This window comes from Drouetiella sp. (assembly GCF_059504425.1).
In genome coordinates, this window is the sequence record NZ_JCACIN010000016.1 from 31,564 (window position 1) to 80,014 (window position 48,451).

General features: G+C 51.2%; 35 protein-coding genes. 15 read left to right on the top strand and 20 right to left on the bottom strand.

What is annotated here, in order from left to right:
* On the bottom strand, nucleotides 1-853 hold an 853-nt coding region (locus AC5JMP_RS03440), incomplete at its 3' end, for a leucine-rich repeat domain-containing protein (RefSeq protein ID WP_495850027.1).
* Nucleotides 854-1,000: 147 nt separating this feature from the next.
* Between AC5JMP_RS03440 and AC5JMP_RS03445 the strand changes: the two genes are divergently transcribed.
* Together AC5JMP_RS03445 and AC5JMP_RS03450 are read left to right on the top strand one after the other, a co-directional pair.
* Nucleotides 1,001-1,237 carry a DUF2281 domain-containing protein gene (locus AC5JMP_RS03445; RefSeq protein WP_495850028.1) on the top strand — a complete coding sequence of 79 codons (237 nt, stop codon included), beginning with the start codon at nucleotides 1,001-1,003 and terminating at the stop codon, nucleotides 1,235-1,237.
* Between the two features lie 273 nt (nucleotides 1,238-1,510).
* Nucleotides 1,511-2,014, top strand: coding sequence for a hypothetical protein (locus tag AC5JMP_RS03450; protein WP_495850029.1), 504 nt, complete (start codon nucleotides 1,511-1,513; stop codon nucleotides 2,012-2,014).
* A 385-nt stretch (nucleotides 2,015-2,399) separates the two neighbouring features.
* Here the strand turns inward: AC5JMP_RS03450 and AC5JMP_RS03455 are convergent, their stop codons facing one another.
* Nucleotides 2,400-2,756, bottom strand: a complete 357-nt coding sequence (locus AC5JMP_RS03455; RefSeq protein WP_495850030.1) for a zinc ribbon domain-containing protein — start codon at nucleotides 2,754-2,756, stop codon at nucleotides 2,400-2,402.
* A gap of 243 nt (nucleotides 2,757-2,999) precedes the next feature.
* Nucleotides 3,000-6,506 (bottom strand): response regulator, encoded by a 3,507-nt coding sequence (locus tag AC5JMP_RS03460; RefSeq protein ID WP_495850031.1) that lies wholly within the window; start codon nucleotides 6,504-6,506, stop codon nucleotides 3,000-3,002.
* 414 nt (nucleotides 6,507-6,920) lie between these two features.
* On the opposite strand from AC5JMP_RS03460, the gene AC5JMP_RS03465 reads away from it, so the two are divergent.
* The 3 genes from AC5JMP_RS03465 to AC5JMP_RS03475 all read left to right on the top strand — a co-directional run bounded on the left by AC5JMP_RS03465 (nucleotide 6,921) and on the right by AC5JMP_RS03475 (nucleotide 9,904).
* Nucleotides 6,921-7,700, top strand: coding sequence for a GNAT family N-acetyltransferase (locus AC5JMP_RS03465; RefSeq protein ID WP_495850032.1), 780 nt, complete (start codon nucleotides 6,921-6,923; stop codon nucleotides 7,698-7,700).
* Between the two features lie 65 nt (nucleotides 7,701-7,765).
* Nucleotides 7,766-8,653, top strand: coding sequence for an SDR family oxidoreductase (locus AC5JMP_RS03470; RefSeq protein ID WP_495850033.1), 888 nt, complete (start codon nucleotides 7,766-7,768; stop codon nucleotides 8,651-8,653).
* Between the two features lie 801 nt (nucleotides 8,654-9,454).
* Complete coding sequence (locus AC5JMP_RS03475; protein ID WP_495850034.1) at nucleotides 9,455-9,904, top strand: Fur family transcriptional regulator; 450 nt, start codon at nucleotides 9,455-9,457, stop codon at nucleotides 9,902-9,904.
* Nucleotides 9,905-9,916: 12 nt separating this feature from the next.
* Here the strand turns inward: AC5JMP_RS03475 and AC5JMP_RS03480 are convergent, their stop codons facing one another.
* Nucleotides 9,917-10,702, bottom strand: a complete 786-nt coding sequence (locus AC5JMP_RS03480) for a circadian clock KaiB family protein (protein ID WP_495850035.1) — start codon at nucleotides 10,700-10,702, stop codon at nucleotides 9,917-9,919.
* A gap of 298 nt (nucleotides 10,703-11,000) precedes the next feature.
* On the bottom strand, nucleotides 11,001-12,374 hold the full coding sequence (locus AC5JMP_RS03485; protein ID WP_495850036.1) for a type IV pilus twitching motility protein PilT: 1,374 nt from the start codon (nucleotides 12,372-12,374) through the stop codon (nucleotides 11,001-11,003).
* A gap of 523 nt (nucleotides 12,375-12,897) precedes the next feature.
* On the opposite strand from AC5JMP_RS03485, the gene AC5JMP_RS03490 reads away from it, so the two are divergent.
* The 5 genes from AC5JMP_RS03490 to AC5JMP_RS03510 all read left to right on the top strand — a co-directional run bounded on the left by AC5JMP_RS03490 (nucleotide 12,898) and on the right by AC5JMP_RS03510 (nucleotide 18,913).
* On the top strand, nucleotides 12,898-14,313 hold the full coding sequence (locus tag AC5JMP_RS03490) for a sensor histidine kinase (RefSeq protein ID WP_495850037.1): 1,416 nt from the start codon (nucleotides 12,898-12,900) through the stop codon (nucleotides 14,311-14,313).
* Between the two features lie 683 nt (nucleotides 14,314-14,996).
* Nucleotides 14,997-16,076, top strand: coding sequence for a peptidoglycan-binding domain-containing protein (locus tag AC5JMP_RS03495; RefSeq protein WP_495850038.1), 1,080 nt, complete (start codon nucleotides 14,997-14,999; stop codon nucleotides 16,074-16,076).
* 167 nt (nucleotides 16,077-16,243) lie between these two features.
* Nucleotides 16,244-16,903: a peptidoglycan-binding domain-containing protein gene (locus AC5JMP_RS03500; RefSeq protein ID WP_495850039.1), complete on the top strand. Its 660-nt coding sequence runs from the start codon at nucleotides 16,244-16,246 to the stop codon at nucleotides 16,901-16,903.
* A 234-nt stretch (nucleotides 16,904-17,137) separates the two neighbouring features.
* Entirely contained in the window at nucleotides 17,138-17,923 is a 786-nt protein-coding gene (locus tag AC5JMP_RS03505) for an HAD family hydrolase (protein WP_495850040.1), read from the top strand.
* A 117-nt stretch (nucleotides 17,924-18,040) separates the two neighbouring features.
* Complete coding sequence (locus AC5JMP_RS03510; RefSeq protein WP_495850041.1) at nucleotides 18,041-18,913, top strand: tetratricopeptide repeat protein; 873 nt, start codon at nucleotides 18,041-18,043, stop codon at nucleotides 18,911-18,913.
* A 27-nt stretch (nucleotides 18,914-18,940) separates the two neighbouring features.
* Here the strand turns inward: AC5JMP_RS03510 and rph are convergent, their stop codons facing one another.
* A complete protein-coding gene (rph, locus tag AC5JMP_RS03515) occupies nucleotides 18,941-19,666 on the bottom strand; it encodes a ribonuclease PH (protein ID WP_495850042.1) in 726 nt (241 codons plus the stop codon).
* Between the two features lie 275 nt (nucleotides 19,667-19,941).
* On the opposite strand from rph, the gene AC5JMP_RS03520 reads away from it, so the two are divergent.
* Nucleotides 19,942-20,478, top strand: coding sequence for a P-loop NTPase family protein (locus AC5JMP_RS03520; protein WP_495850043.1), 537 nt, complete (start codon nucleotides 19,942-19,944; stop codon nucleotides 20,476-20,478).
* 128 nt (nucleotides 20,479-20,606) lie between these two features.
* On the opposite strand, the gene AC5JMP_RS03525 is transcribed toward AC5JMP_RS03520, so the two are convergent.
* From AC5JMP_RS03525 to AC5JMP_RS03570, 10 genes are all read right to left on the bottom strand, one after another.
* A complete protein-coding gene (locus tag AC5JMP_RS03525) occupies nucleotides 20,607-22,838 on the bottom strand; it encodes a glycoside hydrolase (protein WP_495850044.1) in 2,232 nt (743 codons plus the stop codon).
* 132 nt (nucleotides 22,839-22,970) lie between these two features.
* Nucleotides 22,971-23,210, bottom strand: coding sequence for a NifU family protein (locus tag AC5JMP_RS03530; protein WP_495850045.1), 240 nt, complete (start codon nucleotides 23,208-23,210; stop codon nucleotides 22,971-22,973).
* A 154-nt stretch (nucleotides 23,211-23,364) separates the two neighbouring features.
* On the bottom strand, nucleotides 23,365-24,054 hold the full coding sequence (locus AC5JMP_RS03535) for a DUF3386 domain-containing protein (protein ID WP_495850046.1): 690 nt from the start codon (nucleotides 24,052-24,054) through the stop codon (nucleotides 23,365-23,367).
* Nucleotides 24,055-24,160: 106 nt separating this feature from the next.
* A complete protein-coding gene (locus AC5JMP_RS03540; RefSeq protein WP_495850047.1) occupies nucleotides 24,161-26,077 on the bottom strand; it encodes a protein kinase domain-containing protein in 1,917 nt (638 codons plus the stop codon).
* Nucleotides 26,078-26,402: 325 nt separating this feature from the next.
* Nucleotides 26,403-26,957: a thylakoid membrane photosystem I accumulation factor gene (locus AC5JMP_RS03545; protein ID WP_495850048.1), complete on the bottom strand. Its 555-nt coding sequence runs from the start codon at nucleotides 26,955-26,957 to the stop codon at nucleotides 26,403-26,405.
* Between the two features lie 421 nt (nucleotides 26,958-27,378).
* Entirely contained in the window at nucleotides 27,379-29,304 is a 1,926-nt protein-coding gene (locus AC5JMP_RS03550) for a DUF3685 domain-containing protein (protein WP_495850049.1), read from the bottom strand.
* Between the two features lie 61 nt (nucleotides 29,305-29,365).
* Nucleotides 29,366-31,594 (bottom strand): hypothetical protein, encoded by a 2,229-nt coding sequence (locus tag AC5JMP_RS03555; protein ID WP_495850050.1) that lies wholly within the window; start codon nucleotides 31,592-31,594, stop codon nucleotides 29,366-29,368.
* Nucleotides 31,595-31,873: 279 nt separating this feature from the next.
* On the bottom strand, nucleotides 31,874-32,029 hold the full coding sequence (locus AC5JMP_RS03560) for a hypothetical protein (RefSeq protein WP_495850051.1): 156 nt from the start codon (nucleotides 32,027-32,029) through the stop codon (nucleotides 31,874-31,876).
* Nucleotides 32,019-34,229, bottom strand: a complete 2,211-nt coding sequence (locus tag AC5JMP_RS03565; RefSeq protein ID WP_495850052.1) for a pentapeptide repeat-containing protein — start codon at nucleotides 34,227-34,229, stop codon at nucleotides 32,019-32,021. The genes AC5JMP_RS03560 and AC5JMP_RS03565 overlap by 11 nt, the downstream gene beginning before the upstream one ends.
* Nucleotides 34,230-34,469: 240 nt before the next feature.
* Entirely contained in the window at nucleotides 34,470-34,928 is a 459-nt protein-coding gene (locus tag AC5JMP_RS03570) for a Fur family transcriptional regulator (protein ID WP_495850053.1), read from the bottom strand.
* Nucleotides 34,929-35,785: 857 nt separating this feature from the next.
* Between AC5JMP_RS03570 and bchL the strand changes: the two genes are divergently transcribed.
* From bchL to AC5JMP_RS03585, 3 genes are all read left to right on the top strand, one after another.
* Nucleotides 35,786-36,646, top strand: a complete 861-nt coding sequence (gene bchL / locus AC5JMP_RS03575; protein ID WP_495850054.1) for a ferredoxin:protochlorophyllide reductase (ATP-dependent) iron-sulfur ATP-binding protein — start codon at nucleotides 35,786-35,788, stop codon at nucleotides 36,644-36,646.
* Between the two features lie 120 nt (nucleotides 36,647-36,766).
* A complete protein-coding gene (locus AC5JMP_RS03580; RefSeq protein WP_495850055.1) occupies nucleotides 36,767-37,627 on the top strand; it encodes a DUF5331 domain-containing protein in 861 nt (286 codons plus the stop codon).
* A gap of 67 nt (nucleotides 37,628-37,694) precedes the next feature.
* Complete coding sequence (locus AC5JMP_RS03585; protein WP_495850056.1) at nucleotides 37,695-39,101, top strand: ferredoxin:protochlorophyllide reductase (ATP-dependent) subunit N; 1,407 nt, start codon at nucleotides 37,695-37,697, stop codon at nucleotides 39,099-39,101.
* Nucleotides 39,102-39,276: 175 nt separating this feature from the next.
* On the opposite strand, the gene AC5JMP_RS03590 is transcribed toward AC5JMP_RS03585, so the two are convergent.
* From AC5JMP_RS03590 to AC5JMP_RS03605, 4 genes are all read right to left on the bottom strand, one after another.
* The gene (locus AC5JMP_RS03590; RefSeq protein ID WP_495850057.1) at nucleotides 39,277-39,426 is read right to left on the bottom strand and encodes a hypothetical protein; all 150 of its coding nucleotides are present in this window, start codon (nucleotides 39,424-39,426) and stop codon (nucleotides 39,277-39,279) included.
* Between the two features lie 3 nt (nucleotides 39,427-39,429).
* Complete coding sequence (locus AC5JMP_RS03595; protein ID WP_495850058.1) at nucleotides 39,430-39,768, bottom strand: HesB/IscA family protein; 339 nt, start codon at nucleotides 39,766-39,768, stop codon at nucleotides 39,430-39,432.
* A gap of 276 nt (nucleotides 39,769-40,044) precedes the next feature.
* Nucleotides 40,045-40,461, bottom strand: coding sequence for a phosphomannose isomerase type II C-terminal cupin domain (locus tag AC5JMP_RS03600; protein ID WP_495850059.1), 417 nt, complete (start codon nucleotides 40,459-40,461; stop codon nucleotides 40,045-40,047).
* Between the two features lie 306 nt (nucleotides 40,462-40,767).
* On the bottom strand, nucleotides 40,768-42,654 hold the full coding sequence (locus AC5JMP_RS03605) for a phosphodiester glycosidase family protein (RefSeq protein WP_495850060.1): 1,887 nt from the start codon (nucleotides 42,652-42,654) through the stop codon (nucleotides 40,768-40,770).
* 878 nt (nucleotides 42,655-43,532) lie between these two features.
* Here AC5JMP_RS03605 and gltB point away from each other — a divergent pair.
* The gene (gene gltB, locus AC5JMP_RS03610) at nucleotides 43,533-48,239 is read left to right on the top strand and encodes a glutamate synthase large subunit (protein WP_495850061.1); all 4,707 of its coding nucleotides are present in this window, start codon (nucleotides 43,533-43,535) and stop codon (nucleotides 48,237-48,239) included.
* Nucleotides 48,240-48,451 lie beyond the last annotated feature (212 nt).

The following is a 48,451-nucleotide window of genomic DNA, read 5'->3' on the forward strand; positions in this document are numbered from 1 at the left end:
GTTGGGCGATCGAGTCTGGGATTGCTGTGATTTGGTTGCTACGGAGGGAAAGCTCCGTCAGATTGGTCAGTTGGGCGATCGACTCGGGGATGATACTAATTTGGTTGATATGGAGGCGAAGCTGCGTCAGATTGGTCAGTTGAGCGATCGAGTCTGGGATTGCTGTGATTTGGTTGCTAGAGAGGTAAAGCTCCGTCAGATTGGTCAGTTGGGCGATCGACTCGGGGATGGTGCTGATTTGGTTGCTATGGAGGTAAAGCTCCGTCAGATTAGTCAGTTGGGCGATCGACTCGGGGATGGTGCTGATTTGGTTGCTAGACAGGTCAAGCGTCGTCAGATTGGTCAGTTGGGCGATCGACTCGGGGATGGTGCTGATTTGGTTGCTATGGAGGCGAAGCTGCGTCAGATTCGTCAGTTGGGCAATCGAGTCAGGAATGGTGCTGATTTGGTTGCTATGGAGGCGAAGCTGCGTCAGATTCGTCAGTTGGGCAATCGAGTCAGGGATTTCTAATAAGCCAACGCTCGTTAGATTTAAGTACTCTAACTGCCGTAGTCCCAAAATAACTTCTGGAATGACCCTTAAAGGATTGCCGCTCAGTCTTAGCGTTTTCAGATTTTCTAACGCTTCAAGCGCTTGAGGCAATACCGTAAGTTGATTGGTGGTCACGGTCGGAATCGACTTGCCCTCTGCCCATTGCCACTTCTCTACCTTCCCCAAAATCAACGTCTCAAGCTGAGTCAGCTTACCGATTTCCGCAGGTAGTTCCGTCAGCTCTTTGCCAGAGAGATCTAGCTCTGTCCAGACCTCATCCGCAGCGCGATCGATCAGCTCCAGCAATTCCTCACGGATCATGGGGTGTCTCTTGAGTGGTGCTTTTATTTTGGCAGAGGATTGGGGAGATAGGGAGATCAGGGGATGAGGAGCTGGAAAGATAAGGGGGTGTTGAAAGTAGCAGTTCAGTCCGTCTAGAGTGATGAAAGAAAGTGAGAGGAGAAACTGATGCAGCCCATTCAACAACAAATCATAGAAATCTTACAAACGCTCCCTTCAATCGAGCAACAAAAGGTTCTCGACTTCGCAGAATTCCTCCAAAGCAAACAGCAGATCTCTCAACCAGAACCCGAAAAACCAATCTCTGTGCTGGAACTTGCAGGAGATCTGATCGGCAGCTTGCAGGGTGGCCCATCCGATCTCTCTACGAATAAAAAGTACATGGAAGGATTTGGAGAGGAATGAGGCAATTCGTTCAATATTTAAGAGGAGGTTTGAAAAGTCCAACTATGGGTAGCGAAACGTTTCAGATCCCCCTCAATCCCCCTTCAAAAGGGGGACTTTGAGTTCATTTCCCCCCTTTTGAAGGGGGGCAGGGGGGATCAACAGGTGCCCAAAATCACAGCCGACCCCTTTTCAGACATTCTCTAAATAGCCAAACTAGCAACCCAACCTCACCCTGTTCTCACCGATCGCCTTTGGGGAACCCTACAGAAAACCCATTGGGAACCGCTCACCATGTCCTACCCAGAGATCAAAGCCACCCTCACCGACGCAGAGCTGCAAGAAATTAAGCAGGCGATCGCCACCATTCAGCAAAATCTGCCCTTCCTGATTACCCTCAGCGCCGACGAACGCAAGCGCCTCTACAAAATGGGTGACAAACGCCTCGCCTTTGTGCAAAACAGCCTCAACGCCGCCCAAAGCAACCGCAACATTCTACCCGCCAGCTTCGATCTCGAAGGATTCGCCAACGACTATCGCCTCACCCTCAGCCTGAATGAACTGCTGATGCTGTTGCACCAGTTGACCGAACAAGTAGACGATACCCTAGTAGCAGTCAGCAGCGAAGCCATGAGCAGCAGCCTCACCGTCTATGATTACGTCAAAACTGCCGCCAAAAAGACTCCCGGATTGAAAGCGATCGCTGAACAGCTCGGCACCCTATTCAAAGCCATGAAGAGTAAGTCTACAAAGGCGATCGCTGTACCTGCCGCTGAGCCGTTTAAGCAGGCAAGTTAGGTCAGCCCTGTGCTGAGCATGGCACACGAAGGATTTTACATCACGCTTGCAGTTCAGAAGTTCAAGCAGGTAGCGGAAAACATCGCGCTTTCAGCCGCAAGCTTCGCCGCCGTACCTCACCACAGGGCGCTTGTAGGTTAAAGCTTCGCCGCCGTACCTCACCACAGGGCGCTTGTAGGTTAGAGCTTCAAACGTGAACCTCACCACAGGGCGCTTTCAGCCGCAAGCTTCGCCGCCGTATCTTACCACAGGGCGATCGCAGGTTAAAGCTTCAAGCGTGAACCTCACCACAGGGTGATTGAAGCTCAAAGCTCCCCTTTCAGGGGAACAAAACTACTCAAAGTCCCCCTTTTTAAGATGCAAGGGGCAGAGGCATAAGTTCTATCTAATTCGATCGCAGTGCTAGCGCCAGACTGACCACAACGATGCCAGCGAGTATCAGCCAAGTTGCATTGCGCCGTAGCCAGTTTTTAGAGGCTTGCGATCTGCTGTTTATAGATTTTCCAGTCGCGATCGGCTGAAACCTATTCTGGTACAGCGTACATTCTCTCGCGTAAGGACGCTGGGGGTAGTTGCAGGTGTCATCCTCATGATAGGTGCAGGTTTCACAAAGAAACTCCCCTCCTGTAGATCGATGGAGGGGAATGCCGGGATGACCATGGGCTTTTAGGGCTGTGCGGCAGTGGGGACAGGCGATCGCCTGGGCAACCACTGGCTGATGACATCGGGGACAGGTCGGCATGGGCGCGTTAGGAGTTAAACTAAACCGCAAAGTTTCCTCGATCCTAGCCCAGAATCCTAACTCAGAGATTTTATAGCTGTCGCCAGTTTGCTTAGGACATTTAGGGTGGCGGTTGCTGTAGCGCTACGCGCTTAGATCCAATGAGTTATTTTTTGAGAGCCGCGTGGAGCGCGGCTCTCAAAAAATAACTCGTCCTAACTCAATTACGTAGGGCCATACATGATTTGCCCTAGGTCTGAAACATTACCTCATCCGGGTTTCTGGATCGGGATGAATGGAGAAGGTGAGGACGGTTTCATCAACGCCCCTTAGAGTCAGCGGGCTGTATTTGGTGATGGCATCTTCCTCTAGCTCCAGGTAATCTGCAACAGCAGCCGAAACCAAAATGGAGCTAGGTTCGGCAGCCTCCTGAATTCGGGCGGCTATGTTGACGCTAGGCCCGATCGCCGTGTAGTCTGCCCGTTCCGAGCCGCCAAACATGCCCACAACGGCTGTACCCTGATGAATGCCGCACCGAAACTGCACGGTTTGGGTAATGCCCTGAGCGTGCCACTTTTCGTTGAGCCTTGCCAAAGTTTTATACATTTGCCGTGCTGAGGCGATCGCCCGCCTCACCTGTTCATTGGGGCTGATTTCTTCGGGTGCGCCAAAGATCGCCAGAATTGCGTCCCCCATAAATTTATCGACCGTCCCGCCATTGTCAAAAATGGCGTGGGTCATTTCAGTTAAGTATTCGTTCAGTAGCTCAGCCACCCGGCGCGATCGCAGCGTGTTGGACAACTGCGTGAACCCAATAATGTCGCTAAACAGAATCGTGATCATTCGAGGTTCAGGACGCAGATCTAGCGCCAGGTTTCCCTGAGCGGCTCGTTTGACTAAGGCAGGCGGCAAAAAGCGGCTCAGCACCGATTCTGTCAAATAGGTATTTAGCTCAGCCACCTTGCGTTCGCTGGCTTTCAGCGCCAGCAGGTTCCGCACCTCTGCTAAAAGCTCGCGATCGTTAAACGGCTTAGACAAATAGGCATCCGCTCCTTGCTCTGCGCCTTCAATGCGGGTTTCCTCGTCGGCTTTTGCCGTTAGCAGAATAATTGGAATGCCTTTAAGCGTTTCCTGCTGACGAATCATGCGGATCATTTCTAGCCCAGAGACTAGCGGCATCATCAGATCCGTCACGATAATGTGGGGCTGAAGGGCTTGGGCAACTTGAAAGCCCTCCGCTCCGTTGCGGGCAGTATGTACCTCATGTCCGACTCTTTGCAAGACGGTAGATACGTAGCCGCGCATATCGGCATTGTCTTCGACAATCAGCACCTTAGCCACTAAAGAGGGCGAGGCGATCGCCTCTGGGGCTGAGGGCAACCCTGAATAGGACGAAGGCAATGTCAAAGGCAATGTTAAAGAGTCGGCTGGGGCATTCTGGAAGTCTTGTTGCAGCTCGGTTTCAATGTCTGCTAACTCGATCGCGGCGCGGCTAAGTTCTGGCTCTGCCGGAGTTTCAACCACCTGTTCGCTGGGCAAATGCGCCCTGCCCGTCTGGAGCTGAACCGTGAAGATAGTGCCTTCGCCATAGGTCGATTCTACGGTGACGCTGCCGCCGTGCAGTTCGACTAGCTCTTTAACTAAGGCTAGCCCCAGACCGCTCCCCTCATGGCTACGGCTCGCAGAACCATCGGCTTGCCGAAATCGCTCAAACAAATGGGGAATCTGATCGGGGCGAATGCCCATGCCCGTATCTTTAACCTGAATCAGGCAGCGATCGCCTCCCGCCCTCAAATTGACCGCGATCGTTCCCCCCGCCTCAGTAAATTTGATAGCGTTGGACAGCAAATTGTAGAGAACCTTATCAAATTTCTCCAGATCCAAAAAAATTGCTGGATAGTCCTTGATCTCGTTCAAATCGGTCAGCAGGGCAATCTGTTTTTTCTCGCAGTAGGGCTTGAAGGAGTTCACCACCTGCGCCACGAAGTCTAGCAGATCACAAGGACGGAAAGAAGGCTGCATCTGTCCGGCATCCAAACGCTGCAAATCTAGGAGTTGGTTGACCAAACGCAGCAGACGGCGAGAGTTGCGTTGGGCTACAACCGCCTGCTCGTAAGACAGTCCCTGCTCCTGCTCTACAGCAGATTCTAGCGGCCCTAGCATTAGGGTCAGAGGCGTCCGAAACTCGTGGGAGACATTTTGAAAGAACTCAGTTTTTTGGCGATCGAGTTCTAAAAGCTGCTCCGCCTGTTGACGGGTTGTTTGGTAGAGTCGAGCCTGCTGCACAGCAATTGCGGCTTGAGCAGCCACCGCCTGAGCTAGCTCCACTTCTTCTGGTTCCCAGGGGCGAGGCTGAGTAATTTGTCGGAGCGAGATGCTGCCAATAATTTTGCCGTTGTAGAGCAAAGGCACAACCAGCAGGGCGCGGGCGGGCGATCGCAACGGCAAATCTATGTCATTCAGTTCGGGCTGATGATCGAGGTCATCCACCACCACAGGCATTTGTGTGAGCAGGAGCTGTTTTAGGATAGGATTGCCCTCGATCGGCGCTAGCGATTGGGGCAATGGGCGATCGGGTTGGGATGCTCCAGTTTTTGCCTCGGCTTTTGCCGCATCATGCTGCGATGCGTCGTGTAGTCCCACACACTGCACATATTTATCGTCTTCTGTCCACAGCGATAGAGCACACCCATCAGCGTGGAGCGCTTGCCCCAACTGCTGCGTGATGGCAGCAAAAATTTCCTGGGGATCAAGGCTAGAGCGAATGGTTGCTGTGATGGTGTTGATCAGAGCCTCGCGTTTGGCTAAGGCTCGAATCTGCTCGTAGGCACGGGCTTGAGAGAGAGCAGGAGCCGCTTGATTGGCCACCATGTAGACAAGCTGCACTTCATCCTCTTGCCAGATGCGCGATCGCCCGCACTGGTGAATCGCCAAAACCGCCATTAGCTCTTGCTGAAAAATCAGCGGCACAACGAGGCTGGAGGCAATATTAGCCTGTTGATAAGCTTGCAGCCGCAGTCCGGTCGGATCAGCGTGAACGCGATCGTCGGTTTGGGACTCGGTGATCACCTCAATGTTGTGGGTAAACCAGACGGTATCTCCAAGGTGGCTCAGATCAAAGGCTAAGTTGCCTGCTGAACCCTCTGATAATTCTACGGGTAATTCTACGGGCGCCCTGTAGACAAACGTTTCGTCCTCCATGCGATCGTTCTGAAACGGACGCAAAATGCAACAATCGACCTCAAACATTTGCCCAACGCTCTCAACGATCGTCTGGAGGATCTGCTGATAGGTTTGAGCGCTACGAATGGTGTTGTTGACCGCATTCAGCAGAGATTCTTGCCGGAGCGATCGCTGAAGCTCTTGAGTACGGGCTTTCAGCACATTGTGGGTATCGACTCCCTGCCGGACAACGGCTCTTAGCTCTTCGTCATCCCAGGGTTTATTGACATATTTGAAAACTTTGCCAGAGTTGATTGCCTCTACCAAGTCACCGACATCGGTGTAGCCCGTCAGAATAATCCGAATGGTGTCGGGATACTGAGTCGCAGTCAGGCTGAGAAACTCTGTGCCGCTCATTGAGGGCATCCGCTGATCGGAGATAATGACTGCCACTTCGCCCTCGCGCTTCAGCGTGGCTAGCGCCTCATGACCACTTTCTGCCCGCAACACCTTAAACTCCCGGTAAAAGGTGCGATAGAGCAAATCCAAGTTATCTGGCTCGTCATCAACAACCAGAATCTTAGGCTTAGCGTGGTCTGAAGACTTCATGCACCGTTTTCCTCTAGGTGAGGGCATTGAGATAAGAAACTGCCCTGATGCACTTGCCTAAGTATCGAGTAGTTAGGGCACATTGGGGGATTAGGGCGATCGTTCTGTGGGAATGCTGATGGAAAAAATGACAAACAAAACAGGAGTTCCAGCAACGGCGGCATAAACTGCCAGCAGGGGTTTAAGGCTAAGATTTCTCTAGACGGGCACCGCATTGTTGGCAAGCAGCACCGATAAAACTTAAATAGCACCCATAAAACTATAGTGCCCAGATTTGGAAAACGTCTAACTTTAGGAATTGTGGGGATATAACTTCTATTTTTTGTTAAAGTGCGTTCATCTCTTCACAAGCTCTATACATCACTGAGTAGCAGATCTCAGGACTAGAATAGGGGCAGTCTTCTTTACACCACCATGTCTACGTTACCCACAGACGCATTCTCTAAAGACGCATTCTCTAAAGATGTCCTGACCAAAAATGGCTTATCTGAGGCGTTGTCTTCACTAGAAGGAGTAGACTATTCGGCGATCGATTTGTCTCTGCTCGTCCGAACGGTGCGCAAGCAGGACTTGGGTAGTCTGGCAGATATTTTAACCAGCAGTTTTCACAGCCAGAATGGCAGTATGGGCTGGCTATACCCGCTGCTGCGCGCCGGAATTTATGAAGATCTGCGCACCCGTAGCCAAACTCGGACTAAGCACTATGCCTGTTTGGTGGCGGCTCGGCGGATGTCAAGCAGTGAGCTGGATCAAGAAGCCCAGGCAAGACGATCGCTTCAACTCAATCCTTCTTTACATCCTGCCTTCACCTCGACTCCTGCTTTCGCGCCAACGGTGCTATCGGTCGGCAGCGATCGCCCCATCGGCACCATCGAAATTTCTTCAAAAAATCCGCCCCCCTGGCAGTCGCCTCACACTCGCTACCTCTATCTTTCTAATCTGGCGGTGCATTCTAACTATCGTCGTCAGGGGGCGGCGCAGCAGCTTTTGCAAACCTGCGATCGCGTGGCGCTGGGCTGGGGATTTCAAGATCTCTACCTGCATGTGTTAGAGAGCAATCATGCCGCCCGACGGCTCTATTTGCGATCGGGCTATCGCGTGCTGAGAGCTGAAGCCAGCCTGAGTTCATGGATGCTAGGCAGACCCCGACAGCTTTTTATGCACAAATCTCTCTCAACGAATTCTGCCTCCTGATGGTTCCAGAATCCATTCCAAAAATCTAAAATGGCATGAGCCAGATTTAACTGAGGCAAAGCAGAATGTTTTTAGTCACAGGTGCAACGGGTGGATTAGGGCAGCGTGTGGTGCGACAACTGCGATCGCGAGATCTTCCCGTGCGGGCATTTGTGCAGCTCACTTCCCGCTATGGTGAGCTAGAGCAGCGGGGAGCAGAAATTTTCGTCGGAGATCTGCTGCAAGAGCGCGATATCCAAAAAGCTTGTCAGGGCGTGCGGTACGTTATTAGCGCCCATGGCTCTAACGCATCCAATCGAGGGAATGCCCAGACGCTAGACTATCGGGCAAATATCGATTTAATTGATGCGGCAAAAGCTGCTGGGGTTGAGCATTTTGTATTTGTCTCCGTATTGGGGAGCGATCGCGGCTACGAGGATGCGCCCGTGTTTAAGGCAAAGTGGGCAGTAGAGCGCTATCTGCAATCGAGCGGATTGAATTACACCATTCTGCGACCTTCTGGGTTTGCTTCTAACCTTTTGCCCTTGGCTGAGCAGTTTCAAAGAACGGGAATTTACCTGCTGATAGGTGATCCACAAGCCCGTAGCTCGATCGTCAGCACAGACGATCTGGCACGAATTGTCCTAGAGTCTGCCACGCTTGCAGATGCGAAAAACCAGATTTTGCCTGTTGGCGGTGCCGAAATCTTGGAAAGAGGCGATATCCCAAAAATCTTTGGGCGCATTTTTGAGCGAGAGGCGATCGTCGTTAATCCGCCACTGTTTTTGCTAGACGCAGTTCGGACAGGGCTGGGCTTTGTAGATTCAGAGAGCCAAAAGGCTCTGGGTACGTTGCGAACATTGCTAGCCAATGAGTTTTTCTGTACGCCTACTGAAACTGAGCGTCTAGAGACTCTGTTTAGTTTCAAGCTAGAAACCCTAGAAAGCTTTATACGTCGATATATTAGCCGTTAGCCTTCAGGTCTTGCACCTTTCAACCTTCTCTGACTGTAAGTTGAGGGACGATCGCGCCCTCCTAACATTTCAGCATTGAAGGGAATATACGACTCAGACACAATCTCGAACACAATCTCAAACTCATACCAATTTGAATTGGAACCGCGACAGATCCCGGTACGGGCTTGGCATTGCCAAGCCCCTTCTGAGGTTCGATGTGCCCATAAATTCGCTTAAATCGGTATCAGCATCGGGCTGCATTTGTCACAGGACGCGCACATATTCTTCAGCGTTGTTGTGTTCGCGGAAGCGTTTCATCATCAGGTATGGATCTTGCGGAGGGGGTGCGGGGAACGAAGCGCTTCCCTTGCTAAGGATTTGAGGGGAATCTAAGCCATAGCTATATTCATAGCAGTTAGGACGGGGACATTTTTGAGGGCGTGCGGAGCACGCCCTCAAAAATGTCCTAAACCCGATAATTACAGCCATAAGACGAAGCCTATCCCAAACCCTAGAAGTGTAAATTTTTAGGCGCATATATTTACTAATTGATAGTAGTTTGCAAGAGCTGTCTCCTATCCTCTCCAATTTCAAACTAAGTTCATGTCCAAAAAATACTGAGTCACTGAGTTTTACTGAAGTTGTCTTCCCAAATATCCCAAATTGAGATGTAGCGCCTCAAACACTTTTCAAATTTATTCTCAACAGTGCGTTCTTCTTGAAAATCGTTAAGATAGTGACTATATGCTTCTCATTAAGACAGCTCTGTTGAGAAAGGCGTTTTAACCTATGTAGCTTTAACCTATGTAGCTTTAACCTATGTATACAACCTCCTCCCTCAAAGCTGAACTCAACGAACGCGGTTGGCGACTGACTCCCCAACGAGAAACCATCCTGCAAATTTTTCAAAATCTTCCAGAAGGGCAGCATCTCAGCGCCGAAGATCTGCATAATTTGCTGCAAGGAGACGGAGATGCCATCAGTTTGTCTACCATCTACCGGAACTTGAAGATGATGTCTCGCATGGGCATCCTCAGGGAGTTGGAGCTAGCAGAAGGGCACAAACACTATGAAATCAATCAGCCCTCACCCCATCATCATCATCATTTGATCTGCGTCCGCTGCAACAAAACGATCGAATTCAAAAACGATTCGATTCTAAAAATGGGTTCCAAGACTGCCCAAAAAGAAGGCTATCATCTGCTAGATTGTCAGCTCACCATTCACGCCATTTGCCCAAGCTGCCAGCGATCGCTCCTCCCTGCTTAGCCAAAGCTACGGCTACTCAAGGTAGTTGCCTCCAGAGAGAATACGAAGCACCTTCTGGGTGTCACTCAGATCTCCCACAATTCGCCTCAGCGGATGGGGCCAAACCTTAACTAAAGTTGGCGTAGCAGTGATTTGGTTCGCCTCCGCCTGCTCAGGGTGCCTTTGGATATCAATCACCTTTAGCGTATAGGGCTGCTGCAACGACTGCTCTAAGATTTGATGCAAAATTTTCAGAATTTTCTCAGTTGCCACACTGTTCCCCGACACAAATAGCCGTAGCACGTACCCCAATGCAGCCTCTGCTGGGGGATCTGGCGGCAGCCAAGACAAGGTGCTATTTTCCCCAGAGAGAGACCTTGCGGGCGCTTGATCAAACCGCATCACCAGATCATGCTCTTCCCAAAGCTGAGGAAACTGCTGCCGATAAGATTCTACGACCGGAGGATCACACACCCCCTCTGGACAGGGCAAAGCTGTCCAAACTAGGGAATCTACGCCAAACAAAACATTGAGCAAAGCCTGATGTCTTAAAACTAACGGGCTAGATTCAGCAAAGGTCTGAATACATTGCGTTTGTGGATCAAGCCAGCGATCGATCGTTGCCGTGTAGCACGGCACCAAAAAGTGCGGCGGCTCCGTTAATTGCAAGGCTTCCTGAAGCGCTGTACAAAGCTGCAAGTGCCAGCGACTTCGCTTCTCAGGATCGATGCAATATACTAGGTCGCCACCGGGCGTAAATAGCGCTATCCCCTTAAAAAGCTTTGAATTAGAAGAAGCAAGTTCTGAATTGGGAAACATGAGGGATGGGGTTAGGAGCTGGAAGGAATACCCGTTTCCAAACAGAAATTCATAGATAGATTTTTACACCTGTAGAAACCGCTAAGGTGGTTAGAACGGGAATATTTATGGTGGGGCGCTTCGCGCCCCACCATAAATGTCCTGAGCAAACTGGCGACAGCCATACATAAAAGAAAATTATACGAAAGAAGAATTTTTTATGTACCTCTCTCTACATAAAAATCGGGGAGGCATCCCCATAGAAGACACCACCCCCAATATACCTCTTCCTTCTTAGTAGCTAAGTTAGGTCTTGCCTTTAGACGCGACCTCTGAGAATTTGCGCCATTTCATTGGGCTTCGGCGACATTTCCAAAGCCGTTTCTTCGGTAATTCGCCCTGCCTCATAGAGCTTATATAGCGACTGATTCATCGTACACATACCGTCAAAAGTGCATCGCGGGATAATTGCCTCAATCTCATCAATCTCGCCTCTCCGGATGTAATCTTTAATGGCATCTGTGTTGATCAGAATGTCGTGGAAAGCAGCCCGCTTACCGTCTGTAGTGCGGCACAGCCCTTGAGCAATAATAGCGACCATGGATTCAGCGATCGCCACCCGCATCGGAGCCTGCTGATCAGGCTCATACAGATTTAGAATCCGTTCGATCGTCTTAACAGCGCTGTTAGTGTGCAGGGTACCCATCACCATGTGCCCCGTTTGAGCCGCTTTCAAGGCAGTATTGACCGTTTCCTTGTCCCGCATTTCACCCACCAGAATGATATCTGGATCTTCCCGCAGAGAGGCTTTCAGAGCATTGTCAAACTTACGGGTGTGAATCCCCACTTCCCGCTGTTTAATCAGTGATTTCTTACTCTGATGGACAAATTCAACCGGGTCTTCGATCGTGATGATGTTTTTGGGCATCTCACTGTTGATGTAGTCAATCATGGCGGCCATGGTAGTCGACTTGCCCGAACCCGTGGGGCCTGTCACCAAAACCAATCCCTTGTGATAGTGGCAAATATCTTTAAAGACAGGCGGCAGATTAAGCTGCTCCATGGTCAAGATCTTCAGCGGAATTAACCGCATCACCATCGAAGGGCCGCGCAACGTATCAAAAATGTTGATCCGCACCCGCGCAAATTCATATTGGGTCGCTCCGTCGTAGTCCAGCGTCTCTTGAAACCGCTGAATATCGGCATCGCTAAGAATTTCTGTCAGCCAGCTAAAGAAAGTATCTTTGTCGGTAATGGGATAGTCCGTGGTATCCATTTCGCCCCGGTTGCGGAAGCGAGGCACCTCGCCAACACCCGTATGAATATCCGAAAATCCTTTGTCGTAGGCTTCTCGCACCAACTGTTCCATTGTCGGTTGACCAGGGGTCGGTTTGCCTCGCCCGATCGCCTGTACGTTACTGGCAGCCGAAGGAACTCCAAGGCGCTGTCCTGGAGGCGGTGCAGCAGGTCTAGAGGCTCCCATACTAGGCGGTACACCTGGATTGCTGGCTGGCGGCGGGAGAGGAATGGTGGGAGAGGGCATTTGCCGCGTTGCCTCGGAAGCTTGGCTTCCCGGCATCTGACCCGGCATCTGACCCGGCATCTGACCCGGCATCGATCGCCCTGGCGGCGGGGGCGGGGGCGGCATCCGAGGGGTAGAGGGTGGGATGGGCGGACGCTGTGAATCTGTCATAGACCACCTAGGGGTAAAGGAGCATCAAAATGTAAGTACGAACAAGAAAACTGGAGAGCTTGAGGTGAGACAGGAGAATGGCGATCGAAGTACGCGAAATCTTCTGTGAAATCTCTGCCAGAAGGCTTAGAGCTGTCTGCGGTTTTAGCCAGATGCGAGTCAAATTGCCCAAACCCTTCCACACTAAAATTCACACTAGAATTAACTGCGTACTGTAGGCAATCGTACCGTAGAGAATTGTGCTGTCAGCGATCGCACATTAGAAAGCGGTTCGCTTAATCTACAACATTTGGCTTAATCTACAGCATTTGAAAGGCAGTCAAGCAAAGATTAGATTTTAAAAGGCTTTGCTTAAAGGCTTACTTTAACCTTAATAAAAAACTCTATCTTTTCCTCTCAAGTTCCGTCATTTCATTTGCATTCTAATTTCATTTGCACTCTAAGATTGCCCAAAAACTCTAACTTCTTATCATCTGTGCAAAAGTTAGATTAGCAAGCCCTGTGGAATCTAGCACTAATTAGCATGTTTCAAGCTACTCGCCGCCGTCTCGCCCTCTGGTACACAACCGTTACGGCGGTGCTGATCCTTTTGTTCGCAACCGGATTTTATTGGTACGTGCGAGATACCTTAGTTGAGCGAATTGACGACACCCTAAACCATGTCGTAGAAGTCGTCCAACGATCGCTTGTGATTGAGCCTTTAGAGAGTGATTTAACGATCGCTGAAACAACCCGTGAGCCTGTGCTGCATGTCAACATAGACGCTAGCTTTCGTAGCAATGCCGCCGCTGTCGAAGATGACCATATTGACTTGGAGTGGTTTAGCTCCACAGGGAATCTGCTTTGGTCGACCTTTTCGGCTCCGATCGATATTCCTCTACACCAGAGCAATGGTGAAACCGTTCGTGTAGAAAGAGCATGGGGCAATGAAGCCGAAAGCTGGACAGAGGCGGATCGGGGAAAGCTACGGCAGGTGACTCAGCGCCTTCAGGTTGGGCAGCAGGTTTTGGGCTATCTGCGGGTGAGCCATCCTTGGTTTGAAGTTAGCAAACCCAGTCAGCAGCTCATTCGAGATTTGGCTGTAGGCACGGTGCTGGTTGTGGCAACGGTCGCGGCGATCGGCTGGTTTTTGTCAGGGTTGGCGATCGCCCCTGTCCGAGAGTCTTACCAACAGCTCAAACAATTTACCGCCGATGCCTCTCACGAATTGCGTAACCCGATCGCCGTGATTCAAACCAATGTCCAAGTCGCTTTGGCTGATCCCGATCCTCATATGTATCAGGATCAGCTTCAAGTTGTAGAAAGGTTGACCCGAAGATTAGGTCGCCTGGTTGATGATTTGCTGTTTCTGGCGCGACAAGACGGTGGAATTACCGCTTTAAGGCGAGAGCCTGTTGATCTGAATGAATTGGTGCAAGAAGTAGTCGAGGAGCAAAAAGCGATCGCTTCAGAGAAATCTTTGTCCCTTTTACTCATTGCTTCTCATTTTCCAGCCAATGGCTCTCATCTTCCAGCTAGTAGCAAAGAATTTGTAAAAGATAGCGGAGCGCCCTTGCTCATTCAAGCCGATCGCGATCAAATCACTCGTTTGTTAACCAATCTCATCAGCAATGCGGTGCGTTATACACCTCCTGGAGGGCAGGTGGAGGTGAGCGTCCAGCGATCGAAGCAGCCTGGAAATTCTCAGGTGCAAGTATTGGTTAAAGACACGGGGATTGGCATTTCGGCAGAATCATTGCCTCATTTATTCGATCGCTTCTATCGAGTTGATCCAGCGCGTACTTATTCTGATATGCAGCAGGATTCTCTGGAGGCTACGGCTGGGTCTGGTTTAGGGTTGGCGATCGCTAAAGTCATTGTGGAAAATCATCAAGGTTTGATTCAGGTTGAGAGCAGCCTGAATCAGGGCACAACTTTTGCAGTCACATTGCCGCTATAGCGATTAAAGTCAGAAAAATGCTGAGTCAAAAAGCAAACTGTTAGCAGCCATCCTCATTGAGGTTGTGAGCTGAGCTAGCAGAAATGGGCACTCTTAGTAATGAGTCAATTAATGATACCGATTTAAACGAATTTGTGGGCACATCGAACCTCAGAAGGGGCTTGGCATTGCCAAGCCCGTACCGGGATCTGTCGTGGTTCCAATTCAAATTGGTATGAGAAGGAACATGAGGTAAAACCCTGTCCATAATTTTTTGAATTCAACGGTTGAAACCGCCTAAATGTTTCTCTGGGAAGAGGCGATCGGTTCAGCTTTTTCTTTCATTTAGAAAAAGAGAATCATGGGAAAAAGTTCAAGTTCTATTTTCTACAAAAAATAGGATGGCGAGAGCAAGCAGTCGTTGATTGTAGCGAAGAATTCTATTTGAGAAAGCTCAGAAGTTTTCGCCCAAAAAGTTGCTTAAGGCGTGAAATTATGATATTCGTAGAATAAATGAGTAGTGACAGGTGCTTAGTGTATTTTCCTAGATTCAATCTAGGAAGTTGCGAATGTCTCCCAGGCTGAATTGGCTACTGATTGGCTTAAGCGGTTAGGGCGACTTGTTAGGTTCGCATTACCAGGTTGTCGGGCATGAAACTTGGATCGAGTTAACCTTGCAATTATTGTTTTGAGGAGAATGACCTATGGAGACCTTTGCTTATCTCCAAGTTGCTGAGGATTATGAAAATCCTGAGAGCAAAGAGCTAGTTTTCTTGAAAGATGGTTTAGCGGCGCTGAATTCCTTGAGTGGAATGAAGCTGCCGAGCCAGACACTCTTTGTTTTGTTGGGTGTGGCTTCTTCTGCCTTCATTCTGAACATTGCTAGTGCTGCCCAAGCTGCCCTTTACCGAGGAGATAGCGGTTCTGATGTCACTTACCTTCAGAACCTTTTGAACGACAACGGTTATTCTGTACCTGTTACGGGATACTACGGTTCGCAAACTGAAAGCCAGGTCTACAGCTTTCAGTACGATAGGTACCTGACCTCTGATGGTGTTGCAGGTAGTGCCACCATGAGTGCCCTGGAGGGCTTTTTGGGTGTAGCCCCTGATCCGGGTAGCAGCGGTGCTCTAAGGTTTGGTAGCAGCGGCAGTGCCGTAACCGATCTACAGTATGCTCTCAGCAGCGCGGGATATTTTTCAGGTCCCTACACGGGCTACTTTGGTTCAACTACCGAGCAAGCGGTGATCAGCTTCCAGTATGACAACTACTTGACGGCTGATGGCATCGCAGGTTCGGCAACGCTAGCGGCTCTGGGCACTGGTGGCTTCCAGCCTATCTTGCCGGGGGGTGGCAGCACCTATCGTTTCGGCGACTCTGGCGCAGGTGTATCGAACATCCAATCGTTGCTCGGTTCCCTAGGCTATGCGGTTCCGGTGACGGGATACTTTGGTACTCAGACCGAGCAAGCAGTGATTAATTTCCAATCCTACAGCGGCTTGGTGGCTGACGGCATTGTTGGAAGCAACACTTTGGCAGCTATGGAAGGCAGTTCCTTCCAGCCTATTCGTCCCGGCGTTGGCAGCACCTATCGCTTCGGCGACTCTGGCGCAGGTGTGTCAAGCATTCAGGATCTGCTGAATGCTAATGGCTATTCAGTTTCAATCACGGGCTATTTTGGCTCTGTTACTGAACAGCAGGTGATCAGCTTCCAAGCTAACAACGGTATATCGGCAGACGGTATTGTCGGCCCTCAAACCTATGCGGCTCTTTTGAGCAGATAGTGATTTGAGCTTTAGGTAGGTGAGTTTTGAGTAAGGTGACAGGAGTTCTGTTCATCCCCAACGCTTTTAAGATTAGGGGAATTGAGCGGAGTTGCGAATGCCTTACTCAACTCTTTTGAGCAAGCGATCGCGTGGCTGATTTTTAGAGTTGGCTTGGGGAGTAACGTATGGAAGCTTTGGCTTTTCTTCACCTAGCTCAGGATTACGAAAATCCTGAGTTGAAAGAGTTGTGTATTGCATCAAATGGTTTGAGTTTACTGATCAAGAGATCGCCCACTAAATTGCTTTCTAGCACTGGAGCGATCGCTCTTCTGAGCCTTTTGAGTACAGCTTGGGTCGCAGGCTTGACGCAGGCTGCATCAGCAACAGTCTACGGTGCGGGTGTTTATGGCGTAGATGACTACGGCACGGATGTTTACGGTCGTAGCTACCGTGACATCAGACCTGGTGTTCCCGGCTATCAAGCTGTTATGGTGCGTCCTGATGGCGACCAGCCCTATGCCGAGCAGACCTGTGGCTGTGCCGCTAATCTCTGCGGTGGCTACCAACCTGTTCGCCCACAGCCGCTTCCCAATCCTGACTACCGCCCCATCCGTCCTCAGCCTGTCCGTCCTGCGGGAGTATTCTTGCGACGTGGAGATACTGGCTCAGATGTGCGCTACGTGCAGGACTTGCTGCGATCGGCTGGCTATTTCAATGCGTCTTCAACAGGTTTTTATGCCACTTTGACCGAGAGCGGCGTTAAGTCCTTCCAGCGCGATCAGGGTTTGAGCGTGGATGGCATTGTTGGAGCACAGACTTTAGCAGCGCTCGAAAATCGTGCTTGAGCCAATGGCTTCAAGGTAAACTTACAGACGCGATCGAACAGAAACACGTGACCCTGTATTAACCAGGGTTATATTAGTGTGAATTAGTATGAATTCATTCTAATAATCAAAGGCAGTGTTGGGAGTTAAAGAAGCAGGGCACCCTGTGGAGTTGAGGAGTTAACTTGGTACAAGTGTACCATGGTTGAGAGCGCCAGAATTTTGTAATTTCAAGATTTTTAATCTGATCACTTTATGCCGCAACTGCAAGCCCTAATTTTTGATGTAGATGGAACTCTGGCAGATACCGAGCGAGACGGTCATCGGATTGCGTTTAATCGGGCATTTGCGGCGGCTGGTCTAGATTGGGATTGGTCGGTTGAAGAATATGGCAAGCTACTGGAAGTGACGGGAGGCAAGGAGCGGATTCGTTTTTATCTAGATAATGCGCTGCCGAAGGTGAGCTTACCCAATTCAAGTCCTGACACCTTGTCTGAGCAGATTGCCAGTCTCCATGCGGCAAAGACTGTTCACTACAAGCAGCTCTTGCAGGAAAACGTCATTCCGCTGCGTCCCGGCGTGAAACGTCTGCTCTTAGAGGCTCGCGAACAGGGCATTCGGCTGGCGATCGCCACGACTACTACCCCCGCCAACGTGACGGCGCTTTTGGAAAATGCGATCGCGCCAGAGGCGATCGGCTGGTTTGAGGTGATTGCGGCGGGTGATATTGTCCCAGCCAAAAAGCCTGCACCTGATATCTATCAGTATGCGCTGCAAGCCATGAACCTAGAGCCAGAGGTTTGCCTAGCGCTGGAAGACTCCCGGCAGGGACTGCGATCGGCGCTGCAAGCGGGTCTTAAGACTGTGATTACGGTGAATGGCTATACGCAGAGCCAAGACTTTTCTGGAGCGGCGTTGGTGATAGACCACTTGGGAGAGCCAGATTTGCCATTTCAACTATTGCCGTCTCAACCCAGGGCGGAAGAGGTGAAATCAACCTACTTTGATGTGGCATTGGCAGAGCAGCTGCTAAGCAGTTGAGATCAGGGTTCTCTGGAAACGGCAATCTTCAGGCAGTGCAAAAATATTTTCGCCCCGTTAGAATGCAAATGTTTTAAGCTTACTGAGTGTCCGTTGTCCTTTTCACAAGTTTTGGCTGTGTTAAAACGAATCTCCCTTGTCTCTCTTCTAGTGGTTTCTGGCATTTGGGGTGCTGTTCAGCCTGTTTATGCTCAGGCGCTTGTTCCTCATGTGCTGCAACTTGATCAGCAACGGCTAGAGGAGCAGGGTCTTGGTTTAGCCCAGGAAGCCGCCCAACTGGCTCAGTTTCAGCAGCTTCAGCTTGCTTTATCACGGGCACAGCTTGCGTCACAGCTTGCCCCTAATAATCCCCAGGTTTGGGCATTGCTGGGCAGCCTGTATCTAGAGACTAGAGAGACTGATTCAGGCATTCAGGCGCTTTTGAAGTCACGATCGCTCGACCCAGCCAATGAGAACGTTTTGTTTGCTCTAGGAGATGCCTACTTTCAGCAGGAGAAGTATGATGCGGCGATTCAGTCTATTCAGGCAGGGTTAAAGCTCAAGACCGATGTACCAGAAGCTTTGTTTAGCTTGGGCAACTCGTACTACAAGCTGAAGCGCTACGATGAGGCGATCGCCCAGTACCAAAAAGCCGTGAGCCTAAACGACAAGTTCTGGCCAGCCATCAACAATGTGGGACTGGTGCTTTATGAGAAGGGAGATGCGGAGGGCGCATTAGAACAGTGGCAAAACGCCGTGAAGATTGACGGTAACCAAACCGAGCCACAGCTAGCGATCGCCATTGCTCTCTATGCTCAAGGCAAGACGATAGAGGCAGTTAGTCTAGGTGAAGCCGCGCTGAAGCTAGACAGCCGCTACGGCGATCCAGAATTCTTGCAGCAAAATCTCTGGGGCGATCGTCTCGTCACCCAGGCCAAAACTTTTCTGGCGCTGCCGCAAATTCAGAATGTGATTGTGCAGAGCAGCGGAGTGCCTGGGCAGGGTCAATAGGCTTAGAGCTGGCTTTCCTCTACGCCGCTAACGGCGATCGGGCAAGGCTTGAGACTGCAATTCCATTAACTCCTTAATCCCTTTCTCTGCCAAATCCAAAATTTGGTTGAGCTGTAGACGGCTGAAGCTACCTTCTTCGGCAGTACCCTGAAGCTCGATAATTTCTAGCTCATCGTTGAGCACAATATTCAAGTCTGTTGAGGCGGCAACGTCTTCGGGGTAGTTCAGATCCAGAAACGCTTCTCCGTCCAGTAGCCCGATCGACACGGCGGCAATTTGATGACAAAGGGGCGATCGCTCTAGCTCCCCACTCTGAAGGAGCTTATCGATCGCGTCCCATAGCGCTACATAGCCGCCCGTAATTGCAGTTGTGCGGGTACCTGCATCCGCTTGCAACACGTCTGCATCTATGGTGATGGTGCGTTCACCCAAGATCTGCATGTCAATTGCTGCCCGCAGACTGCGCCCAATCAGGCGCTGAATTTCCTGCGTGCGCCCTGAAAGCTTCATAAACTCGCGCGCCTGACGCGGAACCGTAGCTGTAGGCAGCATCCGGTACTCTGCCGTGAGCCAGCCTTGCCCCGTTCCTTCAAGAAATTTGGGCACACCAGTCTGAATGCTAACGGTGCAAAGTACCTGAGTCTCACCACAATGAGCTAGCACAGAGCCAGCCGCAAATCGAGTAAAATTCCGCTCAAACTGAACGGGACGAAGTTGATCGGGTTGCCGACCGTCCGGACGCTGCCAAACCATGATGCTTTCCTCGAAATCCTCACTCAGAATACTAGGGATCGGGGATTGGGCGTTAGGAACTTGATCTCTAGATCCCGATTTAGAGATTGGCGGTTATATTACATATAGTGTTTTTTAGAAAGAAGAGTCGGAAAGCAACGCTATATTTGCCACACAGAAAATATCGCGGAAGACCTGCTACCGTTAGCCCTATGTTTGGCAGTAGCCCTTAAGGGGTAAGAGTTTACTTAGATCCCGCTTCCTATTTGTTCAGTCCTGTAGCCTAAAGTAGCCCAATGGTTTCTCAACTTGAAGTCCCTAACCGCAGTACGCCACTGGCTCTGCCTCACGCGATCGAAGGCATTATTCAGGTCTTTACCAGCTCGCACCGCAGCTTCTTTACCAATGTTATGGCGCAGGCGCTGAGAATTGCCGGACAGGGTACTTCTGTCCTGGTCGTGCAGTTTTTAAAGGGCGGCATTGGGCAAGGATATCGGCACCCTGTGCAGCTTGGGCAGCATCTAGACTGGATTCGCTGCGATTTACCCCGCTGCATTGATTCGGCAGATGTAGAGGAAAATGAGGCGATCGCCCTCAGAGCGCTATGGCATCACACGCAGGTCGTCGTTTCTGAAGGAAAATACTCGATGGTGGTGCTAGATGAACTTAGTCTTGCCATCAACTTTGGTCTAATTTCTGAAGTAGAAGTGCTGAACTTCCTCCAGCAGCGTCCGGCTCAGGTAGATGTGATTTTGACAGGACCTGATATGCCTCAGTCCATTTTGGACATTGCTGATCAAATCACAGAACTGCGGCGCACTCGTCGTCCTTGATTTCCTAGAATATTTTTTGGAAAGGTTCACCTCTATTTAGAAGGCGATCGCACTGATTCAGAATTTACTCAGACAGCTACATTTACTCAGACAGCCGCATTCGTGCAGATTTGCGCAGACAGCCACATCTAAGGTACCTGCACCAGAACTAACTGATCTTCCGGCAAATAGCTAACATACCGTCCCTCATCGGCTAGAACCATTACCAACCGCAGCGACCAATCTGGCTCCACAATCTGCAAATCTGCCCAAGGAATCGCAATTTCCAAACAGGTATTAAAGGCAACCTTGGCACGGCTGAGACGGGACTGCCACTGAGCGCGATCGCCCGCTTCCTGAAACCACAGCGATTGGGTCAACAGGTTGATGCCCAAGTGGTGCCGAAACCTGTAGTCTAGCGGCGGCTGATCGGGCAAATGCTGTAAGGGTGCAGGGCTGGTGGACATAGGGCGATCGGGGTAAAACCACAGTAGATGTAGCTCCAGAGGAAAGTTCACTCCGGGCTGTGCGCCCATCTTTAAATCTAGCCGCAGGTAAAGATTGAGATGATCAACCCCATACCAAAGCCGCTGCACGAAGCCGCTTCGGTGCATGGTGCCAGATGCGCCGCCGATTTCAATGCATCCTGCTTTTTCCCAGTCCTGCTCATCGCCATTGCCGTCGATGCTGGGATGGATGAAGCTTTGAGGACGATGTTCTCGCTTGTTCAGATGGTCTTCAATGGGCGATCGCACCTCTATGGGGATTGGCTCATTTAAGGCTCTGTAGAGCGTTGCCAGATGTTCGCGAAACAACTGGTCAAACATTGCATCGTGGCTGGAGGTATGCCCTTCCCCAAACCACCAGAACCAGTCTGAGCCTTCGGCAGCGTAGAGGGCTTCCCAGGCTTCGGGATTATCTTCTTCAGTGGCTTCTGGATGTTTTGCCAAAGTCTGTCTGGCTGCCGCCAGCAAATCCCAGGCGCGATTTTTGGCGCGATCGCCAATCCAGGTAGAAAAGCTGCCGTCTACCCAAGAGCCGCTGTGCAGCTTCTCGGCGGGTAAAGTGGCGATCGGCGGAAACTGCTCCAAAAATTCTGAAACCGTCACTAGCTTCAGGCTGGGATGATCGCTGAGAATGCGATAGAGACGCTCTAAAAACGGCTTGCCATCCTGCAAGTAGGACTCCCAACAGTTCTCGCCATCTAGGGCGATCGTCACTAGCCAAGGCTGATCCAGCCCGCTACCGTTGCCTTGATGCACTTTGAGGGAGCGAGAAATAGATTCTAGATGCCCAACGAGGTCAGTAGCAGCTTGTCGAGGCTCCATAGCGCCATAGGTAAAGCCAATCAGATCAGAAAGGCGATGATCTCGGAAGACGATCGCCAAATCTCCTTGACTTGTTTCCAGACGATAGGGGCGATACAGCACCTCTGGTTCCTCTAGAGTGCCCGAACTGTCGCGGCGGAATGTATGGTTCAGCGTCCAGCCCAAGACTGCCTCATCCGAGCAAAGCCATTGAAACCCCTGTGCCGCTACATCGGGCAAAATTGCCGGACTCACCGACTGCTCAGATGGCCATAGCCCCTTGGGATTGCAGCCGAATCGCTCTCGATAGATTTGCTTCGCCTTGCGCAGATGCCGAGGAATATCTTCTGCCCACTGAAAGCGATGTTCAGGCAGCACCATTTTGGGCAATGCCACCCGACCAGAGTCGGTATCTGCCAGCAGCGGCAAGATGGGATGCGTGTAGGGCGTAGTAGTAATCTCTAGCTGACCGCTCTCCTGCATCTTGCGGTGCTGCGGGATAATGCGGCTGAGGATCTGGCGCTGCTTAGAATAAATGCGTTGGCGATCGCTCAATGTAAATCCCCGATCTTTTGCCAGCCAATTTGCGACCTCTGGATCATCCCAAAACAGAGGGTCAATCCAAGCGAGGTTATGCCATGCCAGTAGATCGCTGTAGTCTTGCGCTTCCCAGTTCTTCAGGCACCAATCCCAGCCCTGCTCATGGCGCTGCTCATATAGCTCCGCGTAGCGCGGATGGGGGTCAATCAGCGTGTGGTGGTTGGCATCAAAAAAATGTTGAATGATAAAGTGGCGCTGAGTTTCATCCAGATGGGCGATCGGCTGAAGCGCTAGCGTCAAATAAGGATCAAAAGCAGTTCCAGCTACGTAGTCTTCGAGTTGCAAGATCAGCGAAGGTACTAGATTCACCGTTTGGTGCAGCTTTGGGTAGCGCTCTAGGAGCAGCACCAGATCCAGGTAATCTTTTGTACCATGGAGCCTTACCCAAGGCAGCCGATAGTTACCTTGGGCAGAGCTTTTGTAGAGAGGCTGATGCTGATGCCAGACAAACGCGACGTATAGGGGATGCGCCATGGAAAGAGTCAGAAGGGAACAGGCAGAAGGCAAATACTGAGAATACTTTTTTACCTTACAGCCTAGTTCTTACCTTTTGTCCCTTATGCTCTAGAAGTTTTATGTCCTAGAAGATATGCCTGAACAATCTGCCTAGAAAACTTGTTCAACTTCTGCAATCTCAGGAATAAACTCTCGCAGACGGCGCTCGATGCCCATTCTCAACGTCATAGCAGAGCTGGGGCAGGTGCCGCACGCGCCCTGAAGCTTTAGCTTAACTACAGGGCCGTCAATTTCTACTAGCTCAACGTTGCCGCCATCCGACATTAAGTAGGGACGCAAATCGTCTAATACTTTTTCAACATTTGCATTCGTCAATTCCAGCGTTTCCATAGCATACCTATATAGTTTTTGGGCTTGTCTTGTTTCCTTCATCCTATCTCGATCGCCTGAGAATTGGCTAAGGAGAGGTGACTTCCCATCCTCCCAGCCTCTAAGCGCTCAATCTACACGCTCAGTCTATGCACTCAATCTAAGCGCTCAGCCTTTAAGCTAGCAGCTTGATATTTGAGAATAAAAATTCGCTAGTAGCATTCTGATCGTCCGTAATCGCCCGACGGTTGAGGATATAGTAGCCGCCTACTTTTTCGTACTCATCCTCAAATACCTGAGAGCCTTTGGATTCACCTGTTTCCACATCGTGGTACACCGAGTCATAGCGATGAGACAGATAGCCTGCCTCAGTCTGGTGGCTGCTCAGAGTGTTGATGGTGACGACGACACTGCGAATATGGCGATGAACCAGGCTCACCTCGTTGTTGTGAATCTTATAGCGATCGCCCATGGATTTACCGCTCACCAAAATCTCGACCGCGCCCTTTTCATCGGTTGCGCCTAGAGTAAAGACATTCTTGCCGTGGCTTTCCTCAAAGGTTCTACGGACGCGATGCACCGCAATTTCCCAAGCTTGCCCCGCAATAGCTTTCTTGGCTTCTTCGTCAGCCACCTCTGTAACCTCATGGCTAAAGCTGCCCTTACCATCGGGAGCGATGCGAAGCTTGCCCGTATGGACTTTCTCACCTTCCCGCAGAGTTACGTCTGCGGTGTAGCCAGGAAAGCTGGCATCCCAGGTATAGCGGTTTTCATACGCCGCCTGAAACAAAGCCCGAGCTTCTGGCTGCTCAGAGACTTGCTCAGCAGCTTGTCCAGTCATTTGCTCAATTACTTGCTCAGTCATCTTAAGGCTCTTGCTGACATCACTCTCTAGTGTAGCGATTTGGCGTTCCCGTCGCGTCAATTTTTGGCAAGAGGCGACCGTTTTCAGCGAAGACCTCTAGCAAAAGCTAGCCGCCCAGCGCTGCTCTTGCCTCCTGCCGCAGTCTCTGAGCTTCAGGGTCTTTAGGCTTAAGCTGGAGGGCTTTATCTAAAACCACAGTTGCCTCTTGATAGCGCTGAAGATTGAGCAGCGCTGCGCCTTTGGTGCGCCAAGCCTCAGCAGAATTGCGCTGGATGCGAATGCCTTCATCCAGTGCATTGATGGCTTCGGAAGAACGTCCTAGCTTTTGTAGCGCCACCCCGCGTTTGACCCAGCCCTCTGAAAACTTGGGCTTGTCCGCTGTCACTCCTTCATAAATGCTCAGCGCTTCATAGGTTCGATTTTGCTGAAGCAGGGCGTTTCCTTTGCTCCAGAGCGCCTCTGGATAGTTAGGTTTAAAGGCGAGTGCATCATTACAGGAAACGATCGCCTCTTCGGGTCGCTTGAGCTGATTCAGCGTTTCACAGCGTCCGGCATAGGCTTCAGCATAGTCCGATCGAATGGCTAATGCCTCATCGTAGACCTTAATTGCCTCTTGATTTTTCCATTGCAGCCGTAGATTATTCGCCCGATCGAGTAGCAGTGCCGCTTTTTTCTTAGGGTCAGTCGGGGGATCGCCAGGATCAGACAAAGCTGTTGGAAATATTCCTGGCTCGGCAGTATCTCGCTGAGGCTGAGCCATCTGCATGAACAATCCTAGACCCAAGGTTACGGCGATCGCCCCCAAGATGCCCCATGTTCGAGTTGCTTTTCGGCTTTGAGTCGCGATCGGTTCCACGACAGGAGGGGGAGGACTCACGACCTGAGTAATGCCTGTGCCGTTGGTTGAGCCATGAGTTGAGCCATTGGTTGAGCTATGGGTGGGATGCGCCTCTGATATTCCCTCAGCCTGGATTTGAGTTTCAGGAGGTTCGTTACCGGAGCGATCCCACACGGCGGTAGACATCAGATCTTCCTCACTCACCGTGAAATCAGCCGAGCTAAAGTCGGGTAGAGGACGAGAAAACTCTCTCAGATTTGCCGTGGTACCCGCCTCAATGCTGTTGCCGTTTGTGCCAACGTAGGGTGGAAATAGAATAAACGGATCGGTCACGGCTACGGGCACTTTCTCTAAGGCTTCCAGAGTTTCGATCGCCGTTGGAAAGCGTTCGCGGAAGTCATAGCGCACCATTTGATCCAAAATTTTCGTCAGCTCTGGATGCAGCTCCGGTGCCAGATGATGCCAAGAAATTTCGCCCTCTAGATCTTCGCCCAAATGCCGAGGGTGGATGCCTGTCAGCGCCTGAATGCCCAGAATTCCTACAGCATAAATATCGCTGCTAAAGCGAGGCTTACCAGCTACCTGCTCATTGGGCATATAGCCCTGGGTGCCAATAGAAATTGTAATATTGGTCAAGCCCTGTTCAAGGTCAACGCCTTGGGTGCTGACCTGCTTGACGGCACCAAAGTCGATTAAAACAATGCGGCGATCGTGACGACGGCGAATCAGGTTAGAAGGTTTGAGATCGCGGTGAATCACCTGTCGCTGGTGAACAAATGCCAGAACCTTAAGAATATCTTGCAGCCAAAAAACCACCTGATTTTCTGACCAGGTTTTGCCCTCTACAAATTCTTTGGTGAGCGGCTCTCCTTCAACAAATTCTTGAGCTAGATAAAATTCTTGATTGTCTTCAAAGTGAGCCAGCAGGCGCGGAATCTGGTCGTGGATGCCTAGCTGATAGAGAACTTGCGCTTCGGTATTGAAACAGCGTCTTGCCATCTGCAACGCATCATCGCTGCTGATCTGAGGTTTGAGCTGCTTGATCACACATTGAGGATGACCTGGCAAATGCAAGTCTTCTGCCAGAAAAGTTCGACCGAACCCGCCTACTCCCAACTGGCTAGTTATTTTGTACCGTCCGCCCAGAGGTCTATCTGAGCTGATCAGAGAAAATGAGCGACTCATGATGGAATTGGCTTTGTTGAAGTTCAGTCACGATCGAGCCTCAAAAGCGTTTCAGAGTCTTTGCCCCCACTCAACTGTATGGCTGGGGCAACCTACTCGATTGCTTAAGTGTAGATGCATCAAATGGAAACCCCCTAACCCTGACTTCAGCATAAAGAAGTAATTGAGATTCGTAACCCTAGTTCCTCACAAACTTCACTACCCGTGATGCCCCATCGGATAATTTTTATACTTCATCCTAATCTTAGTCTTTCTTTGCTAGGAGTACCCGTTCGGGTGATCTTGTGAGATTTAGTCCGGATTCGATTCTAAATTCAAGCTCAACCTATGGCACTAACTCTGTGTTCACTTCATTCACCTGTCGCCGCTTCAGCTCCACAGACTCCGATCGAGGCAGTAGATCAAAGACTTTGCGAAACGCATCATCTACTGTCTCAAAAGCGATCGCCCCTTTCTGGTCTAAGACCACCTTACCCTCCTGATCGAGCAAAACTGTCTGAGGCACAAATCCGCTGTAGTAGTACCCTGGATCGGTCGATTCGTAGCGAGTTTCAGATGGAATAGCATCGACACTAATGGGGATGAACCCTGCCGCCCGACCGTAGAAAGCGTCGAGTTGAGAAACCACTGACGCATACCTTTTGCAGTCTGCACTGTCATCAATATAGAAAACCAACAAAGCGGGCAGCTGTCGCTGACGTGCCTCTGCCAGCGTAATTCTGGGGGGAACTAACGAACCATTACCAGCATAGAGGGGAAAGATATTGCCCTCGTAACGATCGTCGGTCAAAGCTGCCCACACCGGAGAAGTTCCAGGAGTTACCCACAGAACAGTGCTTAGAACTAGCCCTAAAAATAGGCAAACTACTGTCCGTGCCATTGTCTGCACTAAACTTGTCTGCACTAGACTTGTCTGCGCCACACGCCCTGATAAATCTATTAACAAACCTTTACATTGGGTGAAACTTCTGGAAGACGCGCTCAAAATCGTCAAACAGGCAGAGAATAAGCAACGAACATTCATCTAAAACGCGCCCAAATCTATGAGGATGCTATCTAAGCCATTTTGCAACATCTAGGGACGATCGCGCCAAACCGCACTCGATTCACACGCGATCCAATCGCATTTGAAACTGCATTGTGATGATACAAATACTGATATAGCTGTCGCCAGTTTGCTTAGGACATTTAGGGTGAGGCGCTTCGCGCCTCACCCTAAATGTCCCTGTCCTAACCGCCTTGGCGGCTGCTATAAGAGGTACGGGAGAGAATGCGCATAGGTTTTAACCTCACGTTTCAACCTAACGTTTTAGTCTAGGATCTTGCCAAGCGTTCCCCAATCCTTTCAAGATGCCTCGCCCTACTAGCCCTAGCCCCCGTCCGACAACTTCTGTCAGAACGTAAATGACGCTATTGCCCGCCCAAGAAACCGCCGTTCGCAGCCGAGGGGCGATCGCATCACGGGTTTCTAGGGCTAGCGTCACGGCAAGCTGAACGCCCGAAAGTTCGTTGAGTTCGGGGCTACGAGGCGCATAAATTGAGGTTTTTTGAATGCCTTTCCAAGAAAATACGTGAATGGAATATTGACTCTCAAAAATATTTTGTGGCTCTCTGAAATACTTTTCGATGCGATACTTCCAAGACAGATCGTTGCGAAATCGCTCAATTTCGCGGTTAGAGAGCAGCTTGCGGCTGTAAAGATTTTGTTTGATCCCTTCAATGCTGGCAAAGCGATTGAGAAGGGGCTGAATGACGGCATTGGCTAGCTGAATCAGCAGATTCTCAGTCAAAACTTCGGCACGGCTCATCGCCTCTGGATTTCCGGGCGCATAGGGCACGCTATCGACTGCCAGCGGCATCTGAAACAGCAGATGTTTGAGCAGGTCTACTACGCTAGGAATTTTGTCCAAGATTTCTAGCTGGACGATCGCTTCATCCCGAAGCAGCGTTTCTACGACTTCTACAGATTTGCCGTCTACAGCTATGGCGTAATATTTGCCAAAAAACTCGGTGGTTACCGCCTGCCACAAGTCGAGAAGGATGGACGATCGCTTCGGCTCAAGCTGTTCAGGCTGCACTTCTGAGTAACGCAATTCGTCAAGGAAATTCTCTAGCTGCCGCAGGATTAAGTAAAACAGCTCTCGCTTTTTCTCCTCTCGCAGAATGTCAATTTCCATCGGTGTTTCTGTACCGTTTTCCAGGCTATTGTGCAGCTTCTCCAGCACGGCATCGAATAGCACAGATTCTATACGCATCTTAGAGATAGCGCTCTCTGACGATGCGTTAATTGTTAAAGCAGAAGCTGTAGGGAGCGATCGCTCTTCCCCTCCTGACCTATTCGTGATCTGTGAACCTGCGCCCTGTGAACCTGTAATCTGTGAACCTGTAATCTGTGAATTTATGAACTGTGAACCTGTGCCCTGTGAACTTACGGGTTGCCGCGCCCGCTCTTCGGTCAAGCTAGGGGTTGCCAACATCCAGCCAATGAGCTTGCGCGCCGCTCTTAGCTCTCGTTGTCTTCCGGCCAGAATGGCGCGATCGACTAAAGAAAGCTCTAACTGCCGCAGTTCGGCATTGACCTCTGCTAGGGCAGCCTCAATTTGCTGTAAGCCTGACTGGCGCAAGTTACGGCGAAAGCGGCTAAGGGGAGCAGGGCGGCGAGGAGAGGAGAGATGGGAAGAGGGGAGGTAGGGAGTAGGAGCAGTGGGGAGTGGAGAGTAGGAAGTAGAAGCCGCGTTCCAGAAAAACGATCGCCCGTCTGCAACTCGACGCAATATATTGGCTAAACTCTCTGGCTCTACAGTCTTAGGGCAATAGCCTGTGGCTCCTGCCTGTTGAGCTGCCGCGCTCAGCAAAGGTTCAGGTGAAGCGCTGAGCATCAAGACTCGTAGGGTGGGATACTTCGTTTTCAGATGCTGACAGAGGGTTAACCCTGGGATGCGATCGGGATGCGATCGCCCCAATTCCATCTCTAAAACTACTAGGTCAGGAACCGCTAGGGCGATCGCTCCCGACTCTGATGGATGTTCCACTGATGAACGTTCTAATGAATCAGAAAGCGCGTCTTCTAAATACTCCAGCGCCGCCTCACCTGTTTCGACTTCTGCTATCAAGCTCAGATCGGCATATCGCTCTAGCCAGACCCGTAGTCCTAGCCGAAAGACCGGATCTTCATCAATTAGCATCAGCCTATAGGGATGACGGATAGCAGCTTGGACAAGGCTCATGGCGATTCTGGCTCATGGCGATTTTGGCTCATGGCGGTTTCGGCGTTAGAACAAACGATATCTACTGAGAGTCTTGATAGTATCGCTGATCATAGTAGCCTTCGTAGGACGGTTGCGGTCTAGATTGCTGGAGATCGGGTAGCGCAGGATCAATGGGCTGAGGTTCCACAATGATGGGTGCTTGATCATCTCCCTCCACAGGACTATCGGATGCGGGCGCACTGGGATCAACCAATTCAAGGCTGGGCAAAGGCTCAGGTTCTACAGGCGAAAGCGGTGAGTTTCTATCAAGCGGTAAAGGAGTCGAGCCAAATCCGGAAGGCTTTGGCTCAGAAGATGGCGCTGTGTCAGGAGAATAGGAGGGTCTGGCGTATTCACGAGCATTGATAATGCTGTCTCGCTCGACGCGCCAGCGGCTAATGGCTCCCTGCGCCTGATCATAGAGCGCCCGTCCAGGAGAAATCTGGCTCGCCACGCTAATTGCCAAAGTCAAATCGCCGTTGTTGGCTAAGGCACTTGCGCGATCGAGGATGGGCTGATCTGCCGCAATTTGGGCGTTAATGATGATTTGGAACTGCCAGTCGCTCACCTTACCTTGAGCCTGGGCATACAGGGCGCGACCTGCCCGAATTTTTCCGGCTCGATCGATCGCTTCCTCTAAGTCACCCTGCTCTGCCAAGGCGATCGCCTGATTCAGAATCGGCTGATCTTCTAACGTCTCAATTTGCGCCTGCCAAGATGCGATCAGATCTTGTGAAGGCTTAGATAGCGTTCGGTTGGGGGCAATGAGCTTGGCTTCGGCAATGGCTGCCTTCAGAGCCGGAATTTGTCCCGACTGAGCTAGGGCTTTAGCACGAGCTAGGTAAGGCTGATCTTCAACCCGCTGCATTTCGCCTGTCCAGAAAAAGATCAGCGTTTGCGCCTGTCCTCGTCGAGGGCGATCGACTCCAATTTTTTGCGCCTGACTGACGGCAAGCTTGAAGCTGTCTCGCTGACCCAGACTGGCGATCGCAGAAGCATACTGCAACTGAATCATGTCCTGAAGCTGGGTTTGCCAGTTTTTTCGGTGAATCTGCGCCTGTGGGTAAAACGGGCTGTCGGGCTTCACCTGCTGAATGGCGGCGATCGCCTCCTGCATGTCCCAAATTTGCCCCACTGAAGGCAACCAGCGAGAGCTGATTCTGCCCGCCAGTCGATAGGCTCCGGCAAACTGCATGAGATCTGCCATCTCTGGCGCAAGCTCTGGCAAGATCGTCACGCTATCAGGCAACCGGAGCAGGGTGGCGGCAGAGGTGGTATCCCCTTCTTTCCATTTTGCAATGCCCAAGCGCAGCAGCTTTTGGCTCCACTGCTGCACTTGGACATGGGTTTCTGCTTGGGCATAGGTGTTGGGGGGCACCTGCTGCGCTAGGGCGATCGCCTGACTCAGCTGATAGGGCGAACCGTCAACGACGACTTTTTTAGCCTGGTTTAAAACCTGCCACGCCTGTTTTTCAGCTCCAAGCTGCTGCGCTAGGGCAACCGCTCGATTGAGCCGCCAGTAGTCGTAGCTTGATTCATTCAAGATGGCAATCTGCGCGTAGGCATCATCCCACTTCTGTTGCTTCATCGCGACTAGAGCCTTGTTGGCGATCGCTTCCCCTGCCGCCCACTGTTTTTTCCAGCGCGTTACAGATTTTTGGACATCGGCATAAATTTCTGTGTTTTTGGGAATGTGGCTAATGATTGCCATTGCGCCCTTCATGTCGCTCTGATCCACCTTGTTGCGAGCCACCACAAACAAACGCTTCGACCATTCCTCCCGCAGATTTTGCGCTTCGCCTTGTAAGGGGTGATCTTCATCCCACGACTTGACCAAATCGAGTCCGGCAATAATCTTGGGCAACTCGCCCGATCGCGCGGCTTCACGGGCGCAGTAGAGACGTTCCCCATCTAGGGTGAGCTTGGCAGGGTTTTGGCAGTTTACAGGGGGTGGCAGGGTGATGAGCCACAGTAGCGCTGAGGTGCCCATGCCACCAAAGACACCTAAAATAGCCAGCCAAGCTAATGACCAAGTCCAAGCCCTGGGTTTACCAGACGGAGATTTGCTAGACGGAGGTTTGCTAGACGGAGGTTTGCCAGGTGAGAGGTTGCCCGGAATTTCCTCAGCTGGCTGGGGCGATCGCTCCACTAGACGACCCATGTGCCAACTTTTACGAGACAGCAATCGGTTCAGGGAAATCCCTGAAGCCGGATTCTCGCAGGTCTGATTCTCTTCTAATGGACTCTGTTCAAACTTCTGTTCAGCCATGAAAGCACACTCAATCCCACACCACTCCAAAAATGGCTGTTGCCTCGTCAGTCTGGCGATCGCGGTCAGACTTGCGGAGGCTATTAGCCTAGCTAACGGTAACGCAACAGATTCGAGTCTGCATCACTGCTGTTGCTCCTCAACGCTGTCAATTTCATCTCATCGACTTCATCTCATCAGCTTTACCCAAATTAATAAATCGCAAGACTCATTAATTGCACGAAAATATATAGACTTTCTAGCTTAATTCAGCCTCATTAAGAATCTTCAGTCAAAAACTTACGGTATCAAAAGCGTCAGGATGTCCGAAATTTGAAAGGAGGGTCGCGATCGCCTATTGAGCAGATGCTGATCCGTCTGCCCCGTCTGCTGGGTAGTGGTATTTAGGTAAGGACTACCGTCTGCCGATATGTCTAGGAGCGGGTCAGTATTCATCTGCTTCTATTTCTTCTATTTCATCGCCTTCTGTAGCTGCTTGAGAACTCCAGACGGCAGCTCGTTCTTCTGCCCAGCTTCTGATCGAAAATTGCGCCTGGTCTGAAAGCGCGCGGTCAGGGGCAATCTGTGAGGCCATCTCGATCGCCAGGGTTAGCCGTCCTCTGGCGGCCAGTGCGTTGGCTTGATCGAGAATGGGCTGGTCTTCAGCCGTCTGAACTTTACGAATCTGAGCTTGCCAGGTGCCAATCGCAGTTTGAGCCGTCGCGTAGAGGGCGCGATCGCCCTGAATCTTTTCCGCCACCTGAATTGCGTCAGCATATTTTCCTTGCTTTGCCAAAAATTTAGCTTGATCAAGGAATGGCTGATCTTCAATCACCTGGATTTGCCCTGTCCAGGTTTTCATCTGCGTTTGAGCCTCCTGCCATAGTGCTCGGTGCGAAGGAATTTCTTGAGCTTGGGCGATCGCCCGTTTCAAATCCTCCACTTTCCCTGGTTTTGCCATCTCCCTGGCTCGGATAAGGTACTGTCGATCTTCCAGCTTTTGAAGTTCCTGACTCCAGCGAGCAATCAACGATTGAGCGGAAAGCCGACCGGGGCGATCGGGGGTAATTTTTTGGGCTTGGGCGATCGCCATTTGCAGTGAAGCGTGATCGCCTAGCTGTGCTGTGACCTCAGCGTACTGGAGCTGAATCACGTCCTGAAGCCGCGCCTGCCAGGTCTGCGATCGTCCATGAGCCAGTTCGTAAACCGGGCTATCGTGAGAAATCTGCCCTACGGCGGAGGTGGCTTCTAATAAGCTCCAGAGCTGTTCAGTGAGTCCCTGCTGTTGGATATCCTTTGTTTGCTGCTGCGCATGGCTAAGCTGAATCAAGTCTTTCCCGGCGATCGGCAGGTCGGGATCAAATGGAATCCGCTGGGCTGTGGTCAGAGCCAGATCAATATTGCCCTGCTGCCACTGCTGCATCGCCCAATCCAGCAATGCCTGACTCCATTCAGCCAGTGCGGCTTTGGCTTCTGGGAAAGCCAGCGTTCCAGAAGGCACGGCTTGAACTAAGGCGATCGCATCCCCCAGCCTATCAGGGTCAACTTTGCTCAGATCAATCTTGTCCAAGTCAGCTTTGCTCAAGTCAACTTTGCTCAAGTCAACCTTCTCTGAATCAGACCTCTCTAAATTGGCTCTACTGGCATCAAGATCCAGATTTTTACCTTTTATCAGCTTCTGAGCTTGGATGAGGGACTGTCGGGCATCTTTTTCCCTCAGAATTCGTTGAGAAAGCACGTCAGCTTGCTGAAGTCGCCAATACTCGTGATCCATGTAGCCCATCTCGACCACCTGCGCTGCCGCCTCTTTCCAGTTCTGCGTCCGAATGGCAATTTCAGCTTTGGCGTATAGTACGTTTCCCTTATGCCACTGGTTTTTCCAGGCAGCGATCGCCTTCTGAGCCTTTCCATAGACTGGACTAGAGACAGGAACCTGAGCGGCGGCGGCGATCGCTCCTTTCAAATCATTCTGGTCAATTTTATTCTGTGCGCTGATTAATACCAGCTCAGACCATTCGCTCACAAGATTCTGCGCTTGCTCATAAAACGGCTGATCGGACGACCAGTCTCTCAGCAGCGCAATCCCTTTGAGCAGATCGGGGAGCTTGCCCGATCGCGCGGCTTGCTGAGCGCAATATAAGCGAGGCATCCCAGAGTCCGGCGAAATATCGCCGCAGTTGGGCAAGGGCGGCAGCCCCGTCAGCCATAGCAGTGCCGAAGTTCCCATGCCGCCAAAGAGACACAAGACAGTGAGCCAAGCAATCAGCCAGTCCCAGCGTTTTTTCCTTTGCTGGAATGGCAGCCAGAAAGGAATTTGTAGCGGTTTCGCTGGAGCCAGAGTTGCCTCTTGCGGCTCAAAACTTGGAGTTTCGGGAGCGATCGTCGTCACAGACTCAATACCAGACATAACGCTAGATATAGAGTTAGAAGATGGCTCTGTATCGGGCTGCACCTGCTGTCTTAATTCAGTTTTTTCTTCAACAGGCTGATTGCGATCGGACAAGATCCGATTTCGATGCCAGGTATCAGAAAGCTTCAAAGATTGAATAGGCGAGGAATTCCTTATCTTCTTGGAAGTAGACAAGTTTTTGGAAGTAGACAAGTTAATTTTGCGGGTTTCTTGAGCTATAGCTTGATCAAGCTGCTGTTTTCCCATAGATTCTGCCTAAACCAACTTGTGAGATTGCAATTTGCGGTGGGTTGCCCTGCGAGGCTAGTTCAGCTTACTCACAAATTTAGGATTTGAATCAAAAATTTGGATGAATTCTACGGGTAGTGTCTCAGAACAAAGCAAGGCCCTAAAAAGAAGGGACGCTCCCTGGAGCGTCCCTAACAAAGTGATGATGCGATCGAAGCAGATTAGCTGTCTGAAGTTGAAGGTTGAGCCGCCTCGAACTTAACCCTGGGGGTTAGCCGCAGCTTCAGCGCGGTAGCCGTAAAAATCAATGCTGTAGTTGGTAATCCTCACGCCCGTCTGCTCTTCGACTTGGCGCAGCAAATCGGCAGGTAGCTCAATGTGGACATCCATAATTTGCTGGGTGTCCAGGCAGTTAACGTGGCTGTGGGGATCGCTGATGTTCCCGTACAGCCGTCCATCCGATCGCTCCACGCACTCAATCACGCCCTGCGCCGATAGCGCCTCCAGATTTTGGTAGACGGAGGTGTGCCCAATGTCTTTGCCGCGCTGATTGAGGCGATCGTAGATTTCGCGGGCAGACAAATGCTCCTTTTCCTGCCAAAGCAGCTCCAAAACAAAGCGCCGCTGTTTGCTCAAGCGCATTCCTAGGGTCTGGCAATACTCTAAGGCATCCTCCAAAGAGCGAATTGGTTTTCTTCCTTCTGCTTCAATCTGCATAGCTATCATCCCTAACCCAATATTTTTGAAATCTGTGACGCTGTCTTCGCTTTTCAACTTTCGTGGCTTTGTACCGTAGTTAAGGATGATCCAGATGACTGGGCTAAATCCCTAAAACAAACTCACTACCACTTTAACTTAGGTAAGTCAAGAATGTCTATTCGCCCAAAGTCTCTCAAGGTATGGATTAGATTCTATCTACTCCGAACGCATCACTGGCACTAAGGGCGATTTTTGAAAAAATTGATGATTTGTCACAAAGCTCTTAAGAAGCCGCCTTTACTGAAGGTTCTACACCCCTGGCCCCACGCTTTACCGATTTTTTGCCGAGTCAAAAGGTAAGGACGATCGCTCAAGACCTTAAATTCATTCAGCTTCAGCCCTATCTAAAACAGAAAAATTGAGCAAATTGGAGCAATAGAGAGCAGATTGGAGTTTGAATCGTCTTTTAGGCGGTTATGGACTCTTTCCCTTACCCAAGAACCTTCAAGGGATTAACTTCAATTTCAGGCTCATAGTCTGCTCCACCACAGAAAGATTAAAGACTTTTTTGTCTTTTGTTCTTATTTAACTAAAAAATAGAGCATAAATTTTTTAGAACGAGCAAATCTTAGACTCAGCGGTTCTTAGAAGGTTTTTTGAAGCTCAAGATTAGGCTGAATCGATTCATCTCTGCTTTTCTATCAAAATCATTCTTCATCCCCCTTCCCCTCTGCCCCAAATTCGACAATAATGCTTGCATGAGCCGTCCGTGAGCCGGACTAAGGCAGTGGATCGTTCTAAAGAGCGATCGCCTCTAAGACACATTGCTTTTGAGATACATCGCTTTTGAGATACATCATTTAAGGAGACATGCTGTGAAATTAGCAGTTTACGGAAAAGGCGGGATTGGTAAATCCACAACAAGCTGTAACATTTCGGTTGCCCTGGCTCGACGCGGCAAAAAAGTTTTGCAAATTGGCTGCGATCCAAAGCACGACAGCACCTTTACCCTGACAGGCTTTTTGATTCCCACCATCATCGACACGCTTCAGGAAAAGGACTATCACTACGAAGATGTTTGGCCAGAAGATGTGATCTACAAGGGCTACGGCGGCGTAGATTGTGTTGAGGCAGGCGGTCCCCCGGCAGGTGCAGGCTGCGGCGGTTATGTGGTGGGTGAAACCGTCAAGCTGCTGAAGGAACTTAACGCCTTTGATGAATATGACGTGATTTTGTTTGACGTGCTGGGCGACGTAGTGTGCGGCGGCTTTGCGGCTCCGCTTAACTATGCTGATTACTGCATGATTGTTACCGATAACGGCTTTGATGCCCTGTTTGCGGCAAACCGGATTGCCGCCTCCGTGCGCGAAAAAGCCCGCACTCATCCGCTGCGCTTGGCAGGATTAATCGGCAATCGCACATCTCAGCGCGACCTGATTGACAAATACATTGAAACCGTGCCGATGCCCGTGCTGGAAATTCTGCCGCTAATTGAAGATATTCGCGTCTCTCGCGTCAAGGGCAAAACTCTATTTGAGATGGCGGAATCTGACCCCTCCCTCAACTATGTCTGCGACTACTACCTCAACATTGCTGACCAAATTCTGGCTCGCCCAGAAGGTGTTGTGCCCAACGACACGCCCGATCGCGAGCTGTTTAGCTTGCTATCAGATTTCTACCTCAACCCAGCTGCGCCCCAGGTCAGATCTGAGGAGAATGATTTGATGATGGTTTAGGGCGATCGACGATAGGAAGTCGAGTCGAAGTTTTGAATTCTGAGTTTTGAATTCGCCTATGAGCCGCTAAACTCAGAATTCGTGACCCCTAGCTCAATGAAATCCTATCTCGTTAGTTTTATGAATATTGAACATCTCCGTCGATCGCTCAAAGTCCTGTGGCTGGACTACTACCGAGAAAACCGCGTCTGGCTAACGAAGTTGGGAGTATGGGTTAACTGCGAGGGCAATCGTCGCCCCTCATCCAGCTTTATTCTAGGAACTCTGTCTGTTTTGGAGCCACAGCTGACGCAGATGTTGCCTCTGGTCGTGGATCTCAGCAGCAATCCCGATCGCGTTGTCATGGCTTTAGGGCTAAACTTCAACCCTGACGAAGAGTTGGCGGCGATCGAGCAAGCGCCTCCAGAAGAAGTTAAGCTCCTTTCGCCCTTTAGTATGGCTCTGCCCAGACTCGTTCAGCCGATGGAGGCTCAGCCTATCGCAGTTCAGGTTCAGGCTGCCCAGGTTCAGGCTGCCCAGGTTCAGGCTGAGCAGCCTCGAAAAGAGCGATCGCCCATGACTCAGTTAGTTAGCGAACCTGTTAGCAAAACGGTCAACCAGCCCAATAGCCAATCGGTATTCATACGTGAGCCGCACGAGCCTGAGCCGCATGAGCCTAAGTCACAAGAACCTAAGTCACAAGAACCTAAGTCACAAGAATCTGAGCTGCGTAAACCTGAGCCGCGTAAACCTGAATCTAATTCATTCGAGGTAGGCAAATCCTATTCTGCTCCAGTCAGCCAGCCCAAATCGTTCTCTCAATCTTCGGCTGAGCCATTGCCTCTGGTCAAACCAGCGCTAGAGAGACCTAAAGCTCCGTCCCCTCTGCTTGACGAATCTGCGATCAAGCAGCGCCCGCCCATGGATACCGCAGAACTAGCCCAAGGACAGCAGCCCGATCGCGGTACAGGTCGCACTAAAGGCGATCGCCCTGCCCCTTAGCCCTCGATCCCCACAGATATTGATCCCTGTATTAATCCCTGACCTTCAACTTTAAGGAAGCCCAACCATGACCTTGGCAGAAACCCAACCCCAAGCGCTCGAATTTGAATGCGAAACTGGAAACTATCACACCTTTTGCCCGATTAGCTGCGTCGCCTGGTTATACCAAAAGATTGAAGATAGCTTTTTCCTGGTGATTGGCACCAAGACCTGCGGCTATTTTTTGCAAAATGCCATGGGAGTCATGATCTTTGCCGAGCCGCGCTATGCCATGGCGGAATTAGAGGAGGGCGATATCTCCGCTCAGCTGAATGACTATGAAGAGCTAAAGCGGCTCTGTACGCAAATTAAACGCGATCGCAACCCTTCTGTCATCGTCTGGATCGGCACCTGCACAACTGAAATCATTAAGACCGACCTAGAAGGACTTGCCCCCCGTCTGGAAGCCGAAATTGGCATTCCCATTGTCGTTGCTCGTGCTAACGGTTTGGACTACGCCTTTACCCAAGGTGAAGACACGGTGTTAGCCGCCATGGCGCACCGCTGTCCTGACAAAGCGCCTGTTGCCGAAACCGAGAAAGAAGAGCGCAACGCCATTTCTCGACTCATGAACTTCGGACGTAAGAAAGAAGATGTCGCTGCTGACGAGTCGGAGTACGTCAAGCATCCGCCTCTCGTTCTGTTCGGCTCTCTGCCTGATCCTGTCGTGACCCAGCTGACAATGGAGCTGAAGCGGCAGGGTATCAAAGTTTCTGGTTGGCTCCCTGCCAAGCGATTCACCGAACTGCCTGTGCTGGAGGAAGGCTACTACGTTTCTGGAATTAATCCCTTCCTGTCTCGCACTGCCACCACGCTGATGCGTCGCCGCAAGTGCAAGCTGATTGGTGCCCCCTTCCCGATCGGGCCAGACGGCACTCGCGCCTGGATTGAGAAAATCTGCTCGGTATTTGGGATTGAGCCTCAAGGATTGGACGATCGCGAAGCTCAAATTTGGGCAGGTCTAGAAGATTACGTCAAGCTGATTCGCGGCAAGTCGGTCTTCTTTATGGGCGACAACCTGCTGGAAATCTCTCTGGCGCGGTTCTTGGTGCGCTGCGGTATGACGGTACCAGAAATTGGCATTCCTTACATGGATAAGCGCTATCAGGCGGCTGAACTGGCGCTGCTAGAGAAAACCTGTGCTGAGATGGGTGTGCCCCTACCGCGCATCATGGAGAAGCCCGACAACTACAATCAGCTTCAGCGGATCTATCAACTCAAGCCCGACCTGGTGATTACAGGCATGGCGCATGCTAACCCGCTAGAAGCACGCGGTATCAATACCAAGTGGTCGGTGGAGTTTACCTTTGCCCAGATTCACGGCTTCACCAATGCCCGTGACGTGCTGGAACTGGTGACGCGCCCCCTACGCCGCAATAATTCCCTTAAGGATTTGGGTTGGGACAAACTGGTGCGGGAAGAGGCGAAGCTGTAGGACATAGCTGCCGCCAGTTTGCTTAGGACATTTAGGGTGGAGCGCGAAGCACCCCACCCTAAATGTCCCTATCCTAACCGCCTTGGCGGTTGCCATACTTCTTTGGAAGGGAGGCACAGTTTTCCTTCCAGAGAAAAGTCTAGGATATGATCAGAACTCTATGACGGAGGCTGCACTAGCGGAGGCTGCGATGACGAAATTTACGATCGCTCTTGAGCCGTTCCTTGACCTGAATGACGAGCAATTTTTTCAAATCTGTCAGGCTAATTGAGAGATAAAGTTTGAGCGATCGGCTAGAGGTGAATTCTAAGAATGAATAAGCCAACCTTTAGGAACGATCGCCTACCGCAAAAGAATTGCCGCAGCCGCAGCTGCTAATTGCATTGGGATTATCAAACCGGAAGCCGCCGCCCATCAAGTCTTCGGTATAGTCTAAAGTCAAGCCGTCTAGATACTGCCAGCTTTGTGCCTCGATCGCCACCTGGATACCGTCATAGTCGAGGAGGCGATCGCTGGGTGACACAACTTCTTCAAGAGAGAAAGTGTAGTAAAGCTCTGCACAGCCACCTGTCTGCACGCCCAGCCGAAACAGCGCCGCAGGGTTAGAGTGCTTGGATCGAATGCGGTTAACTTCTGCGATCGCCGCAGGGCTAAAACGGACGGTCATAATGTGAGTTTGCTGTGTTTCGTTCTATTTTACAGCGACTATACCTATGGCAATCAAACAACTGGCAATCAGGCAACCGACAGTCAAGACAACTGACAGTCATAGCACTATGTAATTAAGCTAGGACAAGTTATTTTTGAGAGCCGCGCTCCGCGCGGCTCTCAAAAATAATGCATTGAATCTAGACTCGTAGCGCTATAAACAGCGATAGGGGCGAGATCATCTCGCCCCTGCTAGCAAACGTCAGATTTTAGTGAACTCTAGATCCGGCGCAATTTAAGCTTGTCCGCGAGCATAGTCATCTTGGAAACGAATAATGTCATCTTCGCCTAGATATTCGCCGTTCTGAACTTCAATCAAAATCAGAGGAATCACACCGGGATTTTCCAGGCGGTGCTGAGTACAGGCAGGCACATAGGTAGACTGATTGCAGAACAGCAGCTTTTCTTGCTCGCCACAGGTGACTTTTGCCGTGCCGCAAACGACAATCCAGTGTTCGCTGCGGTGGTGGTGCATTTGTAGGCTGAGGCGATGTCCAGGCTTCACCTCAATTCGCTTAATTTTATAGCCTGGTGCTTCTTCTAAAATTGTGAAAGATCCCCAAGGACGAAGTTCTGTTGCGGCTACGCCTTGAAGCATAGGATTCGTTAACGTGAGAGCAGAGGCTTGAGGTGCTTCTTTCGATTGAGCCATGATAGTTTCTCCTTGAGAGGTGTAGAACGAAATCTTAGTCAACGAACTTCTGGTTTTCAAACCGACTTGCTTGAGAAATAGGAATTCGGCGGTTAAATCAGGCGGTTAATTAGATTTAGTCAAATCGTTTTGGTCAATCATTCCGTCAATTCGATTAGATGCAGTCGTTACGGTAGGTGAAGAGACCTCAGCCAACATAACAAAATCAACTCTGCTTCCGTCATCCAGCTAGCTCAAACAGGGGAATTTATACTCACTCTTCACAGGAGCCGATCGTTTTTCAGAATAGCTTTAATTTTGAGAGAGTTACTGACTAGAGCGAACAAACACGCCAATGCCGTTGTGAACACGGGCAGCCGCGTTATTGGGGCGATCGAGCAGTTGTCCTCCCAAATAGAGTGTAGTCGAGCTACCCCCATCCAGATTGAGCGCATGGACGAATCCCATTTGCTGCATCAGCTGCGCAGTGTCTGCCAGAGAGGGGCCAAGACCCCCCACGCGATTGTGAAGGGTAACCAGCACTAGGTTTCCCGTTGCCGTGGTGGCGATCGCACTTCGAGGAGCAGATTGCTGAATGAAAGCCGTTGAAAATTTCTCTGCTTCAGCATTCAAGACAATCTGACGATTTTGCATCAGCAGTGGTCCGGCTCCTACAACTTCAGAATACTGGCTAAACTCAGAGGGCTGAGTCACGGTATGGATCTGGATTGAGGTGCCGATCGCTAGAGCCTTAGCAATCTCGGCATTGGCACGGACTGCCAGCAGATAGCCATCTACCGGGATGGGCACAGTCGTCTGTCCGGCTGTAGCGGCATGGCGCTGGTCAACCACCTGCTGGTTACGCACCGTTACCAGCACTTCGTCATCCAGAATAGACTTGTAGTCTGCTCCCCACTCCCGCGTGTAGCGACAGATGCCTGCCCCCACATAACCGCTGTTGAGCGAGAGAATGGGAAAATTGCCTACAGGCCGATCGGCTCTAGAAAGCGCCGCTGTTTCCAACAGACTGAGATGTCCAACTGTACTCTCTCCAGAAGGATTCCAGGCGATCGCCCCTCGATTAAGAATTGGGCTAGAAATCCAGTGGTTATCCGAGCGAATTGCCCCCAAGGGCATCTGCGTGTTGCGGTTAAAGAACCCAGCGTTGATTGCCGCCGCTGCCCGGTTGCTCTGGGCGATTGCTAACAGCGGTGTCGTGCCCGTAACTGCCGACGCATTGCCCAGGATAGGTTTCAGCGATACGCCGGGTTGACGCGGATCAATTTCTAAAGAAGTGACAGGAAACCTTGCTGCGCCCAGGGAAACCATCTGCTGCCGCCAGCGAATGCCCGGTGCCCATTGGATATCGCGTTCTGTCATGAAGTCAGGACGGACATCTATCAGCAGTCGAGGGGGGTTGTTGATCGACCAGACATGGGGGCGCAGGTCGTCTGGCAAGCCGACACGGATGAGGGTACGATCGCCGCTCTGTTCCGCTTTAATTGACTGAAGCAGATTGCCCGATCGCGGCATAAACTTTTGCAGCACTGCCGAATCAGCTTTGGCGTCAAGCGTGATAATTGCCTCACCAAGCCGTTCAGAAACTTGCCAGGGCGTGGGTTTATCCAAATCAATGGCAATGCGATCGCCCCAGCTTTGGCGACCTTGGCGCACCTGCATGACTTGGGCGATCGGCGTAGAAATTCGCAGGGTCGATTGGCTAGTTTGCACCTGCCAACCATAGCGTTGCGCTAGATCTGTAATGTTGAGGTAGCGATATTGCCCGGTGAGCCAGGTGGCAAGCGAGAAGGGATTCTGGGTATCAGAAAACCAGGTAACAGGCTGTTGAGCCGCATCGACAGTGCTGAGCAAATCCACACCAAAGGCTTGCATCAGTCCAGCATCCGAAATTCCTATCTGCTGCTGCCTCTGACTCCAGGCGGCTGATAGCGTACGTCCATTCAGCATGATTTGTCCACCCTGCTGGCTCAACGGCATCACGGACTGCGCCAGCGTCGGCACCCAAGATGCGCTCAAAACCGCAGGTTGAGACAGGGCTGGCTTGGCGCTGAGGTGCTGCCGAGTCAGGTAAAGTGCGCCAATGAGAAGAGACGCGACCAGGAAAATCCGCAATTGAGAGAATGCCTGAGAGAAGGGGCGATGAGAACGACGATGACGCGATCGCCGCCCTCTGCGAATACGACTACTAACCACAGATATGCTGAGTCTGATGATGGTGGGCAAAAGTGGGGTAAATATAAGCGGGGCAAATTTAATCCAGGCAAATTAAGCCCAGATCCTCTTCAGAATTCCTCAAACTTAAGGCTTCTGCCGAGGGATTTTCACAAATCGTTAACCGAAAGTTCCTCAATTGCTTCAAGAAAATTGGGCTGCTAGTGCAACTTTTGCTACAGAAATTTTGCTTGGGCTGGAGGTCTGATGGAATCTGAATGAAATAAAAAGCTTTGCGTTACAGTCTCCCCAAGACTTTCATGACTAGATACTCTGTGAAATTTGTCCAATACTTGTTCAAATAACAGATCCAATACAGGTTCAGTACCCGTCTAGGGATTGTCAACGCGATACACTTTCTATAAGATCCTTACTCTGACCTTAGATTAACCCTAGACCTTGATAAAGCTTTTCTGGCAAAAACGCTTTTCAGGACTCTTCTCAAAACTGTAGTTTTTGCGATCGCGACTCAAAAGCTTTCGAGATGACTAGCTTCCGAGATTGCTAAAGCTAGGGGTTGAGGATTAAGACTCCTACCGAGCAAAGTCTACCAGTCTCAGCGCCTATGGGTTTCGGGTTTCTAGCTAGGAGCAAGGGCTGTGCCCATTTAGCCTCGATCCTATCGCTTCGTAACAGATGAGTCGGAATTTTCTACTTCTCGCAACTTATTCTTCAGCAAGGAGGCAGATCAGTCTCAGGGCAGTTAGGGGTTGACGGGGTTAAGGGTTGACAGGATTAAGGATCGATAGTGGAAGAGCCATACAGAAGAGCCATACAAAAGAGCCACATGAATGATTATTTGAAAATTTCTAGCCCTTAAGTTTCAAGCAAATTAATTTCTATCCATTTTCAACGATCACATGAATCGATTTAATAGCGGGAGCAATGAGAGCGTGAGTCAGGACATACAAAAGCATCAAGAGAGGCATCAAGAAAGTCATCAAGACAATCAAGAATCAAGGGCAGGATTTGCAGGACAGCCTTGGTTGGTAGAAGAACGCGATGCTTGCGGCGTAGGTTTCATTGCCGACCTTCAGGGACGTGCCAGCCATAGCATTATTGCCAAAGCATTGCCTGCTCTTACCTGCATGGAGCATCGGGGTGGCTGTAGCGCCGATCGCGATTCTGGTGATGGCGCAGGCATCATGACCGCCGTACCCTGGGATTTATTGAGCCATTGGCTACAGGCACAAGGCATTACGCCTCCCCCAGTTGAGCAGATGGGCGTGGGCATGATTTTCTTGCCTCAATCTGTAGAGGCAGCTGACCTGTCTCGTAAGATTGTGGAAAATGTCCTGGCAGAGTCTAACCTAACAGTGCTGGGTTGGCGTAAGGTGCCTATCAAGCCCGAGGTGCTGGGTCTTCAGGCAAGAGAAAATCAGCCTCAGATTGAACAGGTCTTAGTGCATTCTGCCGAGGTGACTGGAGAGGCGCTGGAGCAGTTGCTCTACTGGAACCGCAAGCGGGTAAAATCAGCCGTGAGCGCCGCCCCTGAGAAGCTTTCTGGACTGCCAGATTTTTACGTCTGCTCTTTTTCGACCCGAACGATCGTTTACAAAGGCATGGTGCGATCGGAAATCCTAGGGCAGTTTTACGAAGACCTGATCAATCCGGCTTACACCAGCCCGTTTGTCATCTACCATCGCCGTTTCAGCACTAACACCATGCCCAAGTGGCATTTGGCACAGCCGATGCGCTACCTGGGGCACAACGGCGAAATTAACACGCTGTTGGGCAACATCAACTGGATGCGGGCGCGAGAAGCCGATCTGGAGCTGCCCTTCTGGGGCGATCGCCTAGAAGATCTGAAGCCTGTAGTTAATGACCAGCTCAGCGATTCTGCCAACCTGGACAACGCCATGGAGCTTTTGGTGCATTCGGGTCGCAGTCCGCTAGAGGCGATGATGATTATGGTGCCGGAAGCCTATCTAAATCAGCCAGATTTGGCCGACCACCCCGAAATCGTAGATTTTTATGAATACTACAGCGGCATTCAGGAGCCTTGGGATGGCCCAGCGCTGCTAGTTTTTAGCGATGGCAAAATTGTGGGTTCCACGCTCGATCGCAACGGGCTACGTCCAGCTCGATACCTCATCACCCGTGACGGGCTGGTTGTCCTCGCTTCTGAGGCAGGTGTAGTCGATATTCCCGAAGAAGACATTATCGAGAAGGGACGGCTAGGTCCTGGACAAGCGATCGCCGTTGACTTGGAAAACCACGAAGTCTTGAAGAACTGGGAGATCAAGCAGCGCGTCGCCAGTGTCCGTCCCTATGGTCAGTGGCTGCAAGACAACCGCCAAACGCTGGAGCCGCAGCCCTACGCCGATGCCGCCCAGATGCCGCAAGACGTTCTGCTGCGCCAGCAAACCGCCTTCGGCTACACCACCGAAGATGTGGAGATGATCATTGAAGACATGGCATCTCAGGGCAAAGAGCCAACTTTCTGCATGGGAGATGACATTCCTTTAGCGGTGCTGTCAGACAAGCCTCGGCTGCTATACGACTACTTCAAGCAGCGGTTTGCTCAGGTCACGAATCCGCCGATCGATCCTCTGCGCGAAAGCCTAGTAATGTCGCTAGTGACGCAGTTGGGCAAGCGGGGCAATTTGCTGGAGGCTAAACCGGAACATGCCCATTTGTTGAAGCTGCAAACGCCTGTGCTAAACGATGGCGATCTGGAGCAGATTCGTCAGTCGGGCTTTGAAACGGCAGACCTATCGACGCTGTTTAGCATCGCAGAGGGTTCGATCGGGCTTCAGGAAGCCGTCAACAGCCTTTGTCAGGCGGCTACCGCAGCCGTGCGTGAAGGCAAGCAGGTGCTGATTTTGAGCGATCGCCTCAGCCTTACCCATGAGCCAACTGTACTCAGCACTGACCTCAGCTACATTCCGCCGATGCTGGCGGTGGGTGCAGTTCACCATCATCTAATTCGCCAGGGTCTACGGATGCGGGCTTCGATCGTCATTGACACCGCACAATGCTGGAGTACGCATCATTTCGCCTGTCTGCTAGGTTTTGGTGCTAGCGCCGTTTCGCCCTACCTCGCCTGGGAAACTGTGCGGCACTGGTGGGCAGACAACAAAACCCAGAGCATGATGGAGCGAGGCAAACTCGACAAGGTGAGCCTGACAGGAGCACAGTACAACTACCGCAAGGCCATTGAGGGTGGTCTGCTCAAGATCCTCTCGAAGATGGGCATCTCGCTGTTGTCGAGCTATCAGGGGGCACAGATTTTTGAGGCGATCGGCATTGGCACCGACCTGCTGAATCTGGCGTTCACAGGCACGGCATCCCGGTTGGGTGGTCTGAGCGTTACCGATCTGGCAAAGGAAGTGTTGATCCTGCACAGCCGCGCTTTTCCAGAACTGGCGGCTCGGAAGCTGGAAAACTTTGGCTTTTTTAACTACAAGCCCGGTGGCGAACACCACATGAACAGCCCCGAAATGTCAAAGCTGTTGCACAAAGCGGTTGCCGACCAAAGCTTTGATCACTATGCGCTGTACCAGAAATACATGGAAGGTCGTCCCCTGACGGCGCTACGCGACCTGCTGGACTTGAAGAACGATCGCCCTTCGATCCCGGTTGAGGAAGTCGAGCCTGTGGAAGAAATCGTCAAGCGTTTCTGTACAGGAGCCATGTCGCTGGGTTCGCTGTCCCGCGAGGCGCATGAGACGCTGGCGGTGGCGATGAACCGTCTGGGCGGCAAGTCGAACTGCGGTGAGGGGGGTGAAGATCCGCTGCGCTATGTCCCGATCGACGATGTGGAATCCGGACGTTCAGCCAAGTTTCCCCATCTCAAGGCGTTGCGAAACGGCGACACCGCTAACTCTGTGATCAAACAGGTGGCATCCGGTCGATTTGGGGTCACGCCCGAATATCTCATGAGCGGCAAACAGCTCGAAATCAAGATGGCTCAGGGCGCAAAGCCCGGTGAAGGCGGTCAGCTTCCCGGCAAGAAGGTCAGTCCTTACATTGCTATGCTGCGTCGATCGAAACCGGGCGTGACGCTGATCTCACCGCCGCCCCATCACGACATCTACTCGATCGAAGACTTGGCACAACTCATCTTTGATCTCCATCAGATCAATCCGGTGGCAAAAGTCTCGGTGAAGCTGGTGGCAGAGGTGGGTATTGGCACGATCGCTGCCGGGGTTGCCAAAGCCAATGCCGACATCATCCAGATCTCTGGACATGACGGCGGCACAGGGGCATCTCCCCTTAGCTCGATCAAACATGCGGGTGTGCCTTGGGAGCTAGGCTTGACCGAAGTACATCGCGTTTTGATGGAAAACAAATTGCGCGATCGCGTCCTTCTCCGAGCCGATGGTGGCATGAAAACAGGTTGGGATGTCGTGATGGCGGCGCTAATGGGTGCAGAAGAATATGGCTTTGGCTCTGTGTCGATGATTGCAGAAGGCTGTATCATGGCGCGAATCTGCCACACCAACAACTGCCCAGTTGGCGTAGCCACTCAGCAGGAAAAACTGCGGCAGCGCTTTACCGGAACGCCGGAGCATGTGGTCAATTTCTTCTACTTTGTGGCGGAAGAGGTGCGATCGCTCCTGGCGCGGTTGGGCTACCGATCGCTGAAAGATATCGTTGGCAGAGCCGATCTGCTGAAGGAGCGGGAAGTCAAGATTGCCAAAACCCATTCCCTTAATCTGGATTGCTTGACCCGTTTACCAGATACTCGCACAGATCGCTCCTGGCTAGAGCATCAGGAGGTTCATAGCAACGGCAATGTATTGGATGATGAGATTCTGGCAAATCCCATCATTCAGGCAGCGATTCAAGAGCAGGGTACCGCCGAACTTTCTGTAGCCATGGTCAATACCGATCGCTCTGTGGCGACCCGCGTGTCAGGCGCGATCGCCAAGACCTACGGAGACACTGGATTTGGCGGACACATCACCCTCAATTTTCAAGGTTCAGCAGGTCAGAGCTTTGGGGCATTTTTGCTGCCCTGCATGACGCTGACCCTAGAGGGCGAGGCAAATGATTACGTGGGTAAAGGGATGCACGGTGGCGAAATCATCATTCGTCCGTCTGTCCAAGTCACCTACGATCCGGCAGAAAATGTCATCATCGGCAACACCTGTCTTTACGGCGCAACGGGGGGCACTCTGTTTGCTAGAGGGCAGGCTGGCGAGCGCTTTGCGGTACGCAATTCCTTTGGCAAAGCGGTAATTGAGGGCACAGGTGATCACTGCTGCGAATACATGACGGGCGGTGTGATTGTGGTCTTAGGCAGAGCTGGACGCAACGTTGGCGCAGGCATGACGGGTGGTTTGGCGTACTTCCTCGACGAAGACGGCAGTTTCCCCACCAAAGTCAATCCTGAGATTGTCAAGGTACAGCGCGTCGTTGCGACAGCAGGTGAACAGCAGCTTCAGGAGCTAATCCAAGCTCATGCCCAGAAAACCGGAAGTGCCAAGGCTCAGCAGATTCTCGATTGCTGGTCGGAGTATCTTCCCAAGTTTTGGCAGGTTGTACCGCCTTCGGAAGCTGAAAGCCCTGAGGCGAACCCCAATGTCTTGACAGAAAAGGTTCTGAGTTCAGTGCAGTAGAGTCTACACATGTAGCAGCCGCTAGGTTTATTAGGACGGGGACATTTATAGTGGGGCGCGAAGCGCCCCACTATAAACCTGAGCAAACTGGCAACAGCCATAGATCAAAAAAGGGAAGGCACCGCCTTCCCTTTTTTGATCCAGAGAATTAAACCTACTAGGACTTACGCATTTTTGTTGTGTGTGGTGGGCGCAGCCCACCACACACAACA

What these genes read in the sequence shown, in the direction of transcription:
- AC5JMP_RS03525 (WP_495850044.1), bottom strand. Translation starts at nt 22,838, where the DNA reads ATGGCGCATCCCCTATACGTCGCGTTTGTCTGGCATCAGCATCAGCCT.
- AC5JMP_RS03565 (WP_495850052.1), bottom strand. Translation starts at nt 34,229, where the DNA reads ATGGGAAAACAGCAGCTTGATCAAGCTATAGCTCAAGAAACCCGCAAA.
- AC5JMP_RS03585 (WP_495850056.1), top strand. Translation starts at nt 37,695, where the DNA reads ATGACCTTGGCAGAAACCCAACCCCAAGCGCTCGAATTTGAATGCGAA.
- AC5JMP_RS03460 (WP_495850031.1), bottom strand. Translation starts at nt 6,506, where the DNA reads ATGAAGTCTTCAGACCACGCTAAGCCTAAGATTCTGGTTGTTGATGAC.
- AC5JMP_RS03475 (WP_495850034.1), top strand. Translation starts at nt 9,455, where the DNA reads ATGTATACAACCTCCTCCCTCAAAGCTGAACTCAACGAACGCGGTTGG.
- AC5JMP_RS03550 (WP_495850049.1), bottom strand. Translation starts at nt 29,304, where the DNA reads ATGAGCCTTGTCCAAGCTGCTATCCGTCATCCCTATAGGCTGATGCTA.
- AC5JMP_RS03505 (WP_495850040.1), top strand. Translation starts at nt 17,138, where the DNA reads ATGCCGCAACTGCAAGCCCTAATTTTTGATGTAGATGGAACTCTGGCA.
- AC5JMP_RS03580 (WP_495850055.1), top strand. Translation starts at nt 36,767, where the DNA reads ATGAATATTGAACATCTCCGTCGATCGCTCAAAGTCCTGTGGCTGGAC.
- AC5JMP_RS03540 (WP_495850047.1), bottom strand. Translation starts at nt 26,077, where the DNA reads ATGAGTCGCTCATTTTCTCTGATCAGCTCAGATAGACCTCTGGGCGGA.
- AC5JMP_RS03470 (WP_495850033.1), top strand. Translation starts at nt 7,766, where the DNA reads ATGTTTTTAGTCACAGGTGCAACGGGTGGATTAGGGCAGCGTGTGGTG.
- AC5JMP_RS03545 (WP_495850048.1), bottom strand. Translation starts at nt 26,957, where the DNA reads ATGGCACGGACAGTAGTTTGCCTATTTTTAGGGCTAGTTCTAAGCACT.
- AC5JMP_RS03445 (WP_495850028.1), top strand. Translation starts at nt 1,001, where the DNA reads ATGCAGCCCATTCAACAACAAATCATAGAAATCTTACAAACGCTCCCT.
- AC5JMP_RS03600 (WP_495850059.1), bottom strand. Translation starts at nt 40,461, where the DNA reads ATGGCTCAATCGAAAGAAGCACCTCAAGCCTCTGCTCTCACGTTAACG.
- AC5JMP_RS03520 (WP_495850043.1), top strand. Translation starts at nt 19,942, where the DNA reads ATGGTTTCTCAACTTGAAGTCCCTAACCGCAGTACGCCACTGGCTCTG.
- AC5JMP_RS03560 (WP_495850051.1), bottom strand. Translation starts at nt 32,029, where the DNA reads ATGAATACTGACCCGCTCCTAGACATATCGGCAGACGGTAGTCCTTAC.
- AC5JMP_RS03535 (WP_495850046.1), bottom strand. Translation starts at nt 24,054, where the DNA reads ATGACTGAGCAAGTAATTGAGCAAATGACTGGACAAGCTGCTGAGCAA.
- rph (WP_495850042.1), bottom strand. Translation starts at nt 19,666, where the DNA reads ATGGTTTGGCAGCGTCCGGACGGTCGGCAACCCGATCAACTTCGTCCC.
- AC5JMP_RS03465 (WP_495850032.1), top strand. Translation starts at nt 6,921, where the DNA reads ATGTCTACGTTACCCACAGACGCATTCTCTAAAGACGCATTCTCTAAA.
- AC5JMP_RS03570 (WP_495850053.1), bottom strand. Translation starts at nt 34,928, where the DNA reads ATGCAGATTGAAGCAGAAGGAAGAAAACCAATTCGCTCTTTGGAGGAT.
- AC5JMP_RS03530 (WP_495850045.1), bottom strand. Translation starts at nt 23,210, where the DNA reads ATGGAAACGCTGGAATTGACGAATGCAAATGTTGAAAAAGTATTAGAC.
- AC5JMP_RS03500 (WP_495850039.1), top strand. Translation starts at nt 16,244, where the DNA reads ATGGAAGCTTTGGCTTTTCTTCACCTAGCTCAGGATTACGAAAATCCT.
- AC5JMP_RS03490 (WP_495850037.1), top strand. Translation starts at nt 12,898, where the DNA reads ATGTTTCAAGCTACTCGCCGCCGTCTCGCCCTCTGGTACACAACCGTT.
- AC5JMP_RS03480 (WP_495850035.1), bottom strand. Translation starts at nt 10,702, where the DNA reads ATGTTTCCCAATTCAGAACTTGCTTCTTCTAATTCAAAGCTTTTTAAG.
- AC5JMP_RS03555 (WP_495850050.1), bottom strand. Translation starts at nt 31,594, where the DNA reads ATGGCTGAACAGAAGTTTGAACAGAGTCCATTAGAAGAGAATCAGACC.
- AC5JMP_RS03485 (WP_495850036.1), bottom strand. Translation starts at nt 12,374, where the DNA reads ATGACAGATTCACAGCGTCCGCCCATCCCACCCTCTACCCCTCGGATG.
- AC5JMP_RS03450 (WP_495850029.1), top strand. Translation starts at nt 1,511, where the DNA reads ATGTCCTACCCAGAGATCAAAGCCACCCTCACCGACGCAGAGCTGCAA.
- AC5JMP_RS03595 (WP_495850058.1), bottom strand. Translation starts at nt 39,768, where the DNA reads ATGACCGTCCGTTTTAGCCCTGCGGCGATCGCAGAAGTTAACCGCATT.
- AC5JMP_RS03455 (WP_495850030.1), bottom strand. Translation starts at nt 2,756, where the DNA reads ATGCCGACCTGTCCCCGATGTCATCAGCCAGTGGTTGCCCAGGCGATC.
- AC5JMP_RS03495 (WP_495850038.1), top strand. Translation starts at nt 14,997, where the DNA reads ATGGAGACCTTTGCTTATCTCCAAGTTGCTGAGGATTATGAAAATCCT.
- gltB (WP_495850061.1), top strand. Translation starts at nt 43,533, where the DNA reads ATGAATCGATTTAATAGCGGGAGCAATGAGAGCGTGAGTCAGGACATA.